Below are 41,243 nucleotides of genomic sequence, written 5' to 3'. Positions count from 1 at the left end.
TGCCGCAACGGCACACCACCGGCGTCATCGCCGCATCGATATCCGCATCGTTCGGATTCGGCTTGTGCTTGAGCAGCGCGCAGGCCGCCATCAGTTGCGCGCTCTGGCAATAGCCGCATTGCACGACGTCGAGTTCGAGCCATGCCGCCTTCAACGCCTGCGCCTCGCGTCCCTGAAGGCCTTCGATCGTCGTGATCTTCTGCGTGTGCAGGCTCGACATCGGGGTCTGACAGGCGAAGCACGCGGCATCGTCGAGATTGATCGTGCAGGCGCCGCAGATGCCCACGCCGCAGCCGAACTTCGTGCCCGTCATGCCGAGGTCGCAGCGCAGCACCCAGAGCAACGGCATGTCCGGCTCGGCCTCGACCTTCACCGCGCGTCCGTTGATATTCAGTATTGCCATGTTGTTCTCCCGAATCGCGAAACCAGGGCCGAGCCCGATCGAACCCACGCTTACGCGAGCTTCAGCGGCAACGTGCGCAAACGCTGCCCGGTCAGCGCGAACACCGCGTTGGCCACCGCCGGCGCAACCGGCGGCACGGCCGGCTCGCCGACGCCCTGCGGATGCAGCTGGCTCGGCATGATGTCGGTTTCGATCGCCGGACACACGTTCATTCGCACGACCGGAAAGTCCACGAAATTCTTCTGCTGCACCTGGCCGTCGACGATCGTGATCTCGTTCTGCAACGCGCTCGACAAACCGAACACAATGCCGCCTTCCATCTGCTGACGGATCAGGTTCGGATTCACCGGCAAGCCGCAATCGATCACGCACACCACGCGATGCACGCGAATCTGCTTCTGCGGTCCGATCGACACCTCGGCAACCTGCGCGACGACGCTGCCGAACGCCTCGTGCAGCGCAATGCCGCGCGCACGGCGCGCGCCGTCGTTAGCAGGCTCAAGCGGATGCCCCCAGCCCGACAGCACCCCGACACGCTTGAGCACCGCAAGATGCCGCGGATGCTGCGCGAGCAGCGCCGCGCGAAATTCGAGCGGGTCCTGCTTCGCCGCCACAGCGGCTTCGTCGGTGAAGCTCTCGGTAAAGAACGCCTGGTGCGAATGGCCGACCGAGCGCCAAAAGCCGACCGGCACCGGCAATTCGACGATCTCGTGCGACACGCGCGCGGCCGGCCACTCGTACGGCTGATCGAATGCGCCTTCGCAAGTGGTCTTGTCGATCGGAATGCGCGGCACGCCGTAGTAGCGCGCAAGCGCTTCCGGCACGATCGCCTGCCCCGCCGATTTCGCGTGCCACGCAACGAGTTTGCCGTCACCGTCGAAGCCGGCCCGAAGCCGCGCCGCGCAGGCGGGTCGATAAAAGTCGTGCGTGAAATCCTGCGCGCGCGACCAGATCGTTTGCACCGGACGGCCCTCGGCTTCGCGCGCAATGACCGCGGCCTGCGCGATGAAATCGAGTTCGAGCCGCCGCCCGAACGCGCCGCCCAACAACTGCGGTTGCACGTCGACGAACCCGGCATCGATGCCGAGCGCCCGCGCGACGTGCTGCCGCGCGAGCCCCGGCATCTGCGTCGAGACCCACACGGTCGCCGCGCCGTCCGCGACCCGCACCGTGCAGTTCAGCGGCTCGACCGCGCCATGCGCGAGATACGGCACGTGGTACACGGCGTCGATCGTGCGCGCCGCGCGGCTCATCGCGTTGTCGAGATTGCCGCGCTGGAAGTACACATGGCCGCCGGCATCATCGAGCGCGTCCAGCAGATGGCGATCGATCTCCGCGCTCGACACCTTCGCGGCCGCGCCGTCCTGCCAGTCCACCTTGAGCGCGGCGACCGCATTCATCGCGCGATACGGATTGTCCGCGATCACGGCCACGCCGCCGGTGCCGCCCGCATACGGCGCGACCGCGAACGCCTTGACGAAGCCCGGCATGGTCCGCACGGGCGTTGCGTCGAACCGCGCGACGGTGCCGCCGAGCGTCGGGCACATCACGACGCTCGCGTACAGCAAGCCGCCCGGCAATACGTCGATGCCGAAGCGCGCGCTGCCGTCGATTTTCGACGCGGCCTCGATGCGCCGCACGGGCTGGCCGATCAGCCTGAAATCGGCGGGCTGCTTCAAGTCGACCTTGCGCGGCAACGGCTGCCGCGCCGCCAGCGTCGCCAATGCGCCGAAGCTCGCCTTCCGGCCCGACCCGTGCAGCACGTAGCCCTTTTCCACGCGGCATTCGCCGGGCGCCACCTGCCACTGTTCGGCCGCCGCGCCGATCAGCATCGCGCGCGCCGATGCGCCGGCTTCGCGCATCGGTGTCCACAGATCGTTCATGCTCGACGAACCGCCCGTCATCATCGTGCCGAATTCGCGCACCGCCTTGCTCGTGATCCACACGACGCCGCGCTTGACGAGGCTATCGTCGTCGGGCCGAAACGGCAGGTCGTCGACAATGCTCTGCACAGCGTTGTAGATCCGGTCGATCGGCGCGGCTTCGACGCTGACCCGCGACCAGTCCGCGTCGAGTTCCTCGGCAAGCAGCATCGCGAGGCCGGTGTGGATGCCCTGGCCCATTTCGCTCTTGCCCATCATGATCGTCACGCTGTCGTCGTCGGCGATCTTGACCCAGCCGTTGAGCGCGACCTGCGAGCCTTGCACCGGCAATGGCGCCGACGTCGTCAGGCGCTGCCGCGGCGGCAGCACGCCCCAGCCGAGCAGCAGACCGCCCAACGCGCTGGCGCCGCCGAGCAGGAAGGTTCTGCGCGTTAACATGGCATGGCTCGATGGCATGGCTCGACCGGCTGGCACGATGACGGGAAAGCGGCGCAAGCGAGCGGACGCCCGACTCCGTGCCCGACTCCGCTCGCGCCGTTGTTTGCGAATAGTAATAAGACGAACCGGCCGGCGGGAGACTTAAATGCGCGCACGCGGCTCGGGTGGCCGTGCGGTATGGGCGTGCGAGGAATGCGGGCGGCGGGGGAAAATCGTGGGGTGCTTCATTAACTGCGCGCGGCTAGTGCCTGGGCGCTGTGTGAAGTTTCATGTAACCGCATCTCGCGCGGTGCGCCGCAAGGTATGCCGCGCGGTGCGCCGGTTCCGCAGGCACACCACGCGTATTGCTGCAACTCAAACCCTTCAACGGCGATTCGAACCCGACACCACATCGATCCACACGGCCAGCACGAGAATGCCGCCCTTCACGATCATCTGCCAGTACGCGTCGACGTCGAGCATCGACATGCCGTTATCGAGGCTCGCCATCACGAGCGCGCCGATCAGCGCGCCGTACACGGTGCCGGAGCCGCCGCGCATCGAGGTGCCGCCGATGAAGCACGCGGCAATCGCATCGAGCTCGCCCATCGTGCCCGCCGACGGCGAGCCGGCCGCGAGCCGCGCCGTGTTGACAATGCCCGCGAACGCGCACATGAGCCCCATCAGCGCGAAGATCGCGAGCTTCACGCGGTCGGTGTTGACGCCGGACAGCCGCGTCGCTTCGAGGTTCGAACCGACCGCGTAGATGCGGCGGCCGAACACGGTCTGCGTGGCGATCCACGTGAAGATGCCGAGCAGCGCGAGCAGCAGCAGCACGGGCACCGGAATGCCGCCGTAGCGGTCGAGCGTGGCCACGAAGCCCGCCAGTATCGCGCCCGCGCCGATCACCTTCGCGACGTCCTGCCAGAACGGCACGACCCGCAACTGATAACGCTGGCGGTTCGCGCGCTGCCGTATCGTCAGGAAGGCGAGCAGCACGAACATGACGATCGCGAGCGTGTCGCCCGCGAGCCGCGGCAGATAGCCCTGGCCGACGAATACGAAGCTATCCGAAACCGGTGCGATGGTCGAGCCGCCCGTCACGCCGAGCAGAATGCCGCGATACGCGAGCATGCCGCCAAGCCCGACGATGAACGACGGCACGCGCCGGTACGTCGACCACCATCCGTTGAACACGCCGACCGCCACGCCGAGCAGCAGCACCACGGGAATCGTCACGCCGATCGGCCAGTGACGGTTCACGTCGAGAATCGCCGCGACGCCGCCGAGCAGGCCGAGCAGCGAGCCGACCGACAGATCGATCTCGCCGGCGATGATGACGAACACCATGCCGCAGGCGAGCATGCCGGTAATCGACATCTGCCGCAGCAGGTTCGATATATTGCGCGGCGTGACGAACGCGCCGTGCGTGAGCACCGAGAAGAACGTCCAGATCACCGCGACGGCAATCAGCAAGGCGAGAATCTTGTAGCGCGCGAACAGTTGCTGAATGCGCTGCGCGCCGCCGAATCCGCCTCGCGGCACGGCATGGTCGGTGCGTTGGGAAGTCACGTCGGGCGTCATGCGGCACTCGCTGCGGTTAAGTTCGAAGAGGGATGCACGGGACGGATCGCGGCGCCGAGTATGTCTTCCTGGGTGAGACCGTCGTTGACGAAGTCGCCACGCAATTCGCCTTCGCCGATCACGAGCACGCGGTCGCTCAGGCCGAGTACTTCCGGCAATTCGGACGACACCATGATGATCGACATGCCGCGCTGCGCCAGTTGAAAGATCAGCTTGTAGATTTCGTATTTCGCGCCGACGTCGACGCCGCGCGTCGGTTCGTCGAGGATCAGCACTTTCGGATCGGTCAGCAGCATGCGCGTGAGCACCGCCTTCTGCTGATTGCCGCCCGAGAGGCTCGCAATCGACAGCATCGGATTCGCCGCGCGCACCGAAAGCCGCCTCATTTCCGTATTGATCGTGTCGAGTTCGGCGGCGGAATCGATGCGCCCGCCCGATGCGAAACGCTGCAACACCGCGAGCGTGATGTTATGGCCGACGCTCAAGCCCGGCACGATGCCGTGACGCTTGCGATCCTCGGGCACCATCGCGATGCCGGCGCGAATCGCGTCGATCGGCGCGCGAATCTTCAAGGGCTTGCCGTCGAGCATGACGCTCGCTTCGCTCCCGCCCGCGTACGCGCCGAAGATCGCCTGCATCAGTTCGGTACGGCCCGCGCCGACGAGTCCCGCGACGCCGAGAATCTCGCCGCGCCGCAACGAGAACGACACGTCGTCCACACGCTTGCGGCGCGGATTCGTCACGTCGAAGCAGGTCACGTGGCGCGCTTCGAACACCACCTCGCCGATCGGATGCGGCTCGCGCGGAAACAGGTTTCTGATCTCGCGGCCCACCATCAGCGAGATGATGCGGTCGGTCGTCAGCGCGTGCATCGGCTCGGTCGCGACATGACGGCCGTCGCGAATCACGCTGATCGTGTCGCAAACCGCCGCGACTTCGTCGAGCTTGTGCGAGATGTACACGCAGGCAATGCCGCGCCGCTTCAGATCGCGCACGATGTCGAGCAGAATCGCGATCTCGGCGGCAGTCAGCGACGACGACGGTTCATCGAGAATCAGCAGCTTCGCGCGCTTGTTGAGCGCCTTCGCGATTTCGATCAGCTGCTGATGGCCGCCGCCGTAGTTCATCACCGGCTGCGCGGCATTGATGCCGCTAATGCCGAGTTCGCGCAACAGTTCGTCGGCGCGCTGATACATCGCCGCGTAGTTCATGCGGCCGCCGGGCAGCGTGATTTCGTTGCCGAGAAAAATGTTCTCCGCGACCGAGAGCTCCGGCACCAGCATCAGCTCCTGGTGAATGATGATGATGCCCGCGCGCTCGGTGTCGCGAATGCTCGTGGCCTTCAGCGACTCGCCTTCCCAGCGTATTTCGCCATCCCAGGTACCGTGCGGATAGACGCCGGAAAGCACTTTCATCAGCGTCGACTTGCCCGCGCCGTTCTCGCCGCACAGGCCCACGCATTCGCCCGGCGAGACGGTCAGGTCGATGCCGTCGAGCGCCTTCACGCCGGAAAAAGCTTTGACGATGCCGCGCATCGTCAGAAGAGGTTGCGTCATTCGCTATGCCTCGCTGCAAGGTGGGCGGGCGGCCACGCTCGCGGGCACCGTGGCCCGCGAAGCGTGGCGCTCACGCCGCGCCCGTCTTCCGTCCCCGTCTTCCGCCTTATTGGCTAGCGAGCTGCGCCTGCGTGTAGAAGCCGTCTTTCACGACGATGTCGAGGTTGGCCTTGGTCAGCTTGGTCGGCTGCAACAGCACCGTATCGACCTTCTTCTTGCCGTTGTCGTATTGCGCATTGAAGCCCGGCTTCTCGCCCTTCGCAAGCGCCACCGACAGCTTCGCCGCTTCGCCCGCGATCAGCTTGAGCGGCTTGTAGACCGTCATCGTCTGCGTGCCGGCCGCCACGCGCTTGACGGCCGCGAGGTCGGCGTCCTGGCCCGAGATCGGTACCTTGCCCGCGAGGCCCTGCGCGGCGAGCGCCTGGATCGCGCCGCCGGCGGTGCCGTCGTTCGAGGCGACGACGGCGTCGATCTTGTTGTTGTTCGCGGTCAGCGCGTCTTCCATGATGCGCAGCGCCGTCGATGCGCTCCACTCCGGCACCCACTGCTGGCCGACCACCTTGATGTCGCCCTTGTCGATCGCCGGTTGCAGCACCTTCAGTTGTCCCTGGCGCAGCATCTTCGCGTTGTTGTCGGTCGGCGCGCCGCCAAGCAGGAAGTAGTTGCCCTTCGGCCGCACGTCATAAACACCCTGGGCCTGCATTTCGCCGACCTTCTCGTTGTCGAACGAGATATAGGCATCGATGTCGGCATCGAGAATCAGGCGGTCATACGACACGACCTTGATGCCGGCCTTCTTCGCTTCGGCGACCACGTTGCCGAGCGTCTTCGAGTTGAACGGCACGATCACGATTACGTCGACGCCACGCGAAATGAGGTTTTCGATCTGCGAAATCTGCCGCTCCTCGCTCGCGTCGGCCGACTGCACCGACACTTTCGCGCCGAGCTTTTCCGCCGCGGCGACGAAATAGTCGCGATCGCGCGACCAGCGCTCGACGCGCAGATCGTCGATACAGAAGCCGATTTCCGGATGATCCTTGCTCGCATGCGCGAGCGGTGCGGCAAGCGACAGGCTGGCGAGCACCGCTCCGCATAGGAGCGAACTCAGTACGTGACGACGCATTGCGAATTTCATTTCTGTCTCCTTGTTGTGATAACCGGAATACCGGATGGGTCGGCCTGCGCTGCGAGCCGCAGAACCGGATCAACGACAACCCACAGCTTCCTGTTTCGCGCGATCAGCGTGGCCGCGCGATCTTTGTGTAGGGCTTTTTCCGATGCCTCATAAGGTGCTTCTTGCCGTACGTTCCGCTGTGCCGCTTACGTTCTTCAACGTCCGCTATAGATCGCCTGATTGACGATGTTTTCCATGCGCTCCTGCTGTCCACTCGCGTGTTGCGGATTCAGATCGCGCGCCAGCGTATCCGTTGCGAGCGTCGCCAGCGAATGGTCGCCGGACAGGATCTTGCGGCCGAACTCCGTGTCCCAGCCGGCATAACGCTGGCGCTTGAACTGTTCGAGGAGATCGTTTTCGATCAGCACCGCCGCGCGTTCGAGGCCGAGCGCGAGGTTGTCGATCGCGCCGATATGGCCGTGAAACAGGTCTGCCGCATCGACGCTCTGCCGGCGCACCTTCGAGTCGAAGTTCATGCCGCCGGTCGTGAAGCCGCCGTGACGCAGAATCTCGTAGAACGCGAGCGTCAGTTCCTCGACGCTATTGGGGAACTGATCGGTATCCCAACCATTTTGCGGATCGCCGCGATTCGCATCGACGCTGCCGAAAATGCCGAGCGCAAACGCCGTCGCGATCTCGTGATGGAACGAGTGCCCCGCGAGCGTCGCGTGATTCGCCTCGATGTTCACGCGAATTTCCTTGTCGAGCCCGTATTGCAGCAGGAAGCCGTGTACGGTCGCGACGTCGTAGTCGTATTGATGCTTGGTCGGCTCCTGCGGCTTCGGCTCGATCAGCAGCGCGCCCTTGAAGCCGATCTTGTGCTTGTGATCGACCACCATGTGCAGGAAACGCGCAAGCTGCGCGCGTTCGCGCACGAGGTCGGTATTGAGCAGCGTGTCGTAGCCCTCGCGGCCGCCCCACAATACGTAGTTTTCGCCGCCGAGGCGCTGCGTCGCGTCGAGCGCGTGACGCACCTGGGTCGCGGCGAAGGCGAAGATTTCCGGATTCGGACTGGTTGCCGCGCCCCCCGCATAGCGCGGATGCGAGAACAGGTTCGCGGTGCCCCACAGCAGCCTGATGCCGGTGTCCTGCTGCTTGCGCGCGAGGTAGTCGGACACGCGCAGGAAGTTCTCGCTATAGTCCTTGACGCTCGTGCCTTCGGGCGCGACGTCGGTATCGTGGAACGTGTAGTACGGCGTGCCGAGCTTCGAGAAGAACTCGAATGCGGCATCGGCTTTCTGCAGGGCCCGCTCCATCGCGTCGCCGGGCTGCTGCCATGGACGATGGAACGTGCCCTGGCCGAAGATATCGACGCCGGGCCACACGAACGTATGCCAGTAGCATACGGCGATGCGCAGATGTTCTTCGAGCGTCTTGCCGAGCACTTTCCTGTTTCTGTCGTAGTGACGGTACGCAAGCGGATTATCCGCGTGCGGACCTTCATAACGGATCTCGGGAATGTGTTCGAAGTAAGGCATCTGCGTCTCCTTGTTGTGCCGCATCGCAACCCGCGCGACGGCGCCGCGCCGGTCGACAAAGTGACGCCATGCTGCCGCTTGCACGATATGTCGGCAATTGCGAAATTGCGCAGCACGCTTGATGTTTCTTACCGCCCGCGCGTTTGTTGATTACCGCGGCGCGATTCGGGGCCTAGAATAACCGGACGCTTAAAAAACGGGGCGGCCCGCCGGCGCCCGCTCGACTACACAGGAGACAAAGGCGCCGTGGCCATTCGAGCCCTACGCCGCTTACCGTCATGACCCGCCCGCAAGCCCCCCAGACGACCCATCGGATCGCGCTGCTGTTCAACGCGAACAAGGTCTACGACCGCGAGATCATCACCGGCATCGGCAACTACCTGCTGTCGACGCGGGTCGCGTGGGACCTGTTCCTCGAAGAAGACTTTCGCTGTCGGCTCGCGGGCATCGAGCGCTTCGACGGCGACGGCATCATCGCGGATTTCGACGACCCCGCCGTGTACGAAGCGCTGCGCGGCTGTCCGTTGCCGGTGGTCGCGGTGGGCTCCTCGTACGAAGACCCGGAGCAGTATCCCCCGGACTTACCCTATATCGCGACCGACAACAGCAAGCTCGTATCGCTCGCGTACACGCATCTGATCGGCGCCGGGCTCGAAAACTTCGCGCTCTACAGCCTGCCGCAGGCGCAGGAAAACCGCTGGGCGCAGCAGCGCGAACTCGCGTTCGCCCATTTGCGCAGCACGGACGGACACGGCACCGCGCAGATCGGCAGCGAGATCTATCGCGGCCTGTCGACAAGCGCGCCGTCATGGAACCAGGCGACCGAACAGCTCACGACGTGGCTGCGGCAATTGCCGAAGCCGGTCGGCATCATCGCCGTGACCGATGCGCGGGCGCGCCATCTGTTGCAGGCCTGCCTGATCGCGGGCATTCCGGTGCCCGAGGAAGTCGCGATCATCGGCATCGACAACGATCCTCTCACGCGTACGCTCACACGCATTCCGCTTTCGTCGGTGATTCAGGGCACCGAGGAAATGGGCCGCACCGCCGCGCACATCCTGCATCAGATGCTGCACGGCGCGCGTTTTCCGGGGCGCCGCATTCTCGTGCCGCCGGTCGGCATCAACGTGCTCGAATCGACGCGGCATCAGCCGCTCGCGAGCCCCTACGTAATGCGCGCGCGGCACTTCATTCGCCAGTACGCGTGCCAGGGCATCCGCACCGAACAGGTAGCCGACTATGTGGGCGTGTCGCGTTCGTCGCTCGAAGAGTACTTCCGGCGCGAACGGCAATGCACCGTGCACCAGGAAATCCTGCGCCACAAGCTCGACGTTGCGAAGTCGCTGCTCGCGAAACGCGACGCATCGAGCGCGGAGGTCGCGATTCGCTGCGGCTTCACGTCGCTGCAATACATGTACGCGGTATTCCGGCGCGAACTCGGCTGCACGCCGCGCGAATACCAGGAGCGCGCGAGTTCAAAGCCGGAGCAAACGGCGGGCTGAGCGCTTTTTATTTTTTCTTTGCACCGACCACATGATCAGCATCGCAAAACTTTCTTCCGAGCCGTGGGGCACGCTGCACGGCGGCGATCGCGTCCGGCTCTATACGCTGCGCAACGCGCACGGCATGAAGGTCGCCATCAGCGACCTCGGCGCGACGCTGGTCTCCTGGCATGCGCCGGATCGCGCGGGACGTCTCGGCGATATTCTGCTCGGCCACGACACGCCCGCCGAATACGTCGCGGCAACGACCTATATGGGCGGACTGATCGGTCGCTGGGCCAACCGTATTGCCGGCGCGCGCTTCATGCTCGACGACATCGAGTACACGCTCGACCGCAATGAAGGCACGAACCTGCTGCACGGCGGCACGGTCGGTTTTCATCGCGCGCTGTGGGACGTGAGCGAGGACGACGGCGCGTTGCTGATGCGCCTCGAATCGCCCGAAGGCGACGCCGGGTTTCCGGGCAACGTGACCGTGCAGGTGCGCTATTCGCTCGACGACGACGGCACGCTGACGATCGAATACGAAGCGATCACCGACGCGGCGACGCCGCTCAATCTGACGAGTCATCCGTACTTCAATCTGACGGGGCGCGCGGGCACCGATATTCGAGGGCATGTACTGTCGATCGACGCCGAACGTTTTTTCGAAGTCGACGCGACGATGATTCCGTGCAAGCTCGCCGACGTCGCGGGCAATGCATTCGACTTCCGGCAGAGCGCGCCGCTCGGCGCGCGGCTCGACTGGCCGCATGCGCAACTCGCGCGAGCGGGCGGCTTCGATCATTGCTATGTACTGCGCGATGAGGACGAAAGCGGCGCGAATGGCATGAATGGCGCGAATGGCGTGAACGGCTCGAATGAAAGCACGCCGCCGCGAGTGCGCGAGGTTGCATGCGCATACGATCCGGGCAGCGGACGCGAGCTGACCGTATCGACCGATCAGCCCGGCTTGCAGTTCTATACCGGCAATGCACTGAACGGCAACGGCGGCCGCGGCGGAGTGCGTTATCAACGGCATGCGGGTTTGTGCCTCGAAGCCGGCGGCTTTCCGAACCAGGTCAATATGACCGGACAGGATCAGGCGATCGTGCGGCCCGGTGACACTTACCGGCAAATCACCGCTTATCGTGTCGACGTGCGCAAGGGCGCTTGAGCGAATGTCCCGCTAATTTCCGCGTTTCTCTTACGAACGGCACCACGCCCCCATTACAACGCGCCGACTTGTTGTTTGCGTCAATACTGAATCAACGACCTGGTGGTTTCCCCAAGGCGGCCCACTTTCTAGACTCCGTCAATGGGTGCCGGGATTGTCGCGGTACCGATAGACAATGTCGGAGGGAAAACATCATGAAATCGCTGATTCAGGCCGCCGTATTCGCGGCCGTCATCGCCGCGCCGCTCGCGGCGTTCGCGCAATCCGAGCAGCCGGTCACGCGCGCGGAAGTGAAGGCGCAATTGCAGCAGCTCGAACAGGTGGGCTACAACCCGGCCGAATCGACGGACGCCAGCTATCCGGCCGATATTCAGGCAGCCGAAGCACGCGTCGCCACGCAGAACGCCATGGCCCAGGGCGACACCACCGGCTATGGAACGCCGGCGACGGGAACGTCGCAATCGGGCGGGCAGCATCCGATGGTGACGAATCCGGCGGATCAGTAAGGCGTACTGCACACCGTATCGCAATCGCGCGGGCGGATGTTCTGAAAAGACGCTCCAGGGCCTTTTGACTTTTGGCACGTGTAGCGCTTTTGCGGCGTTCGCGTCTCGCGCCACCACTCGTACAGCGTGTACGGTTTTGCAGTCTCCGCGCAATATGAAGCGAGCCCTGCTTTTCCAAGGCATGGCTCGCTTTCTTGTATTTACGCGGGGCGATTCGTGAAGCGGGAACAGTAGGTATTGATCAATGCGAACATCACCGATTCAATATGTCGAGTGTGCGGTACACGTTGATGCATTTCATCAACAATGCGTTCGATAAGAAAATAGACTCAACCTGTGTTGAATCCCGCTGCGTTGAATCCCGATTTTCACGATCCACGAGCCTCGGCTCCTTCGCTTCGGCTCCTTCATTGCCTGGAGAATGCCATGCCCCGCACCGCCGCTGAGAAACGCGCCGCTTTCCGCGCCCTGCATACGTCCGGCTGTTTCGTGCTGCCCAATCCCTGGGATGTGGGCAGTGCGTGCTATCTGCAAACGCTCGGCTTCAAGGCGCTGGCCACGACGAGCTCGGGTTTCGCATGGTCCACCGGCCACGCCGACAACACGCTCCCGCGCGCAGCGGTCCTCGCGCATCTGCGCACGATCGTCGAGGCGACCGATCTGCCGGTCAACGCCGACTTCGAAAATGGCTTCGGCCGCGACCCGCAGGAAGTCGCCGAAAGCGTGAAGCTCGCGGTCGCAACCGGCGTAGCGGGCCTGTCTATCGAGGATTCGACTGGCGACGCAGCCGCGCCGCTCTTCCCCATCGACGTCGCCGTGCAGCGCATCAGCGCGGCACGACGCGCGATCGACGAAACCGGCGGCGACACGTTGCTGATCGGCCGCGCGGAAAACTTCTTCGCCGGCCAGGCCGATCTCGACGACGCGCTTGCGCGCCTGAAGGCCTACGCGGCGGCAGGCGCCGACTGTCTGTACGCACCCGGCATCCAGACGCGCGAGCAGATCGAGGCGGTGGTCGCGGCCGTGGCGCCGAAGCCCGTCAATCTGCTGATCGGCTCGACGTCGACGCTTACGGTGCAGGACGTCGCGGCGCTCGGCGTGCGGCGCATCAGCGTCGGCGGCGGGCTCGCGCGCGCGGCATGGGGCGGCTTCATGCAGTCGGCCCGGGCGCTCGCCGAAGGACGCTTCGAGTTCACGGGCGCGGCGCCCGGCTCGCAGCTCAACGAGTTGTTCAATCGCGGCGTGTGAGTCGCGAGTTGCGACGCGCGTGTTGCGGCACAAACTCGTGCTCGGGCAGATGAAGCTGTGCCTCGCGACGGCCAACGTTTCCGATGAGAAAAGCGCACCCGCGCCTTGCGCCTCTCCCATGCCGGCTCCCCCTTCCGCCGCGCTGTTCATGCCCGGCGAATCAGGCCGCCGCATCGAATGTTATGATCGGAAACCCCATTCGCCACGATCAAGCGCGGACCCGAACGAGCCGCAAGCCTCATGGACACCCACCTCACCAAACCCGCCGACCCGTCCACCACCGACCTCGGGCGGCGCGTGCGCGCCGCCCGCCAGGCGCAGGACCTGACGCTCGAAACCGCGAGCCGCCTGTGCGGCGTATCGCGCTCGACGCTGTCCAAAGTCGAAAACGGCCTGATGTCCCCCACTTTCGACGTGCTGCAAAAAATCGTCCTGGGCCTGAAGATCGAAATCGGCGAACTGTTCGGCTCCACGCCGAAAGTGAGCGCAAGCGGCCGGCGCGCGCTGACCCGTAAGAACGAAGGCCAGCGCCACGCGTATCGCGGCTACCAGATGGAGTTACTCGCTACCGATCTCGCGCACAAAGCGATGCTGCCGTTTCGCATCCGCATTTCCGCACATACGCTCGATGCCTTCGACGACTGGGGCCGTCACGAAGGCGAGGAATTCCTGTACGTCATTAGCGGCAGCGTGTGCCTCTATTCGGAGTTGTATGCGCCGACGCATCTGAATGCGGGCGATAGCCTCTACTTCGACAGCCGCACGGGCCATGCGGCGGTGTCCACGAGCGAGGAAGACGCGGAAGTGTTGTGGATGGCGACGAACGCGGACCTGCCGCAAACGCCGCCGGTAACCGTCGAGTCGATGAAGAAATAACGCGCGCTGGGCACGCCCTGAGCCCCGAGCCCGAGGCGGCGTTCGCGCGGCGCGCGATTCAACGCCCGCGCGCGCATGAACGCATAAAAACTAGCTGCCCTCGCGCGCCTGCGCCAGCACCGCGAGGTTGCCCTCGCCGAAACCATGATGCCCCTTGCGCTGCACGATCTCGAAGAAGATCTCGCCAGCACCGCGGCGCACGAAGGTCTGGAAAAACAGCAGCGGCACACCGTCCGCGCCGATCTCGCCATCGACGAGCACATGCGTGCGGCGCAACCGTTCGACGTCGAGCCCGTGCCCCGGCAAACGCGCATCGAGCCCTTCGTAGTAACGCGGCGGCGGCTCGACGAATTCGACGCCGTTCGCGAGCAGGCGCTCGACGCACGCGAGGATGTCGTCGGTGGCAAGCGCGATGTGCTGCACGCCCTCGCCCGGATGATCGGGCAGATAGTCGTGCATCAGGTTGGTCCGGCGCGTGCCTTCTTCATAGAGCGGCACGCGGATCGCGCCGCACGGCGACACCATCACGCGCGATTCCGCCGATACGTGCCAGTTCGCATGCAGTTCGTGAATCTCGCGGAAGTTGAGCAGATCGCGATAGAAGTCGATCCATTCCTGCATGCGGCCTTCGCCGACCGTCTGCGTCAGATGATCGACCGCAACGAGCCCGCTGCCCGCGTGATTGAGATCGGCCTGCGCCGTGTCGATTTCGATCGGCCGGAAATCGATGTCGAAGATCGAGATATCGCCGAGGCCGCCGCGCTGACCGCCACGCCCGCGCCAACGGTCGACGAAATAGATATGCGAATCGCCGATGCCCTGGATCGCCGGAATCAGCAGCTCGCCCACGCCGAGGCGCTCGCCTTCGAACTCCCACGCGCCGAGTTCGACTGCGCGTTCGAACGCGCGCTGCGCATTGGCCACGCGAATCCCGATTGCGCAGATGCCGACGCCGTACTCTTCGGCATAACGCGCGGCAAACGAGTCGGGTTCGGCGTTGATGAGGAAATTCATCTCGCCCTGCCGGTACAGCGTGACGGCCTTGCTGATATGGCGCGCGATCGCCTTGAAGCCGAGCCGCGTGAAAACCTCGCCGAGCGCGTGCGGATCGCGCGCGGCAAACTCCACGAATTCGAGGCCGGCCGTGCCGAGCGGATTGTGCTCAGACGCCAACACGGCGCGCTGCGCGGCCTCTGGAGTGGGCAAGTCGCTGGGCATGACAATCTCCTTGTACGGTCTTTCGACGCGGCAGCCGGTCGGTCGGAATTCGACGCAACCGTGCCGGCTGTTCGCGATGGGGTGCGCCATGCATGATGCGCGCGTGGCATGCCGCAACCCGGACGGATCGCGGCGGCTGTTGCACCGTGTTTTTACACCGGGTCGCGGGGCGTTCGCAACCTTCGTTTTGTACCGGATGGTTCATCCTGGTTCGTCCTGTGGTTCATCCTGGCTCGCCCTTCAGGGCGCCGACGCTTGCACCCGCCGCAGTGCGCCAACCCTGCGCGCCAACTGGCCGGTCATTGGGGCGCCTCGTCCGCATCGCCCGGCCCGCTGCTTCGGCGAGACGACTTGCGCGCGCGCCTGCTCCGCGCCTTGTCCGCGCCGTGGCTCCCGTTTCTGGCCGCCTCCTTGCCCGCGGCCTTGCCTGAAATCGCCGTCATCCTCTCCCGCGCGAACTCGCGCACCGCCTCGATAAACGCGCGCCCCACGGCCGACGGCTGCGTATCCGAGCGGCGGATCAGCCCGACCGGCTCGCTGGTGCCCGTGAACGGCAGCGGCAAGCGCACCAGCATGCCTTGCGCCAGCTCGTATTCCACCGCGCTCAGCGGCACGAACCACACCGCGCCGTTTTCGAGCGCCAATGCCCGCCCCGTCGAGACCGACAGCACCTCGACGAACGCCGACAACGGCGGCACGCCCCACGCGCTGAGCAGGCTCTCCGCCGACTGGCGGATCAAGGTGCCGAACGGCGGCAGCACGACCGGAAACTCTTCCAGCGACGCCGCCTGCAAGCCGGGCCCCTGAGCGAGCGGATGCCCGGCGCGCACCACCGCGATCAGCGGCTCGGTGAACAGTTGCTCGAAGCTCAGGCCGACCATCCGTTCCGGGTCCGCGAGACGGCCGATCGCGAATTCGATCGAGCCCGCTTTCAGGCGTTCGAGCAGCTCCGGGTTCGCGCCGGTCGCGAGACGCACGATCACGCGCGGCCACTGCGCCGCGAACCGCCGCAGCACGGGCGGCACGAGCACCGCGGCCACGGTCGGCAGCACGCCGACTTCGAGCGTGGCCGCGGCCGCGCCTTCCGCGCGCGCGAGCAGGTCGACGCCCTGGCGCAGCGCGCTCACGCAGGCGCTCGCGTGCGGCATGAAGAGTTGTCCCTCGCGGGTCGGCACCGCGCCGTGGCGGCCGCGCTCGAACAGCTTCACGCCGAGAATCGCCTCCAGCTCGGCGACCGTCTTCGACACGGCCGGCTGCGTGATGGACAGACTGTCCGCCGCCCGCTGGACGCTGCCGAACTGCGCGACGGCCAGAAAGCACTGGAGATGACGGAATTTGACGCGGCTATCCGCGAGGCTTCGTTGCATAACGTGAGGTTATACGAAACGGGTGAAAACGTCATTTTGCATAACCGCCGGCTTTGGATAAAGTTCCTGTCACAACGTCGCCCCCCACGATTCCTCCCACGGAGACACTTCATGGAAGATTCTTCCCTCACCCCGCGCGAGTTCGCGTCCCATCCCGCTTACGTCTATCCCCAGTACGGTTCGTCGGTCAAACGCGGTCCCACCCGCCCGCTGATCCCGCTGAAGGAAAAGCTGCGCGACCAGCGCGTGCCAGTCTACGGCACCGAGGACCTCGGCGCGCTCGACCACGATCTGACGCGCAACGCGGTGCGCAACGGCGAGCCGCTCGGCGAGCGCATCATCGTGACGGGCCGCGTGCTCGACGAAGGCGGCCACCCGGTGCGCAACACGCTCGTCGAAGTGTGGCAGGCGAACGCGGCCGGCCGCTACGTGCACAAGGCCGACCAGCACGACGCGCCGCTCGACCCGAACTTCCTCGGCGCGGGCCGCTGCCTCACCGACAACGAAGGCCGCTACCGCTTCCTGAGCATCAAGCCGGGCGCGTATCCGTGGGGCAATCACCCGAACGCCTGGCGTCCGCAGCACATCCACTTCTCGCTGTTCGGCGACCACTTCGGCTCGCGTCTCGTCACGCAGATGTACTTCCCCGGCGACCCGCTGCTCGCGTTCGACCCAATCTACCAGGGCACACCGGAACATGCCCGTGAGCGCATGATCGCGAAGTTCTCGCTCGACACCACCCAAGAGGCTTATGCGCTCGGCTACGATTTCGACATCGTGCTGCGCGGCCCGAACGAAACCCCGATGGAGCGCTAAGCCATGACGACCCTCAAGCAAACGCCTTCGCAAACCGTTGGCCCGTACTTCGCCTACGGTCTTTGCCCGCAGCAATACGACTTCGACTACAAGAGCCTGTTCACGCACGTCCTCGCCGACATGGAAGCGGCCGGCGAGCACATCACGATCGTCGGCCAGGTGTTCGACGGCGACGGCAACGCGGTCGGCGACGCGATGGTCGAGATGTCGCAGGTCGATTCGAACGGCCACTATCCGGAATCGCGCGAGGAAATCCTGAAGACCGGTTTTCACGGCTTTGCGCGCGTCGGCACGGGCACGGACCCGCACAAGCGCTTTATCGTCGAGACGGTGAAGCCGGGCCGCGCGAACCCCACCGAAGCGCCGCACATCAACGTGATCCTGACGATGCGCGGCATGCTGCTGCACACGTTCACGCGCATCTACTTCGAAGACGAAGCCGAGGCAAACGGCCAGGACGCCGTGCTGGCGTCGGTGCCGGCCGAGCGCCGCAACACGCTGATCGCGCGTCGCGAACCGGGTGCGGCGAACGTCTACCGCTTCGACATCCGCATGCAGGGCGATAAGGAAACCGTGTTTTTTGATCTGTGAAGCGGTTTTTTCACACTTTCATATCGCTTTCAATTACACTCGACGTGATCCGTCAAGCGACTGGATCGTGAAACTCCGAGTAGTAAGAGTTGAGCCCGCCTTTAAGCGGGCTTTTTTTGGCTTTCGCTTTTTTGCCGCGATGCCGGGTGGCGCGCTCAGCAACGGAAATGTTCGATGCTTTGTCCCGCGTAAATCGCGCGCGCGAGCCAGGCGGGTTTATCGCCGCGACCATCCCACGTATTGCCGAACGCGTCGCGGTACTTCACCGCGCTGGCGGCTTTCTCGTCGGCTTCGAGCGATTCGGCCAGCGCTTCGAGTGTGATGTCGTAGTCGTCCATGCGTCGGCGAATCCACGCGACCATGCGCTCGCGCACATTCTCATCGTGTTCGAACAGTCGTTGTTGCCGTTCTTGCTCTTTCATAGCGTATTGGTATCGCAGCAGCCTGCTGGCGTTAGACAACCGGGAATTTCGCAAAACAACGCGAAGCCCGTGTTCGATTCAGAGGAAGCAAGGCAATTCGCGGGGTAATCCACTCAGTAATCCGAATGCACAGCCTTTTCAAGGATGCGTGAAAACCCGCATCTGCCAGCCATGCCTGTTTGATTGCCGATGGAAGCGCCTGAACCGGAACACGGAGATCGGACGCATTCGCCGCCGGGCGGTTCGAATTACACCTTTGAATTGCGTCCCCGAACTACGCCCCGGCCTCGCCTCACGGGTTCGAGGGAGCGGCGGCGTATGGAAGGCCATTCTAGCATTGGGCTTATTTCGCCCGTAGCAAAGGACTCTTGCCTTTGCCGCCGATTGTTCGGCTGATGTCTCTATGTCCCCTTATGTCCCTTTCAGCGGGCATGACTTCAGCCGCGTTCCCGCCAGACAATGCGATACTCCACACCCCGGCCCTCACAAGCCGCCCCGCTCGGCCCGTCACGCCAGCGCTTCGAGCGACGGGACCACCTCAAAGGAGACACGACCATGCCCGCTTCGACCGCCGTCCTCACGATTCTCGCCGCACTGCTGCTGGGCGCGATGAGTCCCGGGCCGAGCTTCGTCATCGTCGCGCGCAATGCGATCGGCCTGTCGCGCGGCGACGGTCTGGCGACGGCGCTCGGCATGGGCATCGGTGGCGTGTTCTTCAGCGGCATCGCGCTGCTCGGCCTCTATACGCTGCTCGCGACGGTCGCATGGCTGTACGTCGGCCTGAAGATCGCCGGGGGCGTCTACCTCGTCTACCTCGCCTCGAAAATCTGGCGCGGCGCCGCGAAGCCGCTCGCCTTCGACGCCACGCAAAGCGGCGCCGGCAATCCGCGCAAATCGTTCTGGATCGGCCTTAGCACGCAGCTCAGCAATCCGAAAACAGCCGTCTACTACGGCAGTATCTTCGCCGCGCTGCTGCCGCAGCATCCGCCGGTGTGGTGCTACTTCGCGCTGCCGCCCGCGATCTTCGCGATCGAGGCCGGCTGGTACACGATCGTCGCGCTGTGCTTTTCGAGCAGGCGTCCGCGCGAAATCTATCTGCGCTGGAAGGCGTGGATCGACCGCATCGCCGCGAGCGCCGTCACGGCACTCGGGTTGCGCCTGATTCTGAACGCGCACAAGGTGGGAATCTGAGCGATGCATGGGCACGCGCCGTTCGTAGCGCGCGCCCCGCGCGTCAGCCCTTGCCTTCCGCCTTGATGCGCGCCCGCAGTTCGAACTTCTGGATTTTCCCCGTCGACGTCTTCGGCAATTCCCCGAAACGCACCGCCTTCGGCAATTTGTAGCCGGCCAGAAACAGCCGGCAGTGCGCGATGATGTCTTCCTCGGTCGCCTGCGCGCCTTCCTTCAGCTCGATGAACGCGCACGGCACTTCGCCCCACTTCGGATCGGCCATCGCGACCACCGCCGCGACCGATACCGCCGGATGGCGATACAGCGTGTCCTCGACCTCGATGCTCGAAATATTCTCGCCGCCCGAGATGATGATGTCCTTGCTGCGGTCGCGAATGCGGATATAGCCGTCGGGCGTGCGTACGCCAAGATCGCCGGTATGGAACCAGCCGCCGCGAAACGCCGCTTCGGTCGCGCGTTCGTTCTTCAGATAGCCCTTCATGCAGATGTTGCCGCGAAACATGATCTCGCCGAGCGTTTCGCCGTCGTCCGGCACCGCTTCGAGCGTGTCCGGGTCGAGCACCGCGACGGCCGCCTGCAGGTGATAACGCACGCCCTGGCGCGCGGTCAGATCGGCGCGCGTGTTTTCGTCGAGCGCATCCCACGCGTCCTGCTTCGCGCAGACGGCCGCCGGCCCATAGGTTTCGGTGAGGCCGTACACGTGCGTCAGATCGAAGCCGATCTCCCTCATCTTCGCGATCACCGCGGGCGGCGGTGCCGCGCCCGCGACCATCGTCGAGACGCGATGCTCGATACCCTCGCGCCACTCGGCCGGCGCATTGGCGAGCGCGTTCTGCACGATCGGCGCGCCGCAGTAATGCGTGATGCGCTCGCGGCGAATCAGTTCGAACACGGTCTTCGCATCGAACTTGCGCAGGCAGACGTTGACGCCCGCGCGCGCGGCGACGGTCCACGGAAAGCACCAGCCGTTGCAGTGAAACAGCGGCAGCGTCCATAGATAGACCGCGTGCTTCGGCATGTCCCATTCGAGGATATTGCTGAGCGCATTCAGATACGCGCCGCGATGGTGATAAACCACGCCCTTCGGATCGCCGGTCGTGCCCGACGTGTAGTTGAGCGCAATCGCATCCCATTCGTCGGCGGGCCGGGCCCACTCGAAGGCCAGGTCGCCCGCTTGCAGGAACGCTTCGTAGTCGGTCGCGCGGATAAACTGCGCGGCGTCGGCGGGCTGAGCGTCGGCCACGCTGATCACGAGCAGCCCGGGAAATTCGAGCGCGGCGCGATGCGCGAGCTCGCCGTATTCGGTATCGACGATCAGCACCTTCGCCTCGCCGTGGCGCAGCATGAACAGCAGCGAGGCGACGTCGAGCCGCGTATTGAGCGTGTTGAGCACGGCGCCCGCCATCGGCACGCCGAAGTGCGCCTCGATCATCGGCGGAATGTTGGGCAGCAGCGCGGCGACCGTATCGCCACGGCCAATGCCGGCCTCGCGCAGCGCGCTCGCGAGCCGCCGCGCGCGTTCGTAGGTCTCGCTCCAGCTGCGGCGAATCTCCCCGTGGACGATCGCGAGCCGCTCGCCATACACCTGCGCGGCGCGCGCGAGGAAGTCGATTGGCGTGAGCGGGACATAATTGGCCTCGCGCTGCTCGAGACCGTCGTCGAACCTGTGCTTCGTCATTGCATCGTCTCCTGAGGCGCGAGCCGCGCCGCCGATTGTTCTGGTTGATGAGCTGGCTTCGCTATTGTCAGCGTGAACCGCCCGTCATTCAAATAGCAGGGTAGCGTGCTCGAACCGGCCCGGCCAGTACGGCTTCCAGGCCGTTTGCTGCCGATCAATGGCGCTCCGCCCACCGACTTTGCGCGACGACCACTCGAAGAAACCCCAGCATGACTTCACACGCCCGCCATTCCATTGTGCGGGAATTGAAAAAGCCGTCGCCGGAATAATCCGGCGACGGCTTTTCCACGAGTCTATATCGAGACGCCGCGCGACACGTCCGCGCAGCGCAAACGAACGCGCTAATCCAAGTGCACACCGCCGCGACGTGTCGCGCGCCGTTCGAGAACGGCATCCGTCTTGAACAGCGCGAACATGATCGCGGTCAGCACACCGGATTTTTTCCAGCGCAAATAATAGCGATGCGCGGTCTGATACGGCACATGATGCTCGGGCATCGCGCTCCACGGCGCGCGCGTGTGCAACACCCACATCACGCTATCCAGCACGCGGCGCAGATCGATCGGCGGACGTCCGCGACGTGGCCCCTCGTTCAGCGATTCAGGCAGCAGCGGCTCGACCCGCAGCCATTGCTCGTCGGTTAACTCCTGAACGGCGGGCCAGGCCGTCAGCGGTTCGGAAGAAGGAATATTCATGCATAAAAGCGCGGCGCGCTCGCGCACAACGTGTATGCGAGCGTCTCTGCGAAACAATATCTATAGCGAATATTTTTGAGACTACTCGAACCGAGCCTGGGCAAAGGTCAATTCTTGTTAATCGCGCGAGTGCAATTGTCAAAAAACACAATAAGTTATTGCACCGCCGCATGAAGGGTGCAATGCGAGTCGTGGTCTATCATCGGCGCGCCCGGCGCCGCGGCCCGCCCGCGAGCGCCGTGTCCAAACGAAAAAATCCACCCATCCACACGCAGGAAAACCAGTGAGACATCTCTGCTTTCTCAAGACCGCCGCAGTCGTGGGCGGAGCCGCCCTCGCCATGACGTCGGAGCAGGCTTGCGCGCAAAGTTCGATCACGCTGTACGGCGTCGCCGACGTCAGCGTGCGCTATCTGACGAACTCGAACGCCCGGAACGACAACCGCCTGTACATGACGAACGGCGCGATCACCAATAGCCGCTGGGGTCTGCGCGGCTCGGAAGACCTGGGTCACGGCATGAAGGCGATCTTCGATCTGGAAAGCGGCATCAACCTGCAGGACGGCTCGGCATCGGACAGCCATCGCATCTTCAACCGCAACGCGTACGTGGGCCTGAGCAGCCCGTACGGCACGCTCACGCTCGGTCGCCAGAAGACGCCGCTGTTCGATCTGCTCGGCGATACCTACGACCCGCTCACGGTCGGCAACTACAACGAGAACTCGTGGTTGCCGGGCGCGCTCGGCGCGGGGCTCTACGCCGACAACGCGGTCAAATATAGCGGCACGTTCCAGGGCCTGACGGTGGCCGCGATGTACTCGTTCGGCACGAACTCGACCTCGACCGGCGAGGACGGCTTCTCGGGCCAGGTGCCGGGCCATCTCGGCGCCGGCAATATGTACGGCTTCACGCTGTCGTACGTGGCGGGTCCGCTGTCGGTCGCGGCCGGCGTGCAGCAAAACAGCGACAACGGCAATCGCAAGCAGACCGTCTTCAATGCCAACGCGGTTTATGCGTTCAGCGCGGCGAAGCTGTACGTCGGCTATCTGCATTCGAAGGACGACACGGGCTTCGTCGACAGCGCGCTCGCGCAGCAGACGCTCGTGCCGGGTGTCGATATCGTCCAGGGCTCGGGGCGCATCGACAACGGCCCGTTCGCCGGCGTCACGTGGCAGGCCACGCGCGCGCTCACGCTGACGGGCGCGGCGTACTACGACCATATGTCGAACGCGGCAATCGGCAACGGCGAACTGGGCAGCGGCTATCGCTACACGTTCGTGGCGTTGGCCGAGTACGCGCTGTCGAAGCGCACCGAGGTGTACGGCACCGTTGACTTCGACAAGGTGTCGGGCGCCGCATCGGTCGAACTGCCGGGCCGCAACAACCAGACCGGCATCGCGCTCGGTCTGCGAACGATTTTCTGACGCGGATGGGGCCCGCGCAGGCCCCTCTCGCGGCATAAAAAAACCCGGTATCCGTTGTGGCGGATACCGGGTTTTTTGCGTCGACTCGCCGGATCGGCAAGCGACGCGCACATAAAAAAGGTGCCGCGAACGGCACCCTTTTCTACTGCATGAACTACAGGCTTCTGCGGAAGCTTAGAAGCGGTGACGCAGGCCGACCGTAGCAGCCGTCTGGTTCTTCGACGACGACGTCGGAACCGAGTTGTCGCCGCTGTAGATCGAAGCCACGCCGCCATCGCCCATTGCGTGCTGGTACACGGCCTGAGCGTAGACGTCGGTGCGACGCGACAGCGAGTAGTCAGCCTGCAGGCCGATCTGGTGGTAACGGGTCTTCATGTCGTTACCGTCGGCGTTGACGCCGTAGCCGCGTGCGTCGGTGAACGTGTACGCGATGCCGAGGCCGAGAGCCGGGGTCAGGTTGTACTTGCCGTTGATTTCGTAGTTGTTGGTGTAGCCTTGACGCTGACCGTCCGCTGCGCCGACCAGGTTGTCGACGCGCGATTGCGTCCAGGCCACGCCGACCAGCGCCGGGCCGAAGCCGTACGAAGCTGCCGCGCCGAACTGACGCTGACGGAAGTTGCCTTCCAGAACGCCCGAGGTGTTCGCCAGCACGCCGTCCGATGCGCCGCCGTTGCCGTTCGGGTTGTTCTGTTGCGCGTAGGCAGCACCGAGGTGCAGGCCTTGCCACTGGTATGCAGCACCCAGGCTGTACTGGCGGTTGTTCGCGAATGCGCCAGCCTGGTTCGAGAAGCCGTACGTGCCGCCGAACGTGAAGCCTGCGTAGTTAGCGCTCGAGTACTTGATCGAGTTGTTGACCGACAGACCGCCGTTGGTGTTCAGGTTGTCGTTGTTGAACGGGTGCGCGAACGACGTGCCGCCCCAGCTGCCCGTTGCGGTCAGCGGCGCGAGGTAGTCCTGCACTGCGTCGTACTGGCGACCCAGCGTGACCGTACCGAATTGCGCGCTCGACAGGCCGACGAATGCCTGACGGTTGAACATGCCGTTGTTGTTGGCGAACTTGCCGTTGTTGATGTCGAAGCCGCTTTCCAACGTGAAGATTGCCTTCAGACCGTTGCCCAGGTCTTCCGAACCGCGCAGGCCGAACATGCTCTGGCTGATGCCGCCGCTACCTGCTGCCCACTTGGAATGGCCAGCAACGTTGCTGGTGTACGTCAGGCCCGCGTCGAGCACACCATACAGGGTCACGCTGCTTTGTGCGTGAGCGACCGATGCGACCGATGCGGCAGCCGCGACGACGATAAGACTCTTTTTCATGGGAACTCCAATTCGAAAAATTTTCACGGGGAGCAGGACTTGCCTCGGCAGCGGGACGCATCGCATCTGCTGCCGCCTTGTCGGCCGAACGCTCGGATCGACGGGGCACCCTTCAAGCGAAGCGTGAGTGTAGGTGGACACCCTAATAGCGACGCAGGTAGTTTGCGCAACAGGATTTTTCAAAATTCGCAACAATGTTCGGGCAGGTGGCGTTAAGTAGTTGTTTTTCCGACGTTTATTGCAAAATAATGACAGGAGTTCGGCTGCCTTAGCCAAAATCAACTTTCAACATCTCAATCTTCGAAGTTGCGTGTTTGCAACGCTCTTTAATACGCGTGACGTAATCGGGTCGGAACGATTCGTGAATATCGCCGACTAATTTTTTGTAATAAAAGGCGATTGAAGAGAGGGTTTTGGGCGGCGTGCGAAATTTATTTTTTAATTCCGGGAACTTAGCAAAGTTAATGCTGTCATTTTCGCGATAAGACCCACGACGTCGAAATTACCGAATGGATTGAGACGCAATCCATTTATTTCACGATTACATGCGGATACCTGCGTATCGGCTATGTGCCGCGTGCAGGCAAGCCCGCTCAGCCTCGCTGCTCAATGCTCCCGGCTTCCGCCGGTTCAGACGCGGCTGCCAATAAAAAACCGCCTTCACGGCGGTTTTTCTGATTCTGGCTTCGGTTCGCGGTTTTTCCGCGCCGATTAAGGCTTGCGTGCCGCGCACGAAGAAGCCTTCAGCACGGGTGTTGCCCGGAGGTGAATTGCGACGCCGACCGTCGCGTGACAAAACCCGTGCTGAAAGCGGATGGCCTACGTCAATAAGCCTTCCCGTCTTTATTTAACGGCCTGACTGCCGTGGTTTTCACACGGAGTTTCCCTGATTCCACGGTCTCCCGGCTTATGGTCGGCGCTACGGGTGCCTGGGCTCGCCCCCGTCTTCGGGAAGATGATGCGCGCTGCTCCGTGACACACCGCCGAACGCCTGGTGACGATCGAGCCGCGAGCCCCGCGCGTCATCCGTCGATACCGCGAGGAACGGCTCCAGCCCGAAAAGCCACGCAAAACAGAAAGCGGCTCGCGTCAGCGCCCGCGCCGGCCGTTGCGGCATGTCTTCGCCGGCGCCGTCGAGCGGCGTGCTCGCCAACGGCTGGGATGGGATCGTCTCGGCGGCGGTATGGTCAGCTCGCATGATGGTTCTCGTTATTGATATGGTGTGGAAGCCGACCTGTCACCAACGACATGCCATTCTCCGGGCAACGGATTCTTCGTCCCGTTTGAAACAAGACTATCGTCACGCAAGGGGCCGCTCTGTGCGCTGGCCCGCCAAAGAAGGCGATGGAGTCGGCGGGTGGAATCCGGCGGAAGCTGCGCCTCCGCTCAGGCATGCGGTCCGGGTCCCGATGCCCGCTAATCACGCCGTGTCGCCGCGCTGTCTTGTCGCGGCACGAACCGCCCGCGGCACAAGCCGGCATTTCCAGGCCAGTCAGGCTCGTCGGCTCGTCGATTGTCATGGTATATCCATGCAGTGCGGCCCCATCCGCCGACCCGGTGCCGCGCCCGCCGTCCCTGCGGTCCATTCTCAAACGCCTACCGAAGGACTTCCGCCGATGCAGAGCCCGCTGATCGCCTATACGCCGCCCTCTTCCTACGTCAGCCATGCCGCCGCGTTCCGGAGCGGCGCGACGAGCCCGCTCGCGCTGCTGGAAACCGGGCTCGCGCGCCTCGACGCCCGCGAGCACGAGGTTCGCGCGTTCGTCGCGCTGGCCCTCGAACGCGCGCGCGCCGAGGCGCAGCGCTCGACGCAACGCTGGCTCGACGGCAAGCCGCTGTCGCCGCTCGACGGCATCGCGATCGGCGTCAAGGACATCATCGAAACGGCGGACCTGCCGACCGCCCAAGGCTCGCCGATGTGGACCGGCACGCAGACGCGGCGCGATGCGGCCAGCGTGCAGGCGTTGCGCCAGGCTGGCGCGATCATCGTCGGCAAGACCTCGACGGCCGAATTCGCGGCCACCGAAATGTTCTCGAGCACGGCCAACCCTCACGATCCGCAGCGCACGCCCGGCGGTTCGAGCGCCGGATCGGCCGCGGCGGTCGGCGCGGGCTTCGTGCCGCTCGCCCTCGGCAGCCAGGTGGTGGGTTCGACGATCCGGCCGGCCAGCTATTGCGGCTGCATCGGCTTCAAGCCGACCTATGGCGCACTGAACCGCAGCGGCAGCTTCGACCACCTGAGCCACAGCGCCGCCGGCCTGCTCGGCACGACGCTCGACGACGTCTGGGCAGCGGCTCGCGCCATCGCCTCGCGGGTCGGCGGCGATCCCGGCCATGCGGGTCTCATGGGCCCCGACAGCTTGCCGGACGCGCGCGCCGCGCCGCCTCGTGCTGCTCGAAACCGCGGGCTTGAGCGCGGCGACGCCCGGCGCGCGTGCGGCGCTCGATGCCGCGGCGGCCTGGCTGCGCGAACGCGGCGTGGAAGTCGTCACCCGCGCGCAGGCAGAGGTGGTCGAACAATTCGAACGGGAGCTGGCAGACGGCCTGCTGGAACTGACGCTGTCGATCATCGCGTGGGAATCGCGCTGGCCGCTCGAAGGCTACGCTCAGACCAACGCGAGCGCGATTAGCCATGCGCTGCTGCGGCGCCTCGCCAATGCCACGGCGATGACCCAGCACGACTATGCGGCTGCGCTCGCGCGCCGCGCGAGGCTGCGCGACACGTTCGCCGAGCTGATGGCGAACTGCGACGGCGTCGTGACGCTCGGCGCGACCGGCGCCGCGCCACGCGGCTTCACGTCGACAGGCAACCCCGGCTTCGCGGTGCCGGCATCGATCCTCGGCGTTCCCGCGCTGACGCTGCCGGCGCTGCGCGACGAGAACCTGCCGCTCGGGCTGCAGTTCATCGGCGCGGCCGGCGAGGATGCCGCGCTGTTTTCGCTGGCCCGCTGGTTCGTGAACGAGGCTGCGGGGCGATGATCCGTAACCGCATAGTCGGCATTGCAAATGCTTTTGCAATCAATCGATGAGGAATATGAAATAAGGCGGTCATGGACAAGTCACCCGGTTCGATTAAAAAGAACAACCCGCCCCGAAAACGGGCGACAGGCCGGATCTCTCCAAACAACTGCAGAAAAGGATCACCGAACCATGGGCAAGTACAAAGTCAAACTCGGCGAAGGGGCTGCCTTGGACGAAGAAGGAACCATGTCCGGGCATGCGCGCATGGTTGACGGCGAAGAAGACCATCCGGTTCGCAACGGCGAGGATTTCACGTCGAAGGCGGCGACCGTCGGCGTGGTGGTCGTGGGCGCCGCGCTGTTCGAGGCGGCTCTGATTCCGGGCATTCTGATCGGCGCGGCCGCGGTTCTGGCGCCCAAGTATCTGCCGAAACTGGGCGAGCGCGTGCAGCCGTTGTTCAACAGCACGGTGCGCGGGGCCTACAAGTTCGGTCGCAAGGCGCGTTCGGCCGTCGGCGAGGTGCGCGAGCACGTAAGCGATATCGCGGCTGAGGTGCACGCCGAAGAAGCCGCGGCGGCGGACGGAATCGCGCCGGCCGTCGAGCCCGCCAAAGCCTGATTCCGCCGCTTTGCAGCGCCAGCACGTTGCCTGGGTGCCGTTCCAACCGGCAGGAAGGACTGCACCCTTTCTCCTGCCCCACGTCGATCTTTCATGAGTCAAGTTCCCCACTCTGGTGCCGCTCACCATGACGCCGCGCCTGCGGTAACGAACGATCCACAGCCGCGGCCGGAAGCGTCACCGACGCCGCCGGCGCAGGAGAGCCGTGCCGCCGAACCGGCCAGGAAAAAGAAGCACGTGATCCGTATCGAGCACAAGGTGCCGGGACGCGTGCGCATGCGTATTCCTGGCGCGAAGCACAATCCCGCGTATCTGGAGATGTTCCAGAACGTCTTCATGTCGATTCCCGGCATCACCAAGGTCAAGGCCAAGCACGATACCGGCAGCATCGTGATCCATTACGACCTGAAGCGGGAACGCGAATTCCAGGCGCATTTCCATCACTACTGTGCGCAGAACGACATGTCGGTGCACGCCGCGCTGCCCGGTGATGAAATCGGCGAGATTGCGAAGAAGATCGAAGCCGAGGCCGAGTTCCTGGCCGAGCGCTCCCATACGGTGCGCGTGGCGGTCGACACGATCAGGAAGCTCGACTACCAGATCAAGTCGTTGAGCGGCAACACCATCGATCTGAAGATCGTTCTCGTGGCCGGGCTGGCCGTCGTGACCTTCGCCGAAATCGGTGCGGAAGCGGCAACCCCCATGTGGGTGACGCTTGCGTTGTTCGCCGCCAATCATTTTGTCGAGTTGAAACACGAGGGGCACGCGGCGCCAGCGGCCGCGCCGATGTCTTCGGCCGCACGCTGAGCCAACCGGAAGCCACATGGAATTTTCCATCCGTCACGCGATCCCCGGTCGCGTGCGCCTGCACGTGCCCGTGCTGTGCGCACCGTCCCCGCTCGCCGAATCCGCGCTGTCGTGGCTCAAACAACAGGATTTCATCGACGACGCCTGCATCAAATACGATTGCGCGAGCCTGATTATTCATTACGAGCCCGCGAAACTCGACGAGGTCGATGCGCTGCTCGAAATGCTCGAAGGCTTCAGCCTGGCCGATCTCGGGCAACTGCTCCAGTACCTCGATCCGACCGGCGGCGCGCGCGCGGTCGGTGCCGCGCGCAGTCAGACGGTGCCGGAGCGGCCGCGCTGGCCGTTGGCGTTGCCGAGTCTGTCGCTGGCCATGGCGTTCTCGTCGAATCCCGTGCTGTTCGCGCTCAACGTCCCGTTGATGCTGCACAACGCATTCCCGATCTTCAGGCGTGCCTGGCATGTCTGGCGTACCGAGCAGCGTCTGAACGTCGACTTCCTCGATACGCTGGCGATTTCGGTGTCGATCGGCCAGGGCAACATGGTGACGGGCGGCGTGATTACCTGGCTGATCCGCCTTGGCGACTGGATTCGCGATCTGACCGCGGCCGGCTCGAAGCGCGCCGTGACCGAGCTGCTCGAATTCCAGAGCAAGACGGCCTGGGTGGTGCGCGACGGCGAAATCGTCGCCGTTCCGGCGACCGAACTCGCGGTCGACGATTCAGTGGTGGTCTATCCGGGGGAGATGATTCCGGTCGACGGCGAAATCACCCACGGCCACGGCATGATCGATCAGAAGACGATCACGGGCGAAGGCTTGCCGGTGTCGCGCAAGGCCGGCGAAGCGGTATTCGCGGCCACGGTGCTGCGCGAGGGGCAACTGACGCTGCGCGCGCTGCGCGTCGGCGCGCAAACCACTGCCGGTCAGATCGCGCACCTGGTCGACTCCGCGCCGATCGGCGACACGCGCATGCAGAACCACGCGGAACGCTTCGCCGACCGCCTCGTGATGCCGACGCTTGGCCTCGCGATCGGCACGGCGCTGCTGTCGCGCGATTTCAACCGTTTCCTGTCGCTCGTGATCGTCGACTTCGGCACCGGCATTCGCGTCGCGGCGCCGACCGCCGTGCTGTCGTCGATGACGCACGCCGCGCGCGCCGGCATCGTGATCAAGAGTGGCGGCCATATGGAAAAGCTGGCGCAAGTCGATACCGTGGTATTCGACAAGACCGGCACGCTGAGCGTCGGCACGCCTCATGTGGTGCAGATGCAATCGTTCATGCCGAATATTTCGTCAGAGCATCTGCTCGAACTCGCGGTGGCGGCCGAAACGCATCTGCAGCACCCGGTGGCCGAGGCGCTGCGCGAGAAAAGCCGCGAACTGCGGCTATTGCCGCCGCCTTGCGATGAGACCGAATACCGGATCGGCCTCGGCGTGGAAGGCCAGGTCAACGGCTATTACATGCATGTCGGCAGCGAGCGCTTCCTGCGCCAGAACGAAATTCGCGTCGACCACATCGCGGCCGAGCGCACGGCGATCGACGCGCGCGGCTGCTCGAGTCTGTACGTGGCGATCGACGGCAAGCTGGCCGGGCTGATCGCCTACGAAGACCGGATTCGCCCGGAGAGCCGGGACATCGTCGAGACGCTGCACCGCATGGGCATTCGCGACACGATCATGCTGACCGGCGACAACGCCGTGGTCGCGCGCGCGGTGGGCGAGCGCGTCGGGCTGACCCGTCAGGTAGCCAACATGATGCCCGCCGACAAGGCCGAGGTGATCTTGCAGTTGCAGCGGGAAGGGCGCGTCGTGGCGATGGTCGGCGACGGCATCAATGATTCGCCCGCGCTCAGCTTTGCCGATGTCGGCATCGCGATGAAATACGGCGCGGATATCACGCACGAGTCGGCCGACGTGGTGCTGATGGAAGATTCGCTGTGGAAGCTCATCAAGGCCATCGAGATTTCGCGTGGCGCGGTGGGCCTTATCAAGCAGAACTATGGAATCGTCGCGGCGATGAACGCGGTCGCCCTGGGACTGGCCCTGCCCGGCGGGCTGGTCAGCCCCGAGATCACGGCCGTCATCAGCAACGGCTCGGCGATCGTTGCCAGCCTGAACGGCATTCGACCCGCGTTGCGCCGCTCATGAAACCGTCCGCACCGGCCAGGACCGGCCACGCCATGACCTCGCAACATCGGCGCGAACTGAGCGCGGCGGTGGATAGGCTCGAACATCCGCACTTTGCCGCGCGGCTGGCCGATTATGCCGGCCAGCCCCTCAATGCGCTGGTCGAGCATTTTCCGGGCGGCCTCAACCGGCGCATGCGCGAGGTCGTGCAGTCGGCGATTTTCCGTTGCCTGGAGCTGGCGATCAACTCGCTGGACGAAGGCCCCGACGCGGTGGGCAGCGCATGGATGAGCAAGCTGATGATCGGCGCGGCCGGTGGCATCGGCGGCTTTTTCGGGGTGATGGCGCTACCGGTGGAATTGCCGTTGACCACCGCGTTGATGCTGCGCGCCATCGCCGAGATTGCGCGTGCCGAAGGCGAGGATCTGAGCCGGCTCGAGACCCGCCTCGCCTGTCTCGAGGTGTTCGCGCTCGGCACGCACGATACGCTGGGCCGACGCAATGAACTGAACGCCGGTTACTACGCCACGCGCCTGATGTTGACGAAACTGACCGTCGACGTGGCCGCGCTCATTTCGGAGCGGGGAGCGGTCAATGCCTCGACGCCGATCGTCGCCAAGCTGGTCGGCGAAATCGTCGGGCGTTTTGGCCTGATGGCGGCGGATATGTCGGCGGCCAGCATGGTGCCGGTACTCGGCGCGGTGGGCGGCGCCACCTTGAACGTCATTTTTGCGGATCACTTTCACCGTGTCGCGCGCGGACATTTCACGATCAGGCGTCTGGAACGCATCTACGACAGCGAGACCGTTCGTCATGCATATCAACAGTGCTTACAAGTGCCTGCGCCCCGGTTGCCGGCGAAGCGCGCGTCCTGACTTCGGCCTGGCGTAATGGTCAGCAAGCCGCCGAGGGGCTCCGACGCAACCGCGGCGCGGTTCGCGGTCAACCTGCGCCGCATCGAGCTCAGACGCATGCGCTGGCTGGCGGGCGGCTTGCTGCTTCTGATGCTGATCCTGTTCGTCGCGACTTCGATCGCGATAGCGCGGATGCACTGGCCCTGGCTCGCCTATGTCCATGCGTTTACCGAAGCGGCGATGGTCGGCGCCTGCGCCGACTGGTTCGCGGTCGTGGCGCTGTTCCGTCATCCATTCGGCGTACCGCTGCCGCATACCGCGGTGATCGCGCGGCACAAGGTGCGGATCGGCGAGAGTTTCGGCGCTTTTGTCGCGAGCAATTTCCTGACGCCCGCGGAAGTGACGGGCCGCCTCGAAGCGATTGACGCGGCGGGCTGGGCGGCACGCTGGATTCGCGCTCCCGAGCATGCCGCGCAGGTTGCCGACCGTTTGCAGCATCTGTTTCCCTTGCTGCTCGACTCGCTGGGTAGTCGCGAAGTGCGCGACTACAGTCTCGGCCTCGTGCGCAAAGGCATCGATTCCATTGCCGCGGCGCCGCTGCTCGGCCGCTTGCTGTCGGTGCTGGTGGCGCGAGGACATCATGAGGCCACGTTCGACACCGCACTGGACCGGGCGCAGGATTTCATCGACGCGCATCAGGACAACATTCGCCGCGCGGTCTCCGGCAGCAGCGCGCGCTGGGTGCCGGGCTGGGTCGACGACAAGGTGACGGACGCGTTCCTCGCCGAGTTGCAAAAAACCATCGACGCGGCGCGTGAGGACCCCGGGCATGTCTGGCGCCGGCAGTACCGCGGCATGCTCGACGGCTTGATGACGCGTCTCGCCGACGACCCGCAACTGCTCGAAGAGGGCGAGCGGATCAAGGCGGAAGTGCTCGACGGCGCGGTGCTGGACGGCTACCTCGAATGGCTGGGCACGGAGGCCGGCGACAGGCTGCAGGTCGAACTGGCGGCGCGCGAGGGGGTGCTGCAGCAAGTCCTCGCGCGTGGCCTCGCGGCAGCCGGCGAGTGGCTCGATACGCATGCCGAGGTCAGCGTGCTGGTCAATCGCTGGGCGCAGCAGCTTGTCTACACCGCAATCGTGCCGAACCGCAGCGAGATCGGCGGCTTTATTTCGGGCGTGGTCGCCCGCTGGGATACCGCGACGCTGATCGACAAGCTCGAACTGCAAGTCGGCAAGGACCTGCAATTCATCCGTATCAACGGGACGCTGATCGGCGGACTGGTCGGATTGGGCATCTTCGTGGCGGAACGTCTGCTGTCGTGAAGCCAGCCCGTCGAGCGCGCAGCCGCCCGGCCGCGGGATGTCATGGCGCTGTCTTTGCCGTTGTACAAGATGCAAACGGATGTGGCCCGGCAACCGCGCCCGAACCCCGCCGTCGTTGCCGCTGCTTTGCTTGTGCGCCGGCCAGCGCCGTCGCGCCGATGCACCATCGTCGACCCGAGAGGTAATTGCATGTCAAACCCGATCCGCCCGATTCCCGCGCAACATGCCGAGGCGGCTTCGCCGTCGCAGGACGACCCGCTCGACTACCGCCATCAGAAAGAATGGCACCTCGAATCGGGCGAATCGCAGTCGCCGATCGAGATCCGCGGCGAGGACGTTACCTTGGCCGAATGCACGCCCGACGAGAACGACGCGATCGTGATGCACGTGACGGGCGAAGGCGCGAGCGTCGTCGATAACGGCAACACCGTGCAGATCGTGCCGGCGAAGAGCGCCGCGACGATTCGCGGCCGTCACTTCAGGTTGATGCAGGCGCATTTCCACGCGCCGGCCGAGCACACGATCGACGGCCTACGCCATCCGCTCGAAGGGCACTTCGTATTCAAGGCGCAGGACGGCCGGCTTGCGGTAATTGCGGTGCTATATCGCGAGGGGGCCGGCAACGAACAATTCGCCGCGCTCGTGCGCGCCGCGCAGCGCGACGTTCGCGTGCCGCTCGACTCGTTCGACGCCGCTGCGCTCGTGCCGGACTGCATGAACTGCTACTACCACTATCTCGGCTCGCTGACGACGCCGCCGCTATCCGAAAACGTCGAATGGTACGTGCTGAACGAACCGGTCTCGCTGTCGGGTGCGGACATAGAAGCGTTCCGGCAGCACTATGCGTTCAATGCGCGCGACACGCAGCCGCTAAACGGCCGACCCCTGCTGAAATATACGTTGTGAGTCTGGGGCGATCGGCGCGCAGGACAAACGCGCCGCGCGCAAGAACAGACTCCAGGCGCGCGGCAGCGATGCCGGCTTGACCGGCTCGATCTACGTGATGCCGCGCCGCCGCTTCCCGCGGATACGGCGGCAGCAGCATGGCTCATGATGCGCGGCTCGCACTGAACCGTGCCAGCACACATGCACCTCTGAACAACGCCAGCGCGTCATTCAAAGGTGCGCGGCTCAATGCTCGGTACTCACGCGCGCCGCCTCGGGGCACGCCGGGTCCTTGCCCCAATGCCCGTCGCACACGCGCCAGCGGCACAGCTGATCCTCGAAGAAGCCCCGCTCGCCGCAGGCCTTGACCTGTTCCGCCAGCGTCAGCGGCTTGCCGGTCTGCACCTTCGCCTTCGTCGTATGCACGGCGGCGTCCTTGCCGTTCGCGGGCTTCGTGCGAGCGACCAGCACGGCCAGCAGATCGGCATCGGAATCATCCTTCTGGCCGGTCGCGCGCTTGTCGTGCCGCTTCTTCGCGAGAGCTTCCTCCCTGGCGTTCGCGGCATGCCCGGCGGCCTTCGCTTCGTGCCGGGTTTCGGCAGCCTTGGCCGCATGCTTGTGGTTCGGATTCGCGGACGCGCTGGCAATAGGTACGGTGGGCACGGCGCCGGCGGACGGCGCGCTCGCCCCCGCATCGCGCGCGCCGTCGGCCAGCGCGCGGGAAAGCCGGGCATCGTCCGGGACCGCCGCCGACGCACCGGCATCGGCGGCCTCATTGGCGGCCTGTTTCGCGCCGGCGGAATCGTCATCGGCCACGATGGTGGCCGCTTGCGGCGCCGAAGCGGCCGCGGGCAAGCTGGCCGCGACCGCGGGGGCTTTCGCGCCGCTGTCCACGGCGGCGACGACCGCGGGTGTCGCGTGGCCCGCAGGCTCGCCACGCTCGAATACGTGCCACGCGCCGAAGGCGGCGGCGCCGATCACCAGCAGTGCCGCCACCGCGAGCGGCGCGCGTGAGCGCCCTTCGCGAGGCGGTGAGGCTGGCGGCACGACGCGGCCCTCGAGATTCGCGAGGATGCGTGAGCCGCCAGGCGGCGCGCCGGGCGCGTTCGCATCGGCGGCTTTGTCGGCCAGCAGGCTGGGCGGAGCTTTGGGGGTGGAGTTGTCCGGCGCACTCATTTACTGTCTCTTTCGAATCGTGCTCATTGAATCGGGCCTGTTTCACCGCAATAATACGAGGCGGCCCAGCTTCGGGCAGCGCTGATTCTAAAATCAAGCTTTACAAAAAACAATTACCACCACGCGGGTTCGCTTTTGGTCGCCATTGCTCTCGTCGTCTATTTCGCCATTGCCGTGCCGCTCGCCGCGCTATTGCTATTGCCGGCCGTGCGTGCGACGGTTTTCAGCACGCTATTCGAATTGCATAGCGTAATTATTCGTCGCGCGTCGACAAGCGCGACTCACGCGCGCAGCCACCTTTTTAGATCGGCAAGTTTTTCCCATTCGCGAATGACCGGCCTGAAAAATATACTTATCAGGCGGCGCTTGCCGATTTTCATTACCGCATGTATTCTTGCGACGCCGCCGCTGATTGCAATTGCATTGCGCGGCCATCAGCTATTTCAATACGATGACACACCCCGGGTACCGGACGAAAAAATCGCTGCCCTGCTGAACGGCGAGCAGCTGATTCCGCCGCCACCGCTGCCTCCCGAGGCCTTTACCACGAAGGAGGTCGAGCAGGTACGGCCCGAGCTGCACGATGCGAGCCGCGACTGGAATCTGCTGGATGCCGATTTTCGCACGCGCCTATTGCTCGTCTATAAAATCATGCGCGAGCAATACGGTTATGAAATGGCATTGCTGGAAGGTTACCGCAGCCCCGAGCGGCAAAACCGGCTTGCGCAAATGGGCGGCAATGTGACTAATGCGGCGGCCTTCCAAAGCTATCACCAATACGGACTGGCGGCCGACAACGCATTTCTGCGCGACGGCAAGCTCGTCATTTCAGAAAAAGACCCCTGGGCGATGCGGGGCTATCAGTTATATGGCCAGGTGGCCGAACAGGTAGGACTGACCTGGGGCGGCCGTTGGAAATTGATGGATCTGGGCCACGTCGAATATCACAAACCCGGCTTCGTACTGGGTCGCGCGCCGGCAAATGTCAAATGAGGCGCGACAGGAAATAAATGGGGAGTTTTATGGGGCGTTCATTCATTCCGCTCGGTGACAAAACCGACCTTGCCGCCCATCACGGCGACAACACCTCTGGCGGCGCCGCATCGGGCGCCGCGCCATCCGCTTCCCGCCCCGGCCGAACATGAATCCCCCCATGCGTCCCGGCTGCCACGGCCGGCTTTGCCCGAGCGCGCAGCGCACGTGACGCCCCCGCACACCACGACAAACAGCACCCAAGGCACCAGGACCTGACCGGCTTATGCAACGCCTCCTCAACGTGTTGACTCACAAGCGCACGCTCTCCATCATCGGCGTGATCGCGCTCGCTGCCGTGCTGATCATCGCCGCCGACGCACTACAGATCGACCTCGTGTGGGTCGCCGTCGTGCTCGGCGCGCTGCTCGTGATCCGGCTTCTGTTCTGGCTCTGGCAGCGCATGCGCGTGCGCCGCGCGAACCGCAAGCTCGGCGACATGCTCGAACAGCAGGCGCAGACCGAGAACGGCCCGGCCGCCCCCGCCGGGCCCACCGGGCAGGCGGATCTGGATGTGCTGCGCACCCGGCTCGTCGACGCCGTGAAGACCATCAAGACCTCGAAGATCGGTCAGCTTTCCGGCGGCTCGGCGCTCTATCAGCTGCCGTGGTACATCGTCATCGGCAACCCGGCGGCCGGCAAGAGCAGTGCCGTGCTGAACTCGGGCCTGCAGTTCCCGTTCGCCGACAAGCACAACGCCGTGGTGCACGGCATCGGCGGCACGCGCAACTGCGACTGGTTCTTCACGACGGAAGGCATCCTGCTCGACACGGCGGGCCGCTACTCGGTCCACGAGGAAGACCGCAGCGAATGGCTCGGCTTCCTCGGTCTGCTCAAGCGCTACCGTCCGAAAGCGCCGATCAACGGCATCATCGTCACCGCGAGCATCGCCGAGCTGACGGGCAACCGCCCCGAGTTCGCGATCAACCTCGCGAAGAACCTGCGCCAGCGCGTGCAGGAACTGACCGAGAAGCTCGAAGTGTTCGCGCCCGTCTACGTGATGTTCACGAAGGCCGACCTGATCACCGGCTTCACCGAGTTCTTCAGCGGCAACGACCGCCAGGAATACGACCGAGTGTGGGGCGCGACGCTGCCCTACGAGCCCGACGAGAAGCGCGACATCGTCGCGCTGTTCGACGAGCGCTTCGAGGAGCTTTACGACGGCCTCAAGGAAATCAGCATCGCGCAGATGTCGATCAGCCGCGGCAAGCAGCTTGCGCCGGGGCAACTGAGCTTCCCGCTCGAATTCTCGGCGATCAAGCCGGCGCTGCGCGCGTTCCTCGCCACGCTGTTCGAGAACAACCCGTTCCAGTACAAGCCGATCTTCCGCGGCTTCTATTTCACGAGCGCGCTGCAGGAAGGCGAGACGAACAGCGCCGCCGCGCAGCGCATCGCGAACCGCTTCGCGCTTGCCACGGACGATCTGCCCAAGCCGCACAGCGCGTTCTCGAAGAACGGCTTCTTCCTGCGCGATCTGTTCTCGAAGGTGATCTTCGCGGACCGGCAAACGGTGCGGCAGTTCGCGAGCCCTGCCAAGACGCGCCTGCGCTATGCCACGTTCTTCGGCTTCGTCGCGGTGCTCGCGCTCGCGCTCGGCGGCTGGACGTGGTCGGCCATCGGCAACCAGCAGCTCGTGGCGAACGTGCAGGCCGATCTCGACAACGTCGAGCGCCTTCAGCAGAACCGCAACGACCTGCAATCGCGCCTGCAGGCGATGGACATTCTCGAAGACCGCATCGAGCAACTCGAACAGTTCCGCCGCGACCGGCCGCTCGCGGTCTCGCTCGGCCTCTATCAGGGCGACCGGCTCGAACAGCATCTGCTGCAGGAGTACTACAGCGGCGTGAAGCAGATCATGCTCACGCCCGTCTCGCAGAATCTCGCCTCGTTCCTCAAGGACGTCGACGCGCACCCCGAACTGCTGGCGCCGCTCTCGCGCGCGCCCGATGCGGCCGCGACGCCCGTCTCGGCGCACACCGCGATGGCGGCCACGAACCAGGGCGGCCTCTATAGCGACGCCTCGCCCACCAGCGTCGAAGACGCCTACAACGCGCTCAAGACCTACCTGATGCTCTCCGACAAGCGCCATGTCGAAGCGGCGCACCTGAGCGACCAGATCGCGCGCTTCTGGCGCGGCTGGCTCGAAACGAATCGCGGCAACATGCCGCGCGACGAGATGATCAAGAGCGCCGAGCGCATGATCACGTTCTACCTCTCGCGCGTCTCCGACGACGACTGGCCGATGATCGACGCGAATCTCGCGCTCGTCGACCAGACGCGCGAAGACCTGCGCCACGTGGTGCGCGGCATGCCGGCCCGCCAGCGCGTCTACGAGGAGATCAAGGCGCGCGCCTCGACGCGCTTCGCGCCGATGACGGTCGCGCGCATCGTCGGCGACACCAACACTTCGCTGATCGCGGGCAGCTACGCGATTTCCGGCACCTTCACGCGCGAGGCGTGGTTCCAGTACGTGCAGCCCGCGATCCGCGACGCCGCGACGAAGGAGCTGCAGGCGAAGGACTGGGTGCTCAACACCTCGGCGCAGGACGATCTCACGCTCGAAGGCAGCCCCGAGCAGATCCAGAAGGCGCTCGTCGCGATGTACAAGACCGAATATGCGGAGAACTGGCAGAAGTTCATGCAGGGCATCGCCGTGCAGGACTTCGGCACGTTCGGTCAGGCCGTCGACGCGATGAACCGCCTCGGCGACCCGCAGGACTCGCCGATCCGCAAGATCCTCGAAACCGCCTACGACCAGACCTCCTGGGACAACCCCTCGCTCGTGCACGTGAGCATCAGGCACGCGGAAAGCGGCGTGATGGGCTGGGTCAAGCAGTGGTTCTCGCGCAGCCCGGTCACGGCCAACCTCGACCTCAACGGCAATCCGGTCGAACCGTCGATGGGCCCGATCGGCCAGGCGTTCGCGGGGCTCGGCCGCATGGTCGTCACGCACGACAACGCGTCGCTGCTCGGCGGCTACATGGACACGCTCTCGAAGGTGCGCACGCGGCTGAACCTCATCAAGAACCAGGGCGACCCGGGTCCGGGCGCGCGTCAGCTGATGCAGCAAACGCTCGACGGCAACGGCTCCGAACTCGCCGATTCGCTGAAGTTCGTCGACGAGCAGATGCTCACGGGCCTGACCGACACGCAGCGCAAAACGCTGCGCCCGCTGCTCGTGCGGCCGCTCATGCAGGCCTATGCGGTCGTGATCCAGCCGGCGAGCGTGGAAGTCAACAAGGTGTGGAACGCGCAGGTGTACCAGCCGTTCCAGGCTTCGCTTGCCAACAAGTACCCGTTCTCGGGCACCGCGAAGGTCGAGGCCGGCGCCAGCGAAATCGCCCAGATGTTCGGGCCGGACGGCGCGATCTCGAAGTTCGTCGGCACGACGCTCGGGCCGCTCGCCGTGCGCCGCGGCGACACGCTCTCGGCGCGGACCTGGGGCGACATGGGCCTCGCGCTCACGCCCGACTTCACCAGCGGCTTCGCGCGCTGGGTGGCGCCGCTCTCGGGCGGCGCGGCGGGCGCGGGCGCAGGCGGCGCGAGCGAACCGCAGACCGTGTTCCAGATCCTGCCGCAGCCATCGAGCGGCACGACCGAGTACACGATCGCCATCGACGGCCAGCAGATGCGCTACCGCAACACGCCGCCGCAGTGGAGCAACTTCGTGTGGCCCAATCCGCAGGGCACGCCGGGCGCCTCGCTGTCGGCCACCACGTTCGACGGCCGCACGATCCAGCTCGTCAACGAGCCGGGCCGCTACGGTCTCGAGAAGCTCATCAACTCGGCGCAACGCACGCGTCATCCGGACGGCACGTTCGACCTCACGTGGACGCAAGGCAGCGTGACAGTGTCGGTCAGCATGCGCATCGTCAGCAGCTCGCAGCCCACCGCCGCGAGCGCCAGCGCGCCGCAACAGCAAGGCCTGAGCGGCGTGCAGTTGCCCTCGTCGATCGCCAGCACCGGCGCGGCCAACCCGGCTGCGGCCGCAGCTACGAGCGGCACCGGCGCGGCACCCGCCACCGTGGCGACGACGCCCAACCAGACAGGAGGAACCGCGCAATGACGCAGTCCGTTCAGGCGCAGATCGCGTACTTCGGCAAGATTCCGTCGCGCGGCGACTTCGTCAAAAGTGCGCACAATCCGCAGTTGCTGCAAACGCTAGACCGCTGGATCGCCCAGGCCATGGAACTGCTCGCCGACGACCCTCGCTGGAAGATCGTTTACGGCGACGCCCAGCCGATGCATTTCGCGTTTCTCGGCTCGCAGAGCAAGCTCGCGATCGCGGGGCACATGGTGGCGAGCCACGATCAGTCGTCGCGGCGCTTTCCGTTTCTCGCCGCCACGGCGCTCGAAGTCGAGCAGCCGCTCGCCTTCCTCGCGCGCAGCCCGCTCGCGTTCGCGCGGCTGTGGTCGCGCGCCGCCCAGCAGATGCAGCCGCTGCTCGGCGCGAATGAACCGGCCGGCGCGCTGCAGGCGCTCGGCGAAACCCAGGTGCCGGTGGACGTGGGCGGCACGGGCAACCCGCACGACGGCACCTTCAACGACTTCGTCGAGCACCAGACGCTCGAAGGCCTCGAACGGATGCTGCTCGCGAGCGGCCACCCGGTGCGCCTGCGCGGCGCGATGCTCGCGCTCGGCTCGCTGCTGCGGCCCGTGATGACGAGCGGCTCGTCGCATCTGGAGCGCGGCCTCACGCTGCCGCTGCCGACCGACCCGTTCTACCGCAGCCTCGTCGCCGCGTTCTGGCTGGAGCTGATCGCGCCGTTCGTCTCGAAGGCCGACTTCGAACTCGCGATCTTCATCGGCACGATCGCGCAGCGCGAGCGGCTCATCATCGGCTACGCACGCGGCATGATCGATCTGTACATCGAACAGATGACGTCGCGCCAGAATGTCATGGGGCCGGGGGGCGCGGCACAGAACCCGTACGTGAAGGACAAGCTCGGCAACGCCGC

Annotated in this window: 32 protein-coding genes and 1 pseudogene; 19 read left to right on the top strand and 14 right to left on the bottom strand. The window is 64.9% G+C overall.

The genetic code is table 11. The features are described 5' to 3' along the window. The 6 genes from F3J19_RS31170 to xylA form a co-directional block, all read right to left on the bottom strand. Positions 1-403: (2Fe-2S)-binding protein (locus F3J19_RS31170; RefSeq protein ID WP_167050157.1), on the bottom strand; the 403-nt coding region annotated here is incomplete at its 3' end. Positions 404-453: 50 nt separating this feature from the next. Then, the gene (locus F3J19_RS31165) at positions 454-2,724 is read right to left on the bottom strand and encodes a molybdopterin cofactor-binding domain-containing protein (protein WP_167050155.1); all 2,271 of its coding nucleotides are present in this window, start codon (positions 2,722-2,724) and stop codon (positions 454-456) included. Between the two features lie 363 nt (positions 2,725-3,087). Then, positions 3,088-4,287, bottom strand: a complete 1,200-nt coding sequence (locus tag F3J19_RS31160) for a sugar ABC transporter permease (protein ID WP_167050153.1) — start codon at positions 4,285-4,287, stop codon at positions 3,088-3,090. Then, on the bottom strand, positions 4,284-5,843 hold the full coding sequence (xylG, locus tag F3J19_RS31155) for a D-xylose ABC transporter ATP-binding protein (protein WP_167050151.1): 1,560 nt from the start codon (positions 5,841-5,843) through the stop codon (positions 4,284-4,286). The genes F3J19_RS31160 and xylG overlap by 4 nt, the downstream gene beginning before the upstream one ends. Before the next feature lie 106 nt (positions 5,844-5,949). Next, positions 5,950-6,978, bottom strand: coding sequence for a D-xylose ABC transporter substrate-binding protein (xylF, locus tag F3J19_RS31150; protein WP_167050149.1), 1,029 nt, complete (start codon positions 6,976-6,978; stop codon positions 5,950-5,952). Between the two features lie 194 nt (positions 6,979-7,172). Beyond that, positions 7,173-8,495, bottom strand: coding sequence for a xylose isomerase (gene xylA / locus F3J19_RS31145; protein WP_167050147.1), 1,323 nt, complete (start codon positions 8,493-8,495; stop codon positions 7,173-7,175). Positions 8,496-8,773: 278 nt separating this feature from the next. Between xylA and F3J19_RS31140 the strand changes: the two genes are divergently transcribed. The 5 genes from F3J19_RS31140 to F3J19_RS31120 all read left to right on the top strand — a co-directional run bounded on the left by F3J19_RS31140 (position 8,774) and on the right by F3J19_RS31120 (position 13,783). Next, positions 8,774-9,997, top strand: coding sequence for a DNA-binding transcriptional regulator (locus F3J19_RS31140; RefSeq protein WP_167050145.1), 1,224 nt, complete (start codon positions 8,774-8,776; stop codon positions 9,995-9,997). A gap of 31 nt (positions 9,998-10,028) precedes the next feature. Next, positions 10,029-11,153, top strand: a complete 1,125-nt coding sequence (locus F3J19_RS31135; protein ID WP_167050143.1) for an aldose epimerase family protein — start codon at positions 10,029-10,031, stop codon at positions 11,151-11,153. 194 nt (positions 11,154-11,347) lie between these two features. Beyond that, the gene (locus F3J19_RS31130) at positions 11,348-11,659 is read left to right on the top strand and encodes a DUF4148 domain-containing protein (RefSeq protein WP_167050141.1); all 312 of its coding nucleotides are present in this window, start codon (positions 11,348-11,350) and stop codon (positions 11,657-11,659) included. 426 nt (positions 11,660-12,085) lie between these two features. Then, entirely contained in the window at positions 12,086-12,907 is an 822-nt protein-coding gene (locus F3J19_RS31125; RefSeq protein ID WP_167050139.1) for an isocitrate lyase/phosphoenolpyruvate mutase family protein, read from the top strand. Between the two features lie 240 nt (positions 12,908-13,147). Then, on the top strand, positions 13,148-13,783 hold the full coding sequence (locus F3J19_RS31120; protein ID WP_167050137.1) for an XRE family transcriptional regulator: 636 nt from the start codon (positions 13,148-13,150) through the stop codon (positions 13,781-13,783). 90 nt (positions 13,784-13,873) lie between these two features. On the opposite strand, the gene F3J19_RS31115 is transcribed toward F3J19_RS31120, so the two are convergent. Further along, complete coding sequence (locus tag F3J19_RS31115; protein ID WP_167050135.1) at positions 13,874-15,001, bottom strand: VOC family protein; 1,128 nt, start codon at positions 14,999-15,001, stop codon at positions 13,874-13,876. 299 nt (positions 15,002-15,300) lie between these two features. Then, positions 15,301-16,368 carry a pca operon transcription factor PcaQ gene (gene pcaQ / locus F3J19_RS31110; RefSeq protein ID WP_240159374.1) on the bottom strand — a complete coding sequence of 356 codons (1,068 nt, stop codon included), beginning with the start codon at positions 16,366-16,368 and terminating at the stop codon, positions 15,301-15,303. A 111-nt stretch (positions 16,369-16,479) separates the two neighbouring features. On the opposite strand from pcaQ, the gene pcaH reads away from it, so the two are divergent. Both pcaH and pcaG read left to right on the top strand, forming a co-directional pair. Continuing rightward, entirely contained in the window at positions 16,480-17,184 is a 705-nt protein-coding gene (gene pcaH / locus F3J19_RS31105; protein ID WP_167050133.1) for a protocatechuate 3,4-dioxygenase subunit beta, read from the top strand. Positions 17,185-17,187: 3 nt separating this feature from the next. Next, the gene (gene pcaG / locus F3J19_RS31100) at positions 17,188-17,775 is read left to right on the top strand and encodes a protocatechuate 3,4-dioxygenase subunit alpha (RefSeq protein WP_167050131.1); all 588 of its coding nucleotides are present in this window, start codon (positions 17,188-17,190) and stop codon (positions 17,773-17,775) included. Between the two features lie 155 nt (positions 17,776-17,930). Here the strand turns inward: pcaG and F3J19_RS31095 are convergent, their stop codons facing one another. Beyond that, positions 17,931-18,197, bottom strand: coding sequence for an H-NS family nucleoid-associated regulatory protein (locus F3J19_RS31095; protein ID WP_167050129.1), 267 nt, complete (start codon positions 18,195-18,197; stop codon positions 17,931-17,933). Positions 18,198-18,752: 555 nt separating this feature from the next. Between F3J19_RS31095 and F3J19_RS31090 the strand changes: the two genes are divergently transcribed. Continuing rightward, on the top strand, positions 18,753-19,388 hold the full coding sequence (locus tag F3J19_RS31090; RefSeq protein WP_167050127.1) for a LysE family transporter: 636 nt from the start codon (positions 18,753-18,755) through the stop codon (positions 19,386-19,388). A 43-nt stretch (positions 19,389-19,431) separates the two neighbouring features. Here the strand turns inward: F3J19_RS31090 and F3J19_RS31085 are convergent, their stop codons facing one another. Both F3J19_RS31085 and F3J19_RS31080 read right to left on the bottom strand, forming a co-directional pair. Then, entirely contained in the window at positions 19,432-21,066 is a 1,635-nt protein-coding gene (locus F3J19_RS31085) for an acyl-CoA synthetase (RefSeq protein ID WP_167050125.1), read from the bottom strand. A gap of 341 nt (positions 21,067-21,407) precedes the next feature. Beyond that, positions 21,408-21,788 (bottom strand): transposase, encoded by a 381-nt coding sequence (locus F3J19_RS31080; protein ID WP_167050123.1) that lies wholly within the window; start codon positions 21,786-21,788, stop codon positions 21,408-21,410. A gap of 313 nt (positions 21,789-22,101) precedes the next feature. On the opposite strand from F3J19_RS31080, the gene F3J19_RS31075 reads away from it, so the two are divergent. Next, positions 22,102-23,184: a porin gene (locus F3J19_RS31075; RefSeq protein ID WP_167050161.1), complete on the top strand. Its 1,083-nt coding sequence runs from the start codon at positions 22,102-22,104 to the stop codon at positions 23,182-23,184. A gap of 174 nt (positions 23,185-23,358) precedes the next feature. On the opposite strand, the gene F3J19_RS31070 is transcribed toward F3J19_RS31075, so the two are convergent. Both F3J19_RS31070 and F3J19_RS32460 read right to left on the bottom strand, forming a co-directional pair. Then, on the bottom strand, positions 23,359-24,498 hold the full coding sequence (locus F3J19_RS31070; RefSeq protein WP_167050121.1) for a porin: 1,140 nt from the start codon (positions 24,496-24,498) through the stop codon (positions 23,359-23,361). Positions 24,499-25,417: 919 nt separating this feature from the next. Beyond that, the gene (locus tag F3J19_RS32460; RefSeq protein WP_205193415.1) at positions 25,418-25,696 is read right to left on the bottom strand and encodes a hypothetical protein; all 279 of its coding nucleotides are present in this window, start codon (positions 25,694-25,696) and stop codon (positions 25,418-25,420) included. Here F3J19_RS32460 and F3J19_RS31060 point away from each other — a divergent pair. The 7 genes and pseudogenes from F3J19_RS31060 (at position 25,614) to F3J19_RS31030 (ending at position 34,098) form a co-directional block, all read left to right on the top strand. Beyond that, positions 25,614-27,477, top strand: a pseudogene (locus F3J19_RS31060) (amidase). The gene F3J19_RS32460 and the pseudogene F3J19_RS31060 overlap by 83 nt on opposite strands. A 27-nt stretch (positions 27,478-27,504) precedes the next feature. Further along, entirely contained in the window at positions 27,505-28,077 is a 573-nt protein-coding gene (locus F3J19_RS31055; RefSeq protein WP_205193413.1) for a DUF5132 domain-containing protein, read from the top strand. Between the two features lie 93 nt (positions 28,078-28,170). Further along, complete coding sequence (locus F3J19_RS31050; protein WP_167050117.1) at positions 28,171-28,884, top strand: HMA2 domain-containing protein; 714 nt, start codon at positions 28,171-28,173, stop codon at positions 28,882-28,884. Between the two features lie 16 nt (positions 28,885-28,900). Then, a complete protein-coding gene (locus F3J19_RS31045) occupies positions 28,901-31,033 on the top strand; it encodes a heavy metal translocating P-type ATPase (protein WP_167050115.1) in 2,133 nt (710 codons plus the stop codon). A gap of 173 nt (positions 31,034-31,206) precedes the next feature. Beyond that, complete coding sequence (locus F3J19_RS31040) at positions 31,207-31,887, top strand: EcsC family protein (protein WP_240159373.1); 681 nt, start codon at positions 31,207-31,209, stop codon at positions 31,885-31,887. 15 nt (positions 31,888-31,902) lie between these two features. After that, a complete protein-coding gene (locus F3J19_RS31035) occupies positions 31,903-33,192 on the top strand; it encodes a DUF445 domain-containing protein (RefSeq protein ID WP_167050111.1) in 1,290 nt (429 codons plus the stop codon). Positions 33,193-33,381: 189 nt separating this feature from the next. Then, entirely contained in the window at positions 33,382-34,098 is a 717-nt protein-coding gene (locus F3J19_RS31030) for a carbonic anhydrase family protein (protein WP_167050109.1), read from the top strand. A 225-nt stretch (positions 34,099-34,323) separates the two neighbouring features. Here the strand turns inward: F3J19_RS31030 and F3J19_RS31025 are convergent, their stop codons facing one another. Further along, complete coding sequence (locus tag F3J19_RS31025; RefSeq protein WP_167050107.1) at positions 34,324-35,253, bottom strand: hypothetical protein; 930 nt, start codon at positions 35,251-35,253, stop codon at positions 34,324-34,326. A gap of 135 nt (positions 35,254-35,388) precedes the next feature. Here F3J19_RS31025 and F3J19_RS31020 point away from each other — a divergent pair, with 135 nt between their 5' ends. The 3 genes from F3J19_RS31020 to tagF form a co-directional block, all read left to right on the top strand. After that, a complete protein-coding gene (locus F3J19_RS31020) occupies positions 35,389-36,246 on the top strand; it encodes a M15 family metallopeptidase (protein WP_167050105.1) in 858 nt (285 codons plus the stop codon). 265 nt (positions 36,247-36,511) lie between these two features. After that, complete coding sequence (gene tssM / locus F3J19_RS31015; protein WP_167050103.1) at positions 36,512-40,351, top strand: type VI secretion system membrane subunit TssM; 3,840 nt, start codon at positions 36,512-36,514, stop codon at positions 40,349-40,351. Then, on the top strand, positions 40,348-41,243 hold an 896-nt coding region (tagF, locus tag F3J19_RS31010), incomplete at its 3' end, for a type VI secretion system-associated protein TagF (protein ID WP_167050101.1). The genes tssM and tagF, both read left to right, overlap by 4 nt.

Origin of the sequence: Burkholderia sp. Ax-1724 (assembly GCF_011752995.1) — a bacterium.
Classification (GTDB): domain Bacteria; phylum Pseudomonadota; class Gammaproteobacteria; order Burkholderiales; family Burkholderiaceae; genus Paraburkholderia.
The sequence above is the reverse complement of the archived record's forward strand: the minus strand, read 5'-3'. Positions and strand labels throughout refer to the sequence as shown.

Excerpts from the sequence above, each read along its gene's own strand:
- pcaH (WP_167050133.1), top strand. The coding sequence starts at position 16,480 with ATGGAAGATTCTTCCCTCACCCCGCGCGAGTTCGCGTCCCATCCCGCT.
- F3J19_RS31140 (WP_167050145.1), top strand. The coding sequence starts at position 8,774 with ATGACCCGCCCGCAAGCCCCCCAGACGACCCATCGGATCGCGCTGCTG.
- F3J19_RS31125 (WP_167050139.1), top strand. The coding sequence starts at position 12,086 with ATGCCCCGCACCGCCGCTGAGAAACGCGCCGCTTTCCGCGCCCTGCAT.
- F3J19_RS31135 (WP_167050143.1), top strand. The coding sequence starts at position 10,029 with ATGATCAGCATCGCAAAACTTTCTTCCGAGCCGTGGGGCACGCTGCAC.
- xylA (WP_167050147.1), bottom strand. The coding sequence starts at position 8,495 with ATGCCTTACTTCGAACACATTCCCGAGATCCGTTATGAAGGTCCGCAC.
- F3J19_RS31025 (WP_167050107.1), bottom strand. The coding sequence starts at position 35,253 with ATGAGTGCGCCGGACAACTCCACCCCCAAAGCTCCGCCCAGCCTGCTG.
- tssM (WP_167050103.1), top strand. The coding sequence starts at position 36,512 with ATGCAACGCCTCCTCAACGTGTTGACTCACAAGCGCACGCTCTCCATC.
- F3J19_RS31070 (WP_167050121.1), bottom strand. The coding sequence starts at position 24,498 with ATGAAAAAGAGTCTTATCGTCGTCGCGGCTGCCGCATCGGTCGCATCG.
- F3J19_RS31090 (WP_167050127.1), top strand. The coding sequence starts at position 18,753 with ATGCCCGCTTCGACCGCCGTCCTCACGATTCTCGCCGCACTGCTGCTG.
- F3J19_RS32460 (WP_205193415.1), bottom strand. The coding sequence starts at position 25,696 with ATGCGAGCTGACCATACCGCCGCCGAGACGATCCCATCCCAGCCGTTG.
- F3J19_RS31160 (WP_167050153.1), bottom strand. The coding sequence starts at position 4,287 with ATGACGCCCGACGTGACTTCCCAACGCACCGACCATGCCGTGCCGCGA.
- xylG (WP_167050151.1), bottom strand. The coding sequence starts at position 5,843 with ATGACGCAACCTCTTCTGACGATGCGCGGCATCGTCAAAGCTTTTTCC.
- F3J19_RS31030 (WP_167050109.1), top strand. The coding sequence starts at position 33,382 with ATGTCAAACCCGATCCGCCCGATTCCCGCGCAACATGCCGAGGCGGCT.
- F3J19_RS31045 (WP_167050115.1), top strand. The coding sequence starts at position 28,901 with ATGGAATTTTCCATCCGTCACGCGATCCCCGGTCGCGTGCGCCTGCAC.
- pcaQ (WP_240159374.1), bottom strand. The coding sequence starts at position 16,368 with ATGCAACGAAGCCTCGCGGATAGCCGCGTCAAATTCCGTCATCTCCAG.
- F3J19_RS31085 (WP_167050125.1), bottom strand. The coding sequence starts at position 21,066 with ATGACGAAGCACAGGTTCGACGACGGTCTCGAGCAGCGCGAGGCCAAT.
- F3J19_RS31040 (WP_240159373.1), top strand. The coding sequence starts at position 31,207 with ATGCGCGAGGTCGTGCAGTCGGCGATTTTCCGTTGCCTGGAGCTGGCG.
- pcaG (WP_167050131.1), top strand. The coding sequence starts at position 17,188 with ATGACGACCCTCAAGCAAACGCCTTCGCAAACCGTTGGCCCGTACTTC.
- F3J19_RS31075 (WP_167050161.1), top strand. The coding sequence starts at position 22,102 with ATGACGTCGGAGCAGGCTTGCGCGCAAAGTTCGATCACGCTGTACGGC.
- xylF (WP_167050149.1), bottom strand. The coding sequence starts at position 6,978 with ATGAAATTCGCAATGCGTCGTCACGTACTGAGTTCGCTCCTATGCGGA.
- F3J19_RS31095 (WP_167050129.1), bottom strand. The coding sequence starts at position 18,197 with ATGAAAGAGCAAGAACGGCAACAACGACTGTTCGAACACGATGAGAAT.
- F3J19_RS31130 (WP_167050141.1), top strand. The coding sequence starts at position 11,348 with ATGAAATCGCTGATTCAGGCCGCCGTATTCGCGGCCGTCATCGCCGCG.
- F3J19_RS31120 (WP_167050137.1), top strand. The coding sequence starts at position 13,148 with ATGGACACCCACCTCACCAAACCCGCCGACCCGTCCACCACCGACCTC.
- F3J19_RS31050 (WP_167050117.1), top strand. The coding sequence starts at position 28,171 with ATGAGTCAAGTTCCCCACTCTGGTGCCGCTCACCATGACGCCGCGCCT.
- F3J19_RS31115 (WP_167050135.1), bottom strand. The coding sequence starts at position 15,001 with ATGCCCAGCGACTTGCCCACTCCAGAGGCCGCGCAGCGCGCCGTGTTG.
- F3J19_RS31055 (WP_205193413.1), top strand. The coding sequence starts at position 27,505 with ATGCTTTTGCAATCAATCGATGAGGAATATGAAATAAGGCGGTCATGG.
- F3J19_RS31165 (WP_167050155.1), bottom strand. The coding sequence starts at position 2,724 with ATGTTAACGCGCAGAACCTTCCTGCTCGGCGGCGCCAGCGCGTTGGGC.
- F3J19_RS31035 (WP_167050111.1), top strand. The coding sequence starts at position 31,903 with ATGGTCAGCAAGCCGCCGAGGGGCTCCGACGCAACCGCGGCGCGGTTC.